Annotated in this window: 58 protein-coding genes (2 of these 58 only partly in view); 35 read left to right on the forward strand and 23 right to left on the reverse strand. The window is 40.9% G+C overall.

The window, feature by feature from the left end; all coding sequences use genetic code 11:
- Window positions 1-1,459 carry the 3' portion of a coproporphyrinogen III oxidase gene (locus NSQ17_RS05080; RefSeq protein ID WP_342468084.1) on the forward strand. The gene continues 41 nt to the left of window position 1, outside the view, so the window shows 1,459 of its 1,500 coding nt (coding positions 42-1,500); its start codon lies beyond the left edge, outside the window; it ends in the stop codon at window positions 1,457-1,459.
- A gap of 75 nt (window positions 1,460-1,534) precedes the next feature.
- Window positions 1,535-2,809, forward strand: a complete 1,275-nt coding sequence (locus NSQ17_RS05085) for a SidA/IucD/PvdA family monooxygenase (RefSeq protein ID WP_342467917.1) — start codon at window positions 1,535-1,537, stop codon at window positions 2,807-2,809.
- Between the two features lie 38 nt (window positions 2,810-2,847).
- On the opposite strand, the gene NSQ17_RS05090 is transcribed toward NSQ17_RS05085, so the two are convergent.
- The 3 genes from NSQ17_RS05090 to NSQ17_RS05100 form a co-directional block, all read right to left on the reverse strand.
- A complete protein-coding gene (locus NSQ17_RS05090; RefSeq protein WP_007497140.1) occupies window positions 2,848-4,071 on the reverse strand; it encodes a cation:proton antiporter in 1,224 nt (407 codons plus the stop codon).
- 3 nt (window positions 4,072-4,074) lie between these two features.
- Window positions 4,075-4,572 carry a cation:proton antiporter regulatory subunit gene (locus tag NSQ17_RS05095; protein ID WP_017366937.1) on the reverse strand — a complete coding sequence of 166 codons (498 nt, stop codon included), beginning with the start codon at window positions 4,570-4,572 and terminating at the stop codon, window positions 4,075-4,077.
- A gap of 64 nt (window positions 4,573-4,636) precedes the next feature.
- Window positions 4,637-4,963 carry a potassium:proton antiporter gene (locus tag NSQ17_RS05100; protein WP_342467918.1) on the reverse strand — a complete coding sequence of 109 codons (327 nt, stop codon included), beginning with the start codon at window positions 4,961-4,963 and terminating at the stop codon, window positions 4,637-4,639.
- A gap of 135 nt (window positions 4,964-5,098) precedes the next feature.
- On the opposite strand from NSQ17_RS05100, the gene NSQ17_RS05105 reads away from it, so the two are divergent.
- A complete protein-coding gene (locus NSQ17_RS05105; RefSeq protein ID WP_080673864.1) occupies window positions 5,099-5,914 on the forward strand; it encodes an enoyl-CoA hydratase in 816 nt (271 codons plus the stop codon).
- Window positions 5,915-5,949: 35 nt separating this feature from the next.
- Here NSQ17_RS05105 and NSQ17_RS05110 read toward each other — a convergent pair whose 3' ends face one another.
- Window positions 5,950-6,138: a YhzD family protein gene (locus NSQ17_RS05110; RefSeq protein WP_024719988.1), complete on the reverse strand. Its 189-nt coding sequence runs from the start codon at window positions 6,136-6,138 to the stop codon at window positions 5,950-5,952.
- Between the two features lie 173 nt (window positions 6,139-6,311).
- Between NSQ17_RS05110 and NSQ17_RS05115 the strand changes: the two genes are divergently transcribed.
- The 4 genes from NSQ17_RS05115 to NSQ17_RS05130 all read left to right on the forward strand — a co-directional run bounded on the left by NSQ17_RS05115 (window position 6,312) and on the right by NSQ17_RS05130 (window position 11,684).
- Complete coding sequence (locus tag NSQ17_RS05115) at window positions 6,312-7,526, forward strand: DNA repair exonuclease (protein ID WP_327878699.1); 1,215 nt, start codon at window positions 6,312-6,314, stop codon at window positions 7,524-7,526.
- 16 nt (window positions 7,527-7,542) lie between these two features.
- Window positions 7,543-10,329: an AAA family ATPase gene (locus NSQ17_RS05120; RefSeq protein WP_342468085.1), complete on the forward strand. Its 2,787-nt coding sequence runs from the start codon at window positions 7,543-7,545 to the stop codon at window positions 10,327-10,329.
- A gap of 62 nt (window positions 10,330-10,391) precedes the next feature.
- Window positions 10,392-11,345 (forward strand): 3'-5' exoribonuclease YhaM, encoded by a 954-nt coding sequence (gene yhaM, locus NSQ17_RS05125; protein WP_007497151.1) that lies wholly within the window; start codon window positions 10,392-10,394, stop codon window positions 11,343-11,345.
- 108 nt (window positions 11,346-11,453) lie between these two features.
- Window positions 11,454-11,684 carry a sporulation YhaL family protein gene (locus NSQ17_RS05130; protein WP_017360318.1) on the forward strand — a complete coding sequence of 77 codons (231 nt, stop codon included), beginning with the start codon at window positions 11,454-11,456 and terminating at the stop codon, window positions 11,682-11,684.
- Between the two features lie 55 nt (window positions 11,685-11,739).
- Here the strand turns inward: NSQ17_RS05130 and NSQ17_RS05135 are convergent, their stop codons facing one another.
- Window positions 11,740-12,615 carry a peptidylprolyl isomerase gene (locus NSQ17_RS05135; RefSeq protein WP_024719991.1) on the reverse strand — a complete coding sequence of 292 codons (876 nt, stop codon included), beginning with the start codon at window positions 12,613-12,615 and terminating at the stop codon, window positions 11,740-11,742.
- A gap of 161 nt (window positions 12,616-12,776) precedes the next feature.
- Here NSQ17_RS05135 and NSQ17_RS05140 point away from each other — a divergent pair, with 161 nt between their 5' ends.
- Both NSQ17_RS05140 and NSQ17_RS05145 read left to right on the forward strand, forming a co-directional pair.
- Window positions 12,777-12,863, forward strand: a complete 87-nt coding sequence (locus tag NSQ17_RS05140) for a YjcZ family sporulation protein (protein WP_008361129.1) — start codon at window positions 12,777-12,779, stop codon at window positions 12,861-12,863.
- A 145-nt stretch (window positions 12,864-13,008) separates the two neighbouring features.
- Window positions 13,009-13,098: a YjcZ family sporulation protein gene (locus NSQ17_RS05145; protein WP_017360317.1), complete on the forward strand. Its 90-nt coding sequence runs from the start codon at window positions 13,009-13,011 to the stop codon at window positions 13,096-13,098.
- 53 nt (window positions 13,099-13,151) lie between these two features.
- Here the strand turns inward: NSQ17_RS05145 and NSQ17_RS05150 are convergent, their stop codons facing one another.
- Window positions 13,152-13,337, reverse strand: a complete 186-nt coding sequence (locus NSQ17_RS05150) for a hypothetical protein (RefSeq protein ID WP_072368131.1) — start codon at window positions 13,335-13,337, stop codon at window positions 13,152-13,154.
- Window positions 13,338-13,419: 82 nt separating this feature from the next.
- A complete protein-coding gene (locus NSQ17_RS05155) occupies window positions 13,420-13,938 on the reverse strand; it encodes a DUF3267 domain-containing protein (protein ID WP_008348895.1) in 519 nt (172 codons plus the stop codon).
- A 234-nt stretch (window positions 13,939-14,172) separates the two neighbouring features.
- Between NSQ17_RS05155 and NSQ17_RS05160 the strand changes: the two genes are divergently transcribed.
- Entirely contained in the window at window positions 14,173-14,517 is a 345-nt protein-coding gene (locus NSQ17_RS05160) for a YhaI family protein (protein ID WP_007497157.1), read from the forward strand.
- On the opposite strand, the gene NSQ17_RS05165 is transcribed toward NSQ17_RS05160, so the two are convergent.
- Entirely contained in the window at window positions 14,495-15,109 is a 615-nt protein-coding gene (locus tag NSQ17_RS05165) for an HTH-type transcriptional regulator Hpr (protein WP_008348891.1), read from the reverse strand. The genes NSQ17_RS05160 and NSQ17_RS05165 overlap by 23 nt on opposite strands.
- Window positions 15,110-15,296: 187 nt before the next feature.
- Window positions 15,297-15,653, reverse strand: coding sequence for a YtxH domain-containing protein (locus tag NSQ17_RS05170; protein ID WP_007497160.1), 357 nt, complete (start codon window positions 15,651-15,653; stop codon window positions 15,297-15,299).
- Window positions 15,654-15,781: 128 nt separating this feature from the next.
- On the opposite strand from NSQ17_RS05170, the gene NSQ17_RS05175 reads away from it, so the two are divergent.
- Entirely contained in the window at window positions 15,782-15,973 is a 192-nt protein-coding gene (locus NSQ17_RS05175) for a hypothetical protein (protein ID WP_008348888.1), read from the forward strand.
- 55 nt (window positions 15,974-16,028) lie between these two features.
- On the opposite strand, the gene NSQ17_RS05180 is transcribed toward NSQ17_RS05175, so the two are convergent.
- From NSQ17_RS05180 to NSQ17_RS05190, 3 genes are all read right to left on the reverse strand, one after another.
- Window positions 16,029-16,547: a tryptophan transporter gene (locus NSQ17_RS05180; RefSeq protein WP_342467919.1), complete on the reverse strand. Its 519-nt coding sequence runs from the start codon at window positions 16,545-16,547 to the stop codon at window positions 16,029-16,031.
- A gap of 125 nt (window positions 16,548-16,672) precedes the next feature.
- Window positions 16,673-17,752, reverse strand: coding sequence for a 3-phosphoserine/phosphohydroxythreonine transaminase (gene serC / locus NSQ17_RS05185; RefSeq protein ID WP_039167563.1), 1,080 nt, complete (start codon window positions 17,750-17,752; stop codon window positions 16,673-16,675).
- 158 nt (window positions 17,753-17,910) lie between these two features.
- Window positions 17,911-18,339 (reverse strand): HIT family protein, encoded by a 429-nt coding sequence (locus tag NSQ17_RS05190; RefSeq protein ID WP_039167561.1) that lies wholly within the window; start codon window positions 18,337-18,339, stop codon window positions 17,911-17,913.
- A 487-nt stretch (window positions 18,340-18,826) separates the two neighbouring features.
- On the opposite strand from NSQ17_RS05190, the gene NSQ17_RS05195 reads away from it, so the two are divergent.
- From NSQ17_RS05195 to NSQ17_RS05205, 3 genes are read left to right on the forward strand one after another with little or no spacing between them, the layout of a single operon-like run.
- Window positions 18,827-19,567 carry an ABC transporter ATP-binding protein gene (locus tag NSQ17_RS05195; protein WP_008348877.1) on the forward strand — a complete coding sequence of 247 codons (741 nt, stop codon included), beginning with the start codon at window positions 18,827-18,829 and terminating at the stop codon, window positions 19,565-19,567.
- Window positions 19,560-20,780, forward strand: a complete 1,221-nt coding sequence (locus NSQ17_RS05200) for an ABC transporter permease (RefSeq protein ID WP_135009088.1) — start codon at window positions 19,560-19,562, stop codon at window positions 20,778-20,780. The genes NSQ17_RS05195 and NSQ17_RS05200 overlap by 8 nt, the downstream gene beginning before the upstream one ends.
- A 46-nt stretch (window positions 20,781-20,826) precedes the next feature.
- Window positions 20,827-21,534, forward strand: a complete 708-nt coding sequence (locus NSQ17_RS05205) for an EcsC family protein (protein WP_024719995.1) — start codon at window positions 20,827-20,829, stop codon at window positions 21,532-21,534.
- A 28-nt stretch (window positions 21,535-21,562) separates the two neighbouring features.
- Here the strand turns inward: NSQ17_RS05205 and NSQ17_RS05210 are convergent, their stop codons facing one another.
- Both NSQ17_RS05210 and NSQ17_RS05215 read right to left on the reverse strand, forming a co-directional pair.
- A complete protein-coding gene (locus NSQ17_RS05210; RefSeq protein WP_144678957.1) occupies window positions 21,563-22,750 on the reverse strand; it encodes a M20 family metallopeptidase in 1,188 nt (395 codons plus the stop codon).
- A 495-nt stretch (window positions 22,751-23,245) separates the two neighbouring features.
- Window positions 23,246-23,731: an antibiotic biosynthesis monooxygenase gene (locus NSQ17_RS05215; protein ID WP_007497177.1), complete on the reverse strand. Its 486-nt coding sequence runs from the start codon at window positions 23,729-23,731 to the stop codon at window positions 23,246-23,248.
- Window positions 23,732-23,858: 127 nt separating this feature from the next.
- Here NSQ17_RS05215 and NSQ17_RS05220 point away from each other — a divergent pair, with 127 nt between their 5' ends.
- From NSQ17_RS05220 to NSQ17_RS05250, 7 genes are all read left to right on the forward strand, one after another.
- Window positions 23,859-25,994 (forward strand): transglycosylase domain-containing protein, encoded by a 2,136-nt coding sequence (locus NSQ17_RS05220; protein ID WP_342467920.1) that lies wholly within the window; start codon window positions 23,859-23,861, stop codon window positions 25,992-25,994.
- Between the two features lie 124 nt (window positions 25,995-26,118).
- Window positions 26,119-27,177: a uroporphyrinogen decarboxylase gene (gene hemE, locus NSQ17_RS05225; protein WP_025207037.1), complete on the forward strand. Its 1,059-nt coding sequence runs from the start codon at window positions 26,119-26,121 to the stop codon at window positions 27,175-27,177.
- Window positions 27,178-27,209: 32 nt separating this feature from the next.
- On the forward strand, window positions 27,210-28,148 hold the full coding sequence (hemH, locus tag NSQ17_RS05230; RefSeq protein WP_017366949.1) for a ferrochelatase: 939 nt from the start codon (window positions 27,210-27,212) through the stop codon (window positions 28,146-28,148).
- 22 nt (window positions 28,149-28,170) lie between these two features.
- Window positions 28,171-29,583 carry a protoporphyrinogen oxidase gene (gene hemY, locus NSQ17_RS05235; protein WP_008348859.1) on the forward strand — a complete coding sequence of 471 codons (1,413 nt, stop codon included), beginning with the start codon at window positions 28,171-28,173 and terminating at the stop codon, window positions 29,581-29,583.
- A gap of 175 nt (window positions 29,584-29,758) precedes the next feature.
- Window positions 29,759-30,337, forward strand: a complete 579-nt coding sequence (locus NSQ17_RS05240; protein WP_007497184.1) for a TetR/AcrR family transcriptional regulator — start codon at window positions 29,759-29,761, stop codon at window positions 30,335-30,337.
- 64 nt (window positions 30,338-30,401) lie between these two features.
- Window positions 30,402-32,711: a YhgE/Pip domain-containing protein gene (locus NSQ17_RS05245; RefSeq protein ID WP_039167547.1), complete on the forward strand. Its 2,310-nt coding sequence runs from the start codon at window positions 30,402-30,404 to the stop codon at window positions 32,709-32,711.
- Between the two features lie 143 nt (window positions 32,712-32,854).
- Entirely contained in the window at window positions 32,855-33,904 is a 1,050-nt protein-coding gene (locus NSQ17_RS05250) for a M42 family metallopeptidase (RefSeq protein WP_024720001.1), read from the forward strand.
- A gap of 32 nt (window positions 33,905-33,936) precedes the next feature.
- Here the strand turns inward: NSQ17_RS05250 and NSQ17_RS05255 are convergent, their stop codons facing one another.
- Both NSQ17_RS05255 and yhfH read right to left on the reverse strand, forming a co-directional pair.
- Window positions 33,937-35,226, reverse strand: a complete 1,290-nt coding sequence (locus tag NSQ17_RS05255; RefSeq protein WP_008348850.1) for a cation:dicarboxylase symporter family transporter — start codon at window positions 35,224-35,226, stop codon at window positions 33,937-33,939.
- A 339-nt stretch (window positions 35,227-35,565) separates the two neighbouring features.
- Window positions 35,566-35,703, reverse strand: coding sequence for a protein YhfH (yhfH, locus tag NSQ17_RS05260; protein WP_008359029.1), 138 nt, complete (start codon window positions 35,701-35,703; stop codon window positions 35,566-35,568).
- A 155-nt stretch (window positions 35,704-35,858) separates the two neighbouring features.
- Between yhfH and NSQ17_RS05265 the strand changes: the two genes are divergently transcribed.
- From NSQ17_RS05265 to NSQ17_RS05275, 3 genes are all read left to right on the forward strand, one after another.
- Window positions 35,859-36,602, forward strand: a complete 744-nt coding sequence (locus NSQ17_RS05265; protein ID WP_045034874.1) for an MBL fold metallo-hydrolase — start codon at window positions 35,859-35,861, stop codon at window positions 36,600-36,602.
- Between the two features lie 2 nt (window positions 36,603-36,604).
- Window positions 36,605-37,594, forward strand: coding sequence for a lipoate--protein ligase (locus NSQ17_RS05270; protein ID WP_008348846.1), 990 nt, complete (start codon window positions 36,605-36,607; stop codon window positions 37,592-37,594).
- A 172-nt stretch (window positions 37,595-37,766) separates the two neighbouring features.
- Window positions 37,767-39,320, forward strand: coding sequence for a fatty acid--CoA ligase family protein (locus NSQ17_RS05275; RefSeq protein ID WP_035392511.1), 1,554 nt, complete (start codon window positions 37,767-37,769; stop codon window positions 39,318-39,320).
- 193 nt (window positions 39,321-39,513) lie between these two features.
- On the opposite strand, the gene NSQ17_RS05280 is transcribed toward NSQ17_RS05275, so the two are convergent.
- The gene (locus tag NSQ17_RS05280; RefSeq protein WP_041093021.1) at window positions 39,514-39,930 is read right to left on the reverse strand and encodes a hypothetical protein; all 417 of its coding nucleotides are present in this window, start codon (window positions 39,928-39,930) and stop codon (window positions 39,514-39,516) included.
- Between the two features lie 177 nt (window positions 39,931-40,107).
- Here NSQ17_RS05280 and NSQ17_RS05285 point away from each other — a divergent pair, with 177 nt between their 5' ends.
- Window positions 40,108-41,391, forward strand: a complete 1,284-nt coding sequence (locus tag NSQ17_RS05285) for a M48 family metallopeptidase (protein WP_342467921.1) — start codon at window positions 40,108-40,110, stop codon at window positions 41,389-41,391.
- Window positions 41,392-41,437: 46 nt separating this feature from the next.
- Here NSQ17_RS05285 and NSQ17_RS05290 read toward each other — a convergent pair whose 3' ends face one another.
- From NSQ17_RS05290 to NSQ17_RS05305, 4 genes are all read right to left on the reverse strand, one after another.
- The gene (locus NSQ17_RS05290) at window positions 41,438-42,583 is read right to left on the reverse strand and encodes a S8 family peptidase (RefSeq protein WP_045034875.1); all 1,146 of its coding nucleotides are present in this window, start codon (window positions 42,581-42,583) and stop codon (window positions 41,438-41,440) included.
- A gap of 386 nt (window positions 42,584-42,969) precedes the next feature.
- Window positions 42,970-43,554, reverse strand: a complete 585-nt coding sequence (locus NSQ17_RS05295; protein WP_025207047.1) for a histidine phosphatase family protein — start codon at window positions 43,552-43,554, stop codon at window positions 42,970-42,972.
- A gap of 61 nt (window positions 43,555-43,615) precedes the next feature.
- Complete coding sequence (locus NSQ17_RS05300; protein ID WP_007497200.1) at window positions 43,616-44,911, reverse strand: globin-coupled sensor protein; 1,296 nt, start codon at window positions 44,909-44,911, stop codon at window positions 43,616-43,618.
- Window positions 44,912-45,002: 91 nt separating this feature from the next.
- Window positions 45,003-46,535 carry an FAD-dependent oxidoreductase gene (locus tag NSQ17_RS05305; RefSeq protein ID WP_342467922.1) on the reverse strand — a complete coding sequence of 511 codons (1,533 nt, stop codon included), beginning with the start codon at window positions 46,533-46,535 and terminating at the stop codon, window positions 45,003-45,005.
- 142 nt (window positions 46,536-46,677) lie between these two features.
- On the opposite strand from NSQ17_RS05305, the gene NSQ17_RS05310 reads away from it, so the two are divergent.
- Window positions 46,678-47,538 carry an SDR family oxidoreductase gene (locus tag NSQ17_RS05310; RefSeq protein WP_017360297.1) on the forward strand — a complete coding sequence of 287 codons (861 nt, stop codon included), beginning with the start codon at window positions 46,678-46,680 and terminating at the stop codon, window positions 47,536-47,538.
- Between the two features lie 64 nt (window positions 47,539-47,602).
- Here NSQ17_RS05310 and NSQ17_RS05315 read toward each other — a convergent pair whose 3' ends face one another.
- The gene (locus tag NSQ17_RS05315) at window positions 47,603-47,833 is read right to left on the reverse strand and encodes an IDEAL domain-containing protein (protein ID WP_003210924.1); all 231 of its coding nucleotides are present in this window, start codon (window positions 47,831-47,833) and stop codon (window positions 47,603-47,605) included.
- 289 nt (window positions 47,834-48,122) lie between these two features.
- Here NSQ17_RS05315 and NSQ17_RS05320 point away from each other — a divergent pair, with 289 nt between their 5' ends.
- From NSQ17_RS05320 to NSQ17_RS05330, 3 genes are all read left to right on the forward strand, one after another.
- A complete protein-coding gene (locus NSQ17_RS05320) occupies window positions 48,123-48,701 on the forward strand; it encodes a competence protein ComK (RefSeq protein WP_017366958.1) in 579 nt (192 codons plus the stop codon).
- Window positions 48,702-48,844: 143 nt separating this feature from the next.
- The gene (locus NSQ17_RS05325; protein ID WP_342467923.1) at window positions 48,845-49,951 is read left to right on the forward strand and encodes a D-TA family PLP-dependent enzyme; all 1,107 of its coding nucleotides are present in this window, start codon (window positions 48,845-48,847) and stop codon (window positions 49,949-49,951) included.
- Window positions 49,952-50,336: 385 nt separating this feature from the next.
- Window positions 50,337-50,819: a hypothetical protein gene (locus tag NSQ17_RS05330; protein ID WP_008348662.1), complete on the forward strand. Its 483-nt coding sequence runs from the start codon at window positions 50,337-50,339 to the stop codon at window positions 50,817-50,819.
- A gap of 30 nt (window positions 50,820-50,849) precedes the next feature.
- Here NSQ17_RS05330 and NSQ17_RS05335 read toward each other — a convergent pair whose 3' ends face one another.
- A complete protein-coding gene (locus NSQ17_RS05335; RefSeq protein ID WP_342467924.1) occupies window positions 50,850-52,289 on the reverse strand; it encodes a PLP-dependent aminotransferase family protein in 1,440 nt (479 codons plus the stop codon).
- A 143-nt stretch (window positions 52,290-52,432) separates the two neighbouring features.
- Here NSQ17_RS05335 and NSQ17_RS05340 point away from each other — a divergent pair, with 143 nt between their 5' ends.
- The 6 genes from NSQ17_RS05340 to NSQ17_RS05365 form a co-directional block, all read left to right on the forward strand.
- Window positions 52,433-53,602, forward strand: a complete 1,170-nt coding sequence (locus NSQ17_RS05340) for an MFS transporter (protein WP_342467925.1) — start codon at window positions 52,433-52,435, stop codon at window positions 53,600-53,602.
- 62 nt (window positions 53,603-53,664) lie between these two features.
- Window positions 53,665-53,943 (forward strand): barstar family protein, encoded by a 279-nt coding sequence (locus NSQ17_RS05345; protein ID WP_041507495.1) that lies wholly within the window; start codon window positions 53,665-53,667, stop codon window positions 53,941-53,943.
- A 159-nt stretch (window positions 53,944-54,102) separates the two neighbouring features.
- The gene (locus NSQ17_RS05350) at window positions 54,103-55,053 is read left to right on the forward strand and encodes an ABC transporter permease (RefSeq protein ID WP_342467926.1); all 951 of its coding nucleotides are present in this window, start codon (window positions 54,103-54,105) and stop codon (window positions 55,051-55,053) included.
- Complete coding sequence (locus NSQ17_RS05355; protein WP_342467927.1) at window positions 55,046-55,996, forward strand: iron chelate uptake ABC transporter family permease subunit; 951 nt, start codon at window positions 55,046-55,048, stop codon at window positions 55,994-55,996. The genes NSQ17_RS05350 and NSQ17_RS05355 overlap by 8 nt, the downstream gene beginning before the upstream one ends.
- Complete coding sequence (locus tag NSQ17_RS05360; protein WP_019743341.1) at window positions 55,987-56,745, forward strand: ATP-binding cassette domain-containing protein; 759 nt, start codon at window positions 55,987-55,989, stop codon at window positions 56,743-56,745. The genes NSQ17_RS05355 and NSQ17_RS05360 overlap by 10 nt, the downstream gene beginning before the upstream one ends.
- A gap of 22 nt (window positions 56,746-56,767) precedes the next feature.
- Window positions 56,768-57,671, forward strand: partial view of a siderophore ABC transporter substrate-binding protein gene (locus NSQ17_RS05365; RefSeq protein ID WP_342467928.1) — the 5' portion only. The gene runs 41 nt beyond the window's last position; only the first 904 of its 945 coding nucleotides appear in the window; the start codon lies at window positions 56,768-56,770; its stop codon lies beyond the right edge, outside the window.

Here is a 57,671-nt window from a genome sequence, read left to right on the forward strand (position 1 = left end):
TCGACCGCTTGTCAATATAGCCAATTTATTCGAGGAAGATAGTGAAGTGCTGTTTGATTCAGGTGAAGCGAACGATGGCCTGGTCATGGTGTTTGATTGTAAAGAAACTGGCGGTATGGTGGAGGCTTCTGGCCATATTGCTGGATCAGATATGACGAGTTGTTTTACAAGAGAGATGCCGGAGGGCTTGAACGATAAAGAGCGCTGGAAGCAAATCAAAAACACTGTGCTGTCTGTTTATTTACATCTGCTACAGGAATATACAGGAATGACGCAAAAATGGGGGATTCTTACGGGGATACGCCCTACGAAATTACTTCATAAGATGCTAAGAGAAGGCATGACAAAGGAAGAAGCACATGCAGCGTTAAAGCGCGATTACTTGATTCATGATGAAAAGATCAATTTGATGCAGGAGATTGTTGATCGTCAAATCAAAGCCATTCCAGATCTGTACGATCTGCAGGAGGAAGTGAGTATTTATATCGGTATTCCTTTCTGTCCAACAAAATGTGCTTATTGCACGTTCCCTGCTTATGCCATTCAAGGACAAGCTGGAAGAGTAGGAACGTTTCTTTTTGGGCTGCATTATGAGATGCAAAAAATGGGCGAATGGTTAAAGGAACATGGGATTAAAGTGACGACTGTTTATTTTGGCGGAGGTACTCCAACGAGTATTACAGCAGAAGAAATGGATTTGCTGTATGAGGAGATGTATCGCTCTTTTCCAGATGTGAAACATATTCGGGAAGTCACTGTAGAAGCGGGACGACCTGATACGATTTCACCTGATAAGCTGGAGGTGCTCAACCGTTATCATATTGACCGGATTAGTATCAATCCGCAATCATATGAGAATGAAACATTGAAAGCGATTGGCCGGCACCATAGTGTGGAAGAAACGATTGAAAAGTATCATTTATCAAGGCAGTATGGCATGAATAATATTAACATGGACTTAATCATCGGGCTGCCAGGAGAAGGGCTAAAGGAATTCCAACATTCCTTGCAGCAAACAGAAGAACTGAAGCCTGAATCTTTAACGGTGCATACCCTTTCCTTTAAGAGAGCGTCTGAAATGACCCGCAATAAGGAAAAGTATCAAGTGGCAGACCGTGAAGAGATCACACGTATGATGGATGAAGCGGTTGCTTGGACAAAGGCACATGACTATCATCCGTACTATTTATACAGACAAAAAAACATTTTGGGGAATCTCGAAAATGTCGGGTATTCGTTAGATGGACAGGAAAGTTTGTATAATATTATCATTATGGAAGAGGTGCAGACGATCATTGGCATTGGATGCGGCGCTGCGAGTAAATTCATTGATCCGCGAACCGGAAAAATTACGCAGTATGCCAATCCAAAAGATCCAAAGTCTTATAATGATCGTTATGAGCACTATACGGAAGAGAAGATTCAGTTTCTTGAGTCATTATTTGTTTCTCACATGTAAACACTGCGGTGACGCAGTGTTTTTTTCATTTGTAAAAGGGTATATAGGGGGTAAAAAGGTAAAGCAGGTGTACATATGATGGATGTGATCGGAATTGGGATTGGGCCAGCAAATTTAGGATTGGCCGCTTTATTAGAGGAGTATGAAGATGTGACATGCTGTTTTTTTGAACAGGAAACCGAATTTGCTTGGCATCCTGGTATGCTCATCAAAGGAACGGACTTACAAGTTTCCTTTCTAGCGGACCTTGTGACAATGGCTAATCCAAGGAGCAAGTATACATTTTTAAATTATTTACATGAATCAAACAGGCTTCACCGATTTTATACATTTGAACAATTTGATATCCCCCGGAGAGAATTCAATGAGTATTTATCATGGGTTGCAGGTGAATTAGATAGCTGTCAGTTCGGGATGAAGGTGGAAGAAGTGACCGACTGTGAAGACGGGTATCTTGTAAAAGTTCGGCGGTTGAAAGATGGGGCGCTTTCTGAATATCGTGCAAAGCATGTCGTCCTTGGAACGGGAAGCAAGCCGATGGTCCCTGTCGATGTGCCAGAAGCTGCGTTGCCGCATGTGACCCATAGCAGTCGTTATGTAGATCAACAAAAAGAACTTCATGAAACTGAAACGGTGGCGGTGATTGGTTCAGGTCAGAGTGCAGCTGAAATTTTCTTAGACCTGCTTCAGCATCAGAAGAAAGGACAGCAGCTTTCGTGGTTTACACGTTCAAGTGAATTTAGAGAACTAGAGACAGCGGAGCTTGGTCAGGAGCTATTTACACCTAAGTATGTTGAATATTTTCATTCCCTTCCTTATGAAGAACGAATGAACACATTGCCTAGACTGGCAGGATTAAGGAATGGCATAGATGCATCGACGCTTTCTCGTATTTATCAGGAATTGTACCATCGCTCCGTTTCAGGAGAAGAGCCTTCTGTACTCATTCAGCCAATGACTGAGCTTGAAGCGATACATATGGAGGATGAGCAGCAGTTAGAGCTGCATTTGAAACAATGGCAGCTCAAGAAAGAAAAGAAAATGACAGCCGATCATGTGGTATTGGCTACAGGATATACGCCTAATATTCCGGAATGGTTTAGCGCATATGAACCATTGATTGAATGGGAAAGCGATGAGCATTTTAAAGTGACAGACGACTTCAGGCTTGTGTTTAAAGACAAACGGTCTCATCATTTCTTTACATTCACGAACCTCGATCACTCTCATGGAACAGCGGCGACCAATTTAAAACTATCGATCTACCGCAATCAGAAAGTCATCCGAACCATTCGCGGGGATACGAAAGAACAAGTGAAGCAAGAAACAGCATTTCAGCAATTTGAATAGATATAAAAAAAGGGCCCCCAGCACTGGGCCCTTTTCAATTAAATGGTTGTTTCTCTTTTTACTTTTGGTTTTTCAGTTTTCCATTTGAAGATTTTGTTTAGGATTTGATAGATACGCTTTGATTCTTTCGTCACTAGCGGTCCTAAAATCGCAAGGATTAATACATATAATGCAGCAAATGGCTTCAATGTAGCGGCAAGCCCGCCTGCAATCCCAAGTTCGGCTACAATGATGGAAAACTCTCCTCTTGATACGATGGTTAATCCAATATTAGAAGAAGCTTTATGAGAGAAACCGGCTCTTCTTCCAGCAAACATCCCGGCGGTGAAGTTCCCAATTAAGGTGAGAATGACAGCGCCGATCGCAAGCCAGAAGGCATCTCCTAATGTAAATGGATCAATACTCAATCCGAAGCTGAAGAAGAACATGGCGCCAAAGAAATCTCTAAAAGGAACAACGAGATGTTCAATGCGGTCTGAGTGCTCTGTTTCTGAAAACACAAGACCGAGTAAGAGAGCGCCAATGGCCTCTGCGACATGAATCGTCTCTGAAAAACCAGCCACGAAGAACAAAGCGGCAAAAATGACAATGATAAATACTTCATTTGAACGGATATCGAATAGTTTGTTTAATAGTTTTGGTAGCTTACGTGCGATGATAAAGAAAATCATCATGTAACCAAAAGCGATTAAAATAGATAATAAGGCACCGCCAACGGACGTGGCATCTCCAAGGACAAGACCGGATACGACAGATAAATAGACGGCGAGAAAAATATCCTCAAACATAATAATCCCAAGAATTAACTCTGTTTCAGGGTTCGCTGTCCGTTTTAAATCGACAAGGACTTTGGCGACAATGGCGCTGGATGAAATGGTGATAACGCCTGCCATAATGAGGACTTCAAGGAATCCAAAGCCTGTGATAAACCCATAAAGCAATCCTAAGCTAAAGTTGATCAAAATATAAATAGATCCGCCGACTGCAATGGATTTACCCGATTTTATGAGTTTGCCGACAGAGAACTCAAGCCCAAGGTAGAATAGAAGGAACAGGACACCCATTCTACCAAAAAACGAAATAATCTCGGTGCTCTCGATAAACTTCAAATCAATGATCCCGATGGTTGGTGCATGCGGACCAACAATCATCCCGAGGACAATGAGAAAAGGAATGATAGAAAATTTAATTTTATTGGCGATTAAGCTGGCAATGGCGATGAGAATAAGCGCCGTTCCAACTTCAAAGACTAAATGATCCATTCATCACTCTCCCCCTCTAGAAAGAAAATCACGTATCAATCGCTTCAAGTGTTTTCTTTCGCCTGAAATGACCATCGTATCATTTGCTTGAATAATCGAATCGGCACCGGGGTTGAGTAATTTTTCATTTGTATGTTTAATGATCGCAATGACGGTGACTTCATAATTTTGTCTCACATCTAAATCGCCGAGTGTATGTCCAACCGCTTTTGCGTCTTTTTCTACCTTAAACCATTCAATGATCAAATCATTGAACGCCATTTCAATCGTTTCAAGTGCTTGCGGCTTATACACCATACCGCCAATAATGGCAGCAATTTGCCGGGCTTCAGCATCATCGAGAGAAATGGTGGACAGTACTTCATCTGGATCTTCATCGTCGAAACGATAAATCTCCCGTCTGCCATCATCATGAATCACAATCGTCATCTTTTCTCTATTTCTCGTTTCAATTTCAAATTTCTTTCCAATCCCAGGAAGATCATTTTCTTTAATGTTCATTTTATCCCTCCGAATATGATAGGTTTTGTTTTTCATATAGTGAGTACGGATGAAATAAAATGAATCAGTCGAGGTAATTTGATTGGTACATAATGGGGATTGCACACTTCATTTCTAAAAAACATAAATCAATAGATAACGCTGTGGTTGATGCAAGCTTTACAAGAAAAGCTTTTGAAGCGCCCATTGATAACCTCTGTTTTAACAGAAGAGATGATGCATGTTTTTTTGAAAATGGAGGTGTCTTCACAGCGTTGATTTCTTCATCATAAATCGATGGAGAAATCAGGCTTGGTGTGCTCGCTTCTGCTTGTGAAGCAAAAACGACATTTGAAAAGGGAGAAAACATGACGATGCAGCTAATCAATATACATATGGAACTTCTTATCAATCATTCTCCCCCTTTCATATGATGTTTTATTTCTTATTTTACTATATAAAAATATATTTCTCGTTTCAACAATTATGCTTATTTTAGTATCAGTTGATCTTGAAATTTTTTATGTAGAGGAAAAGGAATTGCTTGATGGAAATTGAAGTAAGTCATGAGTTTGAAAAGAAAGAGGGGGAATGGATGATGACATATATCAATTGTCAGGTAGACGGGGATATTTTTGAAATCGTTTTCAATAGACCTGAAGCGTATAATTCGTTTCATGTTGACATGTTTGCTGAATTGAAGGAAGCGTGTGATACAGCGAGTGAGAGCAGTGCGAAAATTGTTGTTCTTAAGGGGATGGGCAAAGGGTTTTCAGCAGGCGGAGATATTGGCATGATGCTAAAGCAAGATCGTGAAGAAGATTTTCATCGCGTGATGGATTTGATCGAGGGAATTACACTTTCTTTAGCCAGTATGAAAAAAGTGACGATTGCACTTGTCCACGGGGCAGCGGCTGGTCTTGCTTTTAGCTTTGCCCTTAGCTGTGACTATTTGTTTATGCATCAAGATGCTAAACTTGCCATGAACTTTAATGGAATCGGGTTAATCCCAGATGGCGGAGGGCATTTTTTCCTCACCAAAAGAGTTAGTGAACAAACCGCTAAACAATTGATTTGGAGCGGACAAAAGCTGCCGGCTGAAGAAGCGCTCAAGCTTCGCCTTGCAGACGGCGTGTTTCAAGATGAGGTGGATACGTATCAAAAAGCGTGCGTCAAGCCATTTTTAAATATGCCGCTTCAAGCCTTTGTTGAAACAAAGATGATTTATTTTCAGCAGTCAGAATCACAGCTGTTAGCCGTTCTTCAAAAAGAGCGTGCTGCACAAGCTAGACTGAGACAAAGCCGTGATCATCAGGAGGGTGTTCAAGCGTTTTTGGAAAAAAGACGTCCTGTGTTTCATTAAATAGAAGAATGAATGGCCGGCGGATGCCGGCTTTTTTAACGTTCAAATAAAAGAAGTTTACCTGCATCATTTACGAGCCGGTGAGAATGCTTTGTGTATTGTTGTTCGATTAAACGATGACGTCCTAATTCTTTTGCTTTTTCATCACTATCTGTGGTGATTTTTTCGTTTAATAAGGTTTCACCTGACGAATCAAATACAGTCAAATAGTAGGTTTTCTCCATCTCTGATCTTCCCTTTCTTCTTGTTTTTTAATGAATTATACAAGGAGGAAGTTAAAACCTCTTTTTTCACCCCTAAAAATGTGTTTTTTAGAATGAGAGCGATAGAACGTGCATTCGTAAAAACGGCGTGATAAAATATGGACAACTACAGTAACGTACAAGGAGATAGACGTTTGACGAAGCTCACTTTTATTCATGCCGCAGATCTTCATTTAGATAGTCCGTTTGCGGGAATGTCCAATATACCGAACCGAATTTTTAAGAGGTTGAAAGAAAGTACATTTCAAAGTGCCAAGAACATGTTTGAACTTGCAATTGATCGAGAAGTAGACTTTATGCTGCTGAGCGGAGATATATTTGACGAATCGAATCGCAGCCTAAAAGCACAGCTTTTTTTAAGAAATCAGTTTCTTCAGCTACAATCACACGGGATTGAAGTGTTTATTATTTATGGTAATCATGATCATTTAGGTGGTGAATGGACACCAATTGAGTGGCCAGAGAATGTTCACGTTTTTTTGAGCAGTACGCCAAGTGAGCAAGCCTTTTATAGAGAAGGTCAGCTTGTGGCAAGTATTTACGGGTTCAGCTACAAAGAGCGAGCTGTCCATGAAAATATGACACCTTATTATGAAAAAACAACAAATGCCCCCTATCATATTGCAATGCTTCACGGCACTTTAGCAGGTCAAGAAGGGCATGATGCGTATGCACCATTTCAGCTACAGCAGCTTCTAGCGCGGGATTTTGATTATTGGGCGCTTGGACATATTCATAAGCGGGCTCTTCTGCATGAAGACCCAATGGTGATCTATCCTGGAAACGTGCAAGGAAGACATATAAAAGAAACAGGAGAGAAAGGCTGTTATGTCGTTTACCTATCTGAAGATGCTCAAAGAGCGGAGTTTATGAGCTGTTCAGATGTCATTTTTGAGACATTGACAATAGATATCACACATACCGCTCATATGACCGATCTTGTGATACTTGTGGACAAAAAGATGAGTGGACTGAAAGAGAGAGGTGTTCCTCATTTTGTGAAAATCGAACTAACTGGCGATGCTCCTGCTTATATGGAGCTCACGCAGCTTGAAGTGCTTGAGGAGCTGATGGCTGTTCTTCATGAACAGGAGGAAGATGAAGACTTGTTTGTTTGGGTGATGTCGATTGACTGCCGGACACATGAAGATGCCGTCTATCTAGAAGATTCTTTTTTGACAGAACTAACAGCAGAAATTGCCGAGTTTGATGCGTATGATGAGCTGCTTTCACCGATCAAGCGTCATCCAACCTATAGAAAGGCAGGAAGAGCTTTTACAAAAGAGGACGAGATCGATATTAAAGAAGAGGCACAAAGGCTGCTGGCAGAACAGCTGAAGCATTTATGAGAAAAGGAGAGGTATGATGAAAATACGTTCACTCCATATTGCGAATTTCGGGAAATTTTCCAATCAAACCTTCCACTTTTCTGATGACGGTTTTCAGTTAGTTTATGGCCTGAATGAATCGGGGAAAACGACATTGAAGGCGTTTATTGAATCGATGTTATTTGGTTTTTCCAAAAGCCATATGTATAAGCCAAAGCATGGCTCATTTTATGGCGGGTCTCTTACATGTTTTGATGAGGAATTAGGTGTGATTCATATTGAAAGAACATCTGATCATGGCGGCCAAGCTCAGGTGTTGCTGCCAAATGGTGAAGTGAAAGATGAAGCGTTTCTACATGCGATGTTAAAGGGAACAGATCGCAGATTATACCAATCAATCTATTCTTTTGACGTGTTTGGTCTGCAAAATGTACAAGCATTAAATCAAGATCAAATAGGGGAATTTCTACTCTTTTCAAGTTTGTTTGGCTCAGATGCGGCATCCAAAATGGACAGCAGGCTGCTAAAACAGCAGGAGCAGCTTTTTAAACCGAATGGACGTAAGCCTGAATTAAATCAGCAGCTTGATCATGTAAAAGAGCTGTCAGGTAAGTTGAAACAGGCCAAATTGGTAGAAAGTCGTTATACCGAAAAGAAAAAAGAACAAGCTGAATTAACCGAGAAGGTAGAAATGCTTCGGCATGAAATGAGACAGACTGAAGAAGAGATTCAGCTTTTGACGGAACATATTCGACTTTATCCTATGATAGAAAACAAGATAGAGTTAAAAAAAGATTTGGCTAGTTATCCTGAACGAGTCAAACGGTTTAGACCGGAAACCGCGCATGAACTTGATAAATTAGAATCACACCTTCACCCAAAAAAGGCGCAAGTGACGGCACTGAAACAAAAATTAGATCATTTGCAAACGTCGCTCACGCAAATTCAGCCACTCTATGACAAGGATACGGTATTGGAGATGAAGCGAGTCATAGCTGAATCATCGGATGCTGAACTTGTGAAGAAACGCTTAGCAGCAGGGAAAACAGAGCAGAATTCTTTGAAACAAAAAATAGAAGAAGCATCAGCGAAGCTGAAGTGGCATCGTCCAATCAAGCTTGACCAGCTGGATGATTCACTTGACTTTGAGTGGGAATTAAAAGAGGCTGTGAGCCAATACGTTCGTTTAATGGATAGGAAAACGCAGCTCGATGACCGGTTTGATCATGCAAGACATGAGCTGGAAGAAGCGGAAACCGCTCTAAAAGGATTAAAGGAGCAGCCCGTTAAACAGCAAGATGCAGAAGATGTCAGGGGCACAAGGGCTACAGTGAAACAGAATCATTCCAGAGTGTGGTTATTCCCGCTGATGTTCGTGCTATGTGCTGTCATTCTCACGGTCTTATTCGTTTTAGCAGAGAGCTGGGTGACGTTACTGTTTGCAGGATTTTCCGTATTTATCTTGATCGCTATTTATCCAGTGCTTAAACAGACTCAGATGAAGGAAGCAAACGACAGTAACGCCTATCATTCCTTTCAAGTTCAAACAGCTTCAGCTGAAACGCTAGTGAAGCAAAAGGAGCTTTTATACGAAAGAATGATACAGCAATATGAAGACTGGGAGCGGGAACTGGAACCTGTACAGCAACAAGTAGAAGATATGAGAAGGCAGCTGGGTTTGTCCTCAGAGCTCTCATTCCTTGTGGAAGCTTTCCATATCTTGAAACAATTAAAAGCGAATACAGCGGCATATGAGGCGCTTAACAAGGAAATAGAGATGCTCACACAGCAGCAATCGACCTACGAGCAAAGAGTTTCAGCGCTCATGAGTCTCCTTCAAAGAAAAGAAGGGACCATTCAAGAGAATATCTCAGCCTTTCAAGAGATATTGAAAGATGAGGAAAAAAGAGAAAAAGAACGTCAGACATTGCACGTATCCATTCAACATGTAGAGCAGCAGCTGACAACATTAGAAGGAGAAGTTCAATATTATGAAAAACAAACGGACGAGCTTTTTCGAAAAGTAGAAGCAGCGTCAAAAGAAGATTATCATGTCCTATCTCATCTATCCAAAGAATACCGGGAGCGGCTGTACAATTTGCAGCAGCTGAACCAAGAGCTGCACAAAAGCGGTTATATAGATGAGGAAGAGGTCATTGTCCGTAAAGGTTTACGCACCCTTGAGGAGCAGTGTGCACAAGCAAAAAGACATCTGAATGACATGCAAGAGAATGTGACGAATATGAAAAAACGCTTGGCAGAATTAGCAGTAGAAATACGCCAAATAGAAGCATCAGGTACAGTGTCTGATTTGACTCATCAGCTTGCTGTAGAGCAGGAGCAGGCAAAGCATCTAGCGAAAAAATGGGCGGCTATACAGCTCGTTCGTTCCGTCATTCGAGAGAAACTCAATGAGCATAAAGAAACGAGGCTACCAGCACTCCTCCAAACAGCTTCCCGATTTATTCAGCCGTTAACGAATGATCGATATGAAGTGATTTTATTTTCTGCCGAAGATGACCGGCTGATTGTGAAACGGAGGGATGGACGCCTATTCCGCCCGGAGGAGCTTTCACAAGCAACATGTGAACAAATTTATCTCTCGATTCGTTTTGCACTTGCTTTGTCCCACCAGCAAGATTGTCAGCTCCCATTTATGATGGATGACAGTTTCGTTCACTTTGATCATGTCCGTCTAGACAGGGTGCTGGAGCTGATGAGTGAACTCACTCGTTTTGAAACACAGCTGTTTTATTTCACTTGTCATCATTATATGAAACAAGCAGCGGAAGACGGGCAGATTACGAGCTTAGCAGTGGAATGATTGACAAATTATGACTTGTGTTATACTTATATGAGCAGAAACATGGAAGGAGCATTTATTGAATGGCTAAAGGGATCATGACCTATGACGTCGGCGAACAAGTTGACCTGCATTTATTAATTAAATCATCTACTAAAGGGATTGCGAGTAATGGCAAACCATTTTTAACGTTAATTCTTCAAGATCAAAGTGGAGATATTGAGGCGAAGCTATGGGATGCAAAGCAGAATGATGAACTCACATATGCTGCGCAAACCATTGTGAAGGTAGTAGGTGATATTCATCATTATCGCGGAAGGAATCAGCTGAAGCTTAGGAATATACGTCCTGTTGCTGAAAACGAGCAAATCCGCATTGATGATTTTCTAGAAACAGCTCCTATTCCAAAGCACGATATGATGGATACCATCATGCAATATATTTTTGATATGAAAAACCCTAATATTCAGCGTGTCACAAGACATTTGCTGAAGAAATATGGACAGGAATTCGCTGATTACCCAGCAGCTACGAAAAACCATCACGAGTTTGTTTCGGGTCTTGCCTATCACGTGGTATCGATGCTTCATTTAGCGAAATCCATTGTTGATCTATACCCATCACTAGATCGAGATCTTTTATATTCAGGGATCATTCTACATGATTTAGGGAAAGTCAAAGAGCTTTCGGGTCCTGTCTCCACCACATATACAGTAGAAGGGAACTTAATTGGCCACATTTCTATTATGGTGACAGAAATTGCGAAAGCCGCAGAGGAGCTTGGCATTGATTCTGAGGAAATTCTGATTCTGCAGCATTTAGTGCTGAGTCATCATGGAAAAGGGGAGTGGGGCAGTCCTAAACCACCAATGGTGAAGGAAGCCGAAATTCTCCACTATATAGATAATTTAGATGCAAAAATGAACATGATGGATCGTGCGCTTGAGCATGTGAAGCCAGGAGAATATACAGAGCGTATTTTTGCACTAGAGAATCGTTCGTTTTATAAACCAACCTTTCACAATGAATCCTCATGATAAAACGCCCGTTTGATGCGGGCGTTTTTTTTCATAACTTGTCTTCTTTTCGCATAAGCATGTAACACAAAGGAAGAGAGATTAGTCCTGAAAAAGGAGGCGAAGACAATGTTATTTTTTCCATGGTGGGTATATGCATGTATCATTGGTATTATCTTTTGTGCCTATAAATTAATGACGACAGCCAAAGAGGAGCAAGAGATTGATCAATCCTTTATTGAAAAAGAGGGAGAAATCTTTATCGAACGAATGGAGCAGGAGAGAGAGCGTAGACGTCAAGGACAGCAAATGAAACGATCCCAGGAAACGGCGAAGCATGAGGACCATTCGATTGCATAATCAATAAGAATAAAAAAACCCCTCTACAAGTTCATGTAGAGGGGTTTTTCGTTCATTATTGGTTTGGTGTTTGTTGTGTGGTTTGCTCAGATTTTTCTTTGAATGTATTTTCAAGTTCTTTATCTTTTACTTTCACATCAGCATCTTTCACCAATTTGTTTAAGATCGTTTGAATTTCATTGTTGTCTGCTTGTTTTTGATCAAGCAGTTCTTTTTTCAAGTCTGCTTTCATGTCATCGTATTTACCGCGTTCTTCGGTCTTTTTAATGATATGGTAACCAAATTGAGATTTTACTGGTTTGCTGATTTCATTTACTTTTAGTTTGAAGGCAGCTTTACTGAAGTTCTCATCCATTTGGCCTTCTTTTGCGAACCAGCCTACGTCGCCGCCTTGTGCTGCTGAAGCAGTGTCAGTTGAATATTCAGATACAAGGTCATCCCACTTTTCGCCTTTATCTAATTTCTTTTCTACTTCATCTGCTGTTTTCTTGTCAGCAACTAAAATGTGGCTTGCGCGGATTTTCCCTTTTAGGTCATCGTAATACGCTTTTACTTCTTTGTCAGTGATTTTGATGTTAGCTTTGGCAGCCTTTTGAGTCAGCAGCTCATATTTTACTTGATCTTTGATGTAATCTTTTCCGAATTCATCTTGAAGTTGTTTTAAACGATCTTCACCAAGTGTCTTTTTATATTCTTCCAATTTCTTATCAATTTCTTTATCTGATACTTTGTATTTGTCAGCAAGAACCTTTTGTTGAACAAGTAGGTTTAAAGCATCTCCACCTGCTTGTTTCTTAAGTGTTGTATAAAGCTCTTCTTTTGTGACATCTCCTGATTTTGTTGTTGCGATCACTTCTTTGTCACCGCTACTGCATGCGCCAAGAGTTAAAACACTTACTGCTGTTACAGCTGCTAAAGCCATTTTTTTCATTCAAAAAACACTCCTAATCTTTCCAATTTATTTATCATTGCTTGTATCATAACATATTGTGACATGCTGTAAAAAGAAATGCAAATGGGAGGGCATTCGTCTAGTCAAATTTTTGCGACCAACATACACATATATTGATCACAAAAAGGAGGCTGAATTATATGGGAGCAGGATATTCTAATGGGTTTGCTTTATTGGTCGTGCTATTCATTTTGCTGATCATCGTTGGTGCAGCATATCTTTATTAATTAAATCGCTGTGACAGAAAGGAGCCGTCCTGCCATGCGTGCGGGCGGTTCTTTTTTAAAACGATGACAAGTGCCTAAACGTTTTAAAATTTTCTGCATACACTGAGCTTAGAACAGAGGAAGAACTGGCAGGAGGTGTTTTCACATGGGAGGAGAAGTCTTTGCTGGCGGTTTTGCACTAGTCGTCGTATTATTTATCTTATTGATCATTATCGGTGCATCTTGGATTTGCTAATAGATCATCATACACAAAAAGCTGCCATCAAACAGGCAGCTTTTGCTTTGATCTTAAATAGATATGGTAATTTCAACAAATGATGAGATCAGTAAGATCAGTATCGATACATTGATAAAGCGAAACACCTTATCTTGCCGTTCTTCAGGAATCTCTCTGACAAGGCATAATGTATTAGTAAGCCTGTTTATTGAATACACAATAAACGCGGCAAAGACGATGAAGTAAAATAAAACTATCGGAGATCCCCCCTCTCTATGCTATTCCCATACTACATTACCAAATTTTTTATGAAAAAGATAGAAGTTGGCTTTAAAAACCTCATGATGAGGAAGTTGGGTCAACTAAAATATCAAACTCGTCTTGGGCTTGATCAATGATGCATGATTTTGGCGCTTTTAGCAGTTTCCAAGCAAATAAAAAGTCAGGCAAACAATAGCCTGCATGAATACTTGCGATCATGATAAAATAGTGTGCGTACATTGGAAATGCCATTCCTAAAACAAAGTAAACAGGTGAGATGACACAAAACGGGCTGAGCAGTGAGAAAAGCATCACTCTCTTAGGCACGCGCTGCCAGCAATTTCGTTTAAATAACGTCATTTTTTTCTTATGTTTCATGACTGGGATCAAGTGAACCACGCGGTGGACAAGCAATGTCGCAAGTAAAAGCACGATAAAAAGCGGTGCATTGTGACTGCTGAGCCTCGTTTCAGGATGAGTCAGTTGAAAACATAAAAATGCCATAATGAAAAAAAATACAGTCAGACATATGGCTGAAATCATCATTCTCGTATAACCATAATCCTTTTCAAGATTAATGGTCTTCCAACAATTCATTTTTCATCCTTCCAATCTCAAAAAAACTAATTGAATATCTCAAGATAATTTACTCTTCCTGAGGATAAAAATCAATGGTTTTCAAGAAAAAAAATAAATTGTTACATTCATATGGAATAAAGAGAGGAAACTTTGGGTTTTTCAAGAAAAAAAGACATAAGAGGGAGGTTCGTCTCTTTCGTCAATGAGTAATTTCGGCTAAAATAGAGTGACTAAGAGAAAGAGGGAACGTACATGAGTATTGAGGAACGAATGAGCCAGCTCGAATATTATATGGAACTGTTACTGACGGCGACAGATATGAGCCGTTATCCATATTATGCGCTATTGATCCGGCAGCGTGTATCGAAAGAAGAGGCAAAGGACATTGAGCGTATTTGTGCTGAGCTCTCAGATGAAATGGACAAGCAAAAAGCACAAGGCTACGTCATGTTCGACGATCTCCTTGCGCTGTTTGCGGGACAGTTAATTGAAAAGCTGGATGTTCATGAGACGATTTTTGCTTTGCATGATCAAGGGCTGTTTCAGCCGTTAATGAATGAATTTATAAAGATCATTAAACAATTTGATTTGCTTTAGCCGCTTTTTCCTCTGCTGAGTCTTCAAGTTCTTCAGGCTTTTTCGTGACTTTCCCACGTTCATTCAAAAAGTCCTTCTCAATGTTTGAAAACGATTTCTCAAAAATCTCCATGAAATCCTCACCATAAATGTTTCGGATAATACACATCATTTCTAAAATTTCAGGGAACTTTCCGTAAATGTCATGAAGCGGCTGTGCGCCTTTGACAATACCAGTTCGGGCCGGGTCGTAATCTTCGAGTAGTTTATGGAATGTCTCTTCGCCTTTTGGCGTTAGTTCAATATACGTATTGCGTTTATCGTTTAACTTTTTAGAAAATTTTAAAAATCCTCTTTCCTCTAATTTTTTAGAGAAGTTAAACGCCGTTGATACATGCATGACGCCAAACTTTGCAATTTCTGATATTGAAGCTCCTTTTAATTGATACGCAATCCACAAAATATGATGTTCATTGATATTTAGGTTATACGGTTTGATCCACTGCTGCCAGTCCTTTTCAATGGATTTCCAAAGAGCTTTGCTCAATTGGGCCATTCTTTGACTGAATAAAAGTGCTTCTTTTACATCGAAAGGCTGTTCCGAATGATTCATCCATTTCACCTACTTCTCTTTTTCTTGTAATTCTATTATGCCAATAAAATAAAGATTAATAAAGCTGAAAATTCAAGAATTTTTAAAAGTCATGAAAAACATTGACAAAATAACCTTTTTTCAACAAAAAAAGTGCGGGATACGCACCCCGCACACTTTTGTAAACGAATATTTTTTTGTGAGTATATTAGTTTTGTAAGGTTTTCTCCAGTTGTTTGAGCTTTTCCTCAATTTCCTGAATTTCCTTTTGTAAGTCCTGCTGATGAGGTTTGATTTCCTCGCGCCATTGCTGAATGGATGTTTGCAATTCAGTTCCGACCTCTTTAATGACCTCAGCACTTTCTTTTGCGGTTTCAACAATCTGCTCTTTTAAAGCTTGTCCATCTCTTTTTAATCTTGTCAGCGTATCTTCGAATTTGTCATAGCCGTCTTTCATCTTTCCGCGTACATCTCTGCCAGAAGAGGGAGTCGTCAGGAGCACTGCCGCACCTCCGAGGAGACCGCCTACAAATAATCCTGTTAATAAAGAACGTCCACTAGCCATTCCAATCACCTCTAGTCAAATTTTACACATTCGCATGTTCTCTCTGAGCTGACGATCAGCTTCATTGAACTTCCATACATAGCTTGCTTTATTTTAGCATACTTTTGAAGAAAAGGGAGGGGAGAAGGTTGTCTGTCTTTCTGTTCGTTTTTACGTGTATGTGTGTGATTTTCGCAGGTGGTTCTATTCATTATGTAAGGCAGCTTGGGTATGCAGGGTCTTATCCGCCAAAACATGTATTAAGACAAAAAGCAATTGTGTGTGCGGCAGGTGCAGGGATTTCGCTCTCCATTTTGCTACTTACCCTTTTTCTTTTATAGAAGCATGAAAGCATGAAAAAAACCTCTTCATCTAATGAAGAGGTTCAGTTATTCGTTAAGCGACTTCAATCATTCTTGCGCGCTTTAATATGGACTGAGCAATCGGGAAGACAAATACCATAGCTATCGTATTGATCACAGTTGCTGGCAGGACAACACCTACAAGAAGTGCTGGTAACGCAGCCGGCAGTCCAGTAATCAGTAAAGCGGCAGATAGGAAAATCACGCCCGATACGACGGTCCCAACAGCGGTGAGTACAGCGGTCAGAACGACTTTGTTCTTGATCTTCTGGCAAGATAAGAAAAGGGCTAAGAAGATAAAGGCTGTCACCGGTTTATCAATCATATTGGGAATTTGTCCGCCTGGAAAACCTGTTGTCAAAGCGGAAATGACCCCAGTAACTAGGGCGATCACAATGACATGCTGTACCTTCGGAAAAAGGATGATGCTTAAAAACATCATGACCAGCATCATATCAGGTTTCATTCCGAAAAAGATGGGCGGGAAAATCGTATGCAAAACAGCTCCCATTGCTGCAAGCAATGACATAATCACTAATTCTTTTGTTTTCATTTCTATGCTCTCCTCTGCTAAGCTCTTAGAACTCTCCAATAATATGGCTGATCATTTATTGCAAGAGTCATGACTTTATATTTCTCGTTATTATAACAAATTTATTTCACGATAGAAAAGCCTTTTTACTCATTTTCTTGCTGGAACTTTTTCATAAAGTCCGCAAGCTTTTGGCAGTCTTCTATAGAGACGGCGTTGTAAATCGAGGCTCTGCATCCGCCAACAGAACGATGGCCGGCGAGTCCAACCATTTGTTCTTGTTTTGCTTTCTCCACAAAGGATGCAGTGAGTGCATCATCACGAAGGGTAAACGTGACATTCATATGTGAACGGCTGTCAGCACGTGCATGTCCTTTGTAAAAACCGCCGCTTTGATCAATCGTATCATACAGAAGCGCTGCTTTTTGTTCATTGCGTTTTTCTGCTGCTTCTACACCGCCCGCCTGTTTCACATGCTCCAGGACAAGGGATAGCATATAAATCGCAAAAGTCGGTGGTGTGTGATAAAGAGAATTGGCTTTGGCATGTGTTGAATACTTTAAAATTTTAGGTGTGCCGCTTTTTTCTTTCTCTAATAAACGTTTGCGCGCGATCACAATCGTGATACCAGAAGGCCCTAGGTTTTTTTGTGCCCCGGCATAAATGAAATCAAATGAAGACACGTCTATTTTTTTGCTGAGAATATCACTGGACATGTCGGCAATAAGCGGGAGTGACGTGTTCGGGAACGTTTTCCACTGAGTACCGAAAATGGTATTGTTCGATGTGATGTGCAAGTAAGCACCGTCATTTAAAACGGAAGCATCTACATCTGGAATATACGAATAGTTGTCGTCTTCACTTGAGGCAAACACTGATGTTTCACCAAACCCATTTGCTTCTGACAAGGCTTTCTCTGACCAAGCACCTGTTTGGATGAAATGAGCCGTTTCGCCTTCATGTAAGAAGTTCATCGGAATCATTGCAAATTGAAGACTTGCCCCGCCTTGTAAAAAGAGGACCTCATAATCTTCTGGAATGTCCATCAATTCTACCAAGAGTGCTTTCGCTTTATTGTGGACTTCTTCATACTCACCGCTGCGATGAGAAAGTTCCATCACAGACATCCCGGTTTGTTTAAAATCAACAAGTTCTTCCTGTGCTTTTTGAAGCACTTCTAGCGGCAGCGCCGCCGGACCAGCATTAAAATTCGTCGTTCGCTTCATCACAATCTCTCCCTATTTCTCGCGTTAATGTATCAAAAGATAAAACCATCCTATCACAAATTTGAAGCATTTGGACAAAAAATTTGAATCGTCCTAAATATCTTACGATTCAGAGGATAAGCACAGAAAAGAAGTGAAAAAAAGAAAAACCTCATCAATTAAGATGAGGTAAGGCGCGTACGGATGGCAGAAGAAATGTCTTTTAAATCCTCTGATGTATATTGATCTTGGTGAGATTTCCATACGGCACCAAAGCCGTCGCCTTTGCCATAACGTGGAATGATGTGCATATGGTAATGGAACACAGATTGCCCGGCTTTTTCACCGTTGTTGTTTAGAAGGTTTAAACCAATTGGTTCAAATTCCTGTTTGATGGCTCTAGCGATTTTTGGAATCGCTTGGAAGTAATGATTAGACACTTCTGGTGTCATGTCATAAATGTTTTCTTTATGTATTTTCGGGATTACAAGGGTATGTCCTTTTGTTACTTGGCTGATATCAAGAAAAGCCAATACATGCTCGTCTTCATATACTTTTGCACATGGAATGTCTCCATCAATGATCTTGCAAAAAATGCAGTCGCTCACGCCATGTCACTCCTCATTATTTTTCCTTTATCGTATCACAAAAAGAAGCAAAAAAGAAAACAGGACAAGCGAACTCCTTTGGTCGCTCATCCTGCTCCTGCAGAAGAAATGCTGATGCTTTCATTTGATATGCCTTTTGAATTCTCTATTTACTGAAATAAAGAATTCATATGCCTGCTATTTCTGCCGTAAACACCTCATTTGACGTTTTGGTTCGTCGTATACATATTTGTATAGGACACAAAAATCAAGAATCAGTGAAGCAAAACAGAAGCTAAGGTTTTTAGATGAAAAACCAATTTGTCATGCGGTTATTGCCTTTAACAAACACCTCATTTACGTATTGGTCATCAAGTTCATTTCTTCTACATACATTATGATGACCAGTATGCCGATGTTTTATTCATGAGTTGTCTATAGGTAAACATTTCAAATTGTCTTTCGTTTTTGGTACTATAAAGGAAAAAAGAAAGAAAGGAACGAACTGATGTCCCTTCTAACTGTAAAAGATGTAACGGGTGGATATACAAAGAATCCCGTTCTGAAAAATATTTCATTTGAATTAGAAAGAAACCAAATCGTTGGTCTCATTGGCTTAAACGGGGCGGGAAAAAGTACAACCATTCGTCATATTATTGGATTAATGAAACCTCATAAAGGGGTCATTGAGCTAAACGGACGAACCCTTCAAGAAGATCAAGAGGCGTATCGTTCACAATTTACGTTTATTCCAGAGACACCTGTCTTATATGAAGAATTAACGTTAAAAGAGCATTTAGAGCTGACAGCGATGGCTTACGGCCTTTCAAAAGAACAATTAGAAGAACGTCTGCCGTCTTTGCTGAAGGAATTCCGAATGGAGAAGCGATTGAAATGGTTCCCTGCTCATTTTTCTAAAGGGATGAAGCAAAAGGTGATGATTATGTGTGCGTTTCTTGTGGAGCCAGAGTTGTATATTATCGATGAGCCGTTTTTAGGGCTTGATCCGCTTGCGATCAACGCACTATTAGAACGTATGAATGCGGCGAAACAAAATGGCGCAAGTGTTCTGATGTCTACGCATATTTTAGCCACAGCGGAACGTTATTGTGATTCCTTTATTATTTTGCATGAAGGGGAAATTAGAGCGAAAGGAACACTGACAGAACTAAGAGAACAGTTCAACATGAGAGATGCGACACTCGATGATCTTTATTTGGAATTAACAAAGGAAGAAAGCTATGAGTAAAACAACGCAAACCATTTGGAAATCACGATTAGAAGAACACGTACAAGAAACAAGAAAATATTTAAAATATATGTTCAACGATCATCTTGTGATTGTGCTCATTTTTTTCCTTGCAGGCGGGGCGAGCTGGTACAGTAATTGGCTGAAGCATATTCCAGCTCACTTCCCATCCTATTGGGTCATGGCAGTTGTTTTCTCATTGGTACTGACTAGTTCTTACGTGCGAACGTTGATCAAAGAGGCAGATCTTGTGTTTATGCTTCCTTTGGAAGCTAAGATGGACCCTTATTTAAAACAAGCGTTTAACTTTAGCTTCATTTCTCAGTTATTTCCTTTGATTGCCGTGTCCATTATTGCACTTCCGCTATATTCGGCTGTCTCCTCAGGCGATCTGATGCTATATGTGCTCATTTTGGCGCAAATGATCTTAATAAAAGGTCTGAATACAGCGATTCAATGGAGAATCACTTATTTTCAAGGGAAACATGTCAGATGGATTGATGCAGTGATTCGTTTTCTGCTCAATACAATGTTAATGTATACCGTTTTACAAGCAGCTTATGCCATTGCCATTGTTTTTTATCTTTTATATGCTGTCTATCTCATTTATCTAACAAATGCAGTAAAAAAACAGCCCTTTCAATGGGAATTGCATATTTCTGATGAGCTAAAACGAAAACAGCGTTTTTACCGCTTGGCAAACTTATTTACGGATGTCCCTCATTTAAAGAAACAAGTGAAAAGAAGGGCGTATATGGACTGGGTCTTGCAGTTTGTCCCTTATGAACAGCGTAAAGCTTTTTCTTATATGTATGTGAGGGCGTTTTTACGTTCAAATGACTATTTTGGTCTTGTGTTTAGGTTAACGGTCGTGTTTGTGCTCATCCTCTTGTATACAGGTGCAGCAGGCTGGGTGGGGGCATTACTTGTCTTGTTTACAGTCTTTATCACAGGTGTACAGCTTGTCCCGTTAACAAAGCATTTTGCTCATCTGTCGTTACAGGCACTTTATCCTGTGTCTCAGCAAGAAAAAGATCGAAGCTTTTTTATTCTCGTACGAAATGTACTCATCATCCAGTCAATTGTACTGAGCTCCGCCGTTTTCCCAGCAGGTGGATGGAAGGGAAGCGGACTTGCTCTTCTCATTTCATTGGTATTTGTGCTTGTCCTATTCAAGCCTTACGTACAAAGCAGATTAAAAAAGATGAGATAAGCATTTTTTACAGCGTGTGTATGATGTCACCAAGGAGGGAACTGGGATGAATGCAGCTGAACGGGAACTGTATGAAGAGGCCATTTTTTTTCAAATGCGTTTTTTAAGAAAACCATCCAAGATCGAGCGGTTTTCAAAAGGCGTTCAGCAGCAAGTGAATCGCCGAATCCCTGCTCGATTTCATCAAGTCATCACAAGTGCGGTGAAAACAATGGTTGAATCCACCGTATCAGGAAGCCATTTTACTTCATTTACAGTCATTGATGAACAATTGTCTATTGTAGAGCGAAATGAGCTGGCAAAGGAAAAGGTGACATATTATCAAAAGGCCGCTGCGATTGAAGGAATTGGCACAGGTGCGGGTGGATTGTTTCTCGGAATGGCGGATTTCCCTCTCCTTTTGAGTATTAAAATGAAATGTCTATATGAGCTTGCTTGTATATATGGATTTGATTTGTCTCAAAAAGAGGAAAGGCTCTTTTTGCTTTGTATTTTTCAACTCGCCTTTTCAAGCAGTGCACACCGTCAAAAAATGATGAAACTCATTGAAGAATGGGAAACAACCCGGGAAGAAATGGATTGGTATAGCTTTCAGCAGGAATATCGAGATTATATTGACCTTGTGAAGCTGTTTCAATTAATGCCTGTGGTCGGTGCCGCTGTTGGTGGGGTGGCAAATCATCAGCTGACAGGACAGCTTGGTGAAGTCGCACGCCATGTGTTTCACTTGAGAGTGTTGAAAGAATCGAAATAGAAAAGCCGCTGGTGGCAGCGGCTTTTTTTTATTCATCGTAGGAAAGGACGGCATGAGCGAGTACCTTTGCTGCGACAGGCATTGCGTTTTCGTTAATATCAAATTTCGGATGGTGATGTGGATACACATCTTGGCTGTTTTTTGGCATAGCGCCTGTGTAGAAGAAAGTACCAGGAACATGCTGAAGGTAGTAAGCAAAGTCTTCTCCGCCCATTTGGGTTTCGGCTTCTTTTACTTCTGTGACTCCTTCTGTCTGTTTGGCTATTTCTGCTATATATTCAGTTGGTGCAGGGTGATTTTTGACTGCAGGATAGCCTCTTACATATTCATAAGTATAAGAGGCATCGTGCATGTGGCAGACACCTTTCACCACCTGCTCAATTTCACGTTCAATGATATGGCGTGCACTCTCTTCAAAGGAACGTGCAGTACCTGTTAGCACGGCCGAATCTGCAATGACGTTAAAGGCATTTTCAGCGACAAATCCCCCTACAGATACCACCGCAGAATCAATCGGGTTGACTTTACGGGCCACGACCTGCTGAAGATTGGCTACAATTTGTGAACCGATGAGTACGGCATCTTTCGTCAGGTGCGGCTGTGCGCCATGTCCGCCTTTACCTTGCACTTGAATAGAGAAACGATCGGCCGCTGCCATAAAGTTCCCGCTTTTATAAAGAACAGTGCCGCATGGCTCTGAGGACCAAAGGTGGGTGCCGAAAATGACGTCAACACCGTCTAAACAGCCATCTTCAATCATTGGTTTCGCACCGCCGGGGGCATATTCTTCAGCGTGTTGATGAATGAGGACGATTTTTCCTTTTAATTGATCTCGGTGCTCATGTAAGATCTTCGCTAAGACGAGAAGTGTTGCTGTGTGGCCATCGTGACCGCATGCGTGCATGACGCCAGGTTTTGTTGAACGGTAAGGTACATCCTTTTCATCATGAATGGGAAGTGCATCAAAATCAGCTCTCAGTGCAATGGTCGGTCCAGGGGAAGCTCCTTCAATAAAAGCGAGTACACCATGTCCGCCTACATGTGTGCGTGTTGGGATATGTAATCTGTCATAATATTGAGCGATGTAAGCAGCGGTTTCCTCTTCCTGAAAAGAAAGTTCTGGATTCATATGGAGATGGCGTCTAATTTCAACCATTTCCTCATAATGTTCATCAAGACGTTCATTGATCCTTTTGTGTAAAGTGGATACTGTCATTGATCCGAAAACCTCCTTTAGGCTCTTTTACTGATTGTATGGTAATTGTTAGAATCTTTCAACAGAAGAGGATGTCGAGAATGACAGAAAAGGTCATTTTACATAAAAGTCGAAGGTTAAGTATGAAGCTTGAAAAAGGGGGAGTGGCATTGGGAAGCTGTCCAAATTGTTCAAAAGCATTTTCTTTCGTCGAAAAATTTCATTTATCGCATACGAGAATGATGCTTTGTCCAAGCTGCCGGCATCAAATCAAAGAAACGTTCGTTTCGAAGATGAGCTTTTTGATGATTTGTTTGATTCCACTGTTGGTACTACTTATTCAGATGAAAGGTGCTTCACCTATGCTCAAATGGCCAATCTTATTAGGGTGGATCTTGCTGAATTTTTATGTACTTCAGCCAATCATTCATCGGTACGAGCTTAGAGATAAGTGTTGAAAGCCCAGCAGAAGGGCTTTTTTTTATGAAAAAAAGAAGTGCGAAAAGCAGCACTTCCTTAATGGTCTATGACGGCATGATAGGATGTCAGATAGGCAGGACGAGAGAAGATGGAGCCAGTATCCTCGTGTGGCTGAAAGAATGCTTCTGACTCTTGAAAGTCTTGAAATAAGTCTTCAGATTCCCAAAGGGTCAATATCAAGTATACTTCTTCATCCTTTTTTGGTCTTAACACACGAAGCGCCTGAAAGCCGCGCTGGTGTTCTGACATGTTTGTTTTTTTCTGAAAGGTGGATTCAAAAAGTGCTCTGCTTTCGAGCTTTACAGGGATATGATTCAGCGTGACAAAGCCAGATTGGACGAGCTCACCTTTTGTATAAATCACATCATAGGCATGGGGTGCTTTAAAGACTGTCTCACCCTCCGTTTCATGAAAAAGAGCTGCTTGTTCCTTACCGACCGTATAAAGCAGATTTTCAAGATGATGTTTTTTTGCGATTTTTTGCAAAAAGTCTGCTGTTCCATATGTAATATAGAAATTCATCTAAACCGCCTCCTGCTTGATAGTATAACAAAAGAATGATATATAATTCTTTGGTAGTCAATCCATAAAACATATTATGAAGCAATACATCCCATACTATCCGTATAAAGGAATGAGGTGACCTAATTTGAAGAAAAAGAAGATAATCATTCCATTAGTCATTGCAGGAAGTACAATCGTGCTTTCATTTATTGGCTATCTGACCATTTTATTTTTAGGACATTATGTCATAGATGAGAAGAAGCTCGTTTTTCACGCTTCCTCGAAAATCATTGATCAGAATGGAAAAGAACTCACAAGCATGTATTCAGAAAATCGGGACCCTGTGTCATTAAAAGAGGTCCCAGATAAAGTGGCGAAAGCTTTTGTTGCTGTAGAGGACAAGCGCTTTTATGAGCACCACGGAATTGATGCACAATCGATTTCAAGGGCGGTTTATCGAGATATATTAGCAGGTGGAAAGGTAGAAGGCGGCAGTACCATCACCCAGCAGCTCGCCAAAAATATCTTTCTCACAAATGATAAAACGTTTCTTCGAAAAACAAAAGAAGTCATTATTGCGATCAATTTAGAAAGAGATTATTCAAAGGACAAGCTGCTTGAAATGTATTTGAATCAGCTTTACTTTGGTCATGGCGTCTATGGGATCCAAGCAGCAGCCAATTACTATTTTAGTAAAGATGTAAAAGATCTCACTGTCAGTGAAGGAGCTACACTTGCTGCCATGCCAAAGGCACCTTCAACGTATTCCCCTGTTCTACACCCAGATAAAAATAAACAAAGACGGGATACCATCCTGAATTTAATGAATGAACAAGGATATTTGTCTTCTACAGAAACAGTTGAAGCAAAAGGAAGAACACTTGGTATTCATTTAAAAAAGAAATCAGAAACCCCTTGGGTGGACAGTTATGTAGATCTCATGATTAAAGAAGCAGAATCACAGTATTCGATTTCGCATGAACAATTGCTTCAAGGCGGCTATACCATTACGGTACCAATCGATATGAATTTGCAAAAAGTTGCCTATGATGCAATGAAAAACAATCGTTATTTCCCGGGAAAAAGCGGGTCACCTGAAGGCAGCGCTGTGTTTATTGACAACGCATCTGGTGGTGTAAAAGCAGCAATAGGCGGACGAGAATATCAGGCAAGAGGCTATAACAGAGTCACAGCTGTTAGACAGCCTGGTTCTGTCTTTAAGCCGATCGCAGTATATGGTCCAGCGATGCAGGAGAAAAAATTCAGACCGTATTCACTGCTTGAGGACAAGGAAAAAAGCTATGACGGCTATTCTCCAAAGAACTACGATGGACAGTACGAGGGCAGGGTCACGATGGTAGAGGCTCTCATGAAAAGTAAAAATACATCTGCCGTATGGACGTTAAGCCAGCTTGGCATCGATACGTCTAAATCCTATCTTGAGAAAATGGGGATGGATATTTCGGATAAAGGACTTGCCATAGCGCTTGGTGGTCTAGAAAAAGGGGTTTCTCCATTGCAGATAGCTGGAGCATTTCATACATTTGCAAATGAAGGCGTTTATAAAAAGCCGTTCTTCATTCAGAAAATCACGAATGATGATGGAGAAACCGTTGAAAAAAATCGAAACAAAGAAGAACGAGTGTTTAGCGTACAAAATGCTTGGAATATGACAAGAATGCTTCAACAGGTCGTCAAAGGCGGAACCGCTCAGAGTGGATCATACGCTGGAGATTTGGCTGGTAAAACAGGGACAACTACGTATTCCGGTGTCAAAGGGGCATCGAAAGATGCTTGGTTTGCTGGCTACACGCCTAGTACAACAGGGGCAATCTGGATGGGGTATGACAAAACGGATAACAGTCATTATTTAACTGGCGGCAGTCAGTATCCAGTGCAGTTAATGAAAGATATTTTAACGACAGCCCAAATAACCAATGAAACCTTCCAAAAACCAGAGGGAATTAAAGAACTTCAATCGCCAATCCATTTAGAAGGACTGTCAGGCTTTGAAGCACGTTATGCATTTAAAATCAAAGGGCTCTTTACATTGGAGCTGTCATGGGATGAACAGGAAGACAAACGCGTTGAATATCGTATTTATGAAAAAAGAAATGGAAGCGAGACCCTGATCGATTCTGTAACAGGAACTAACAGCTACACAATGCCGTATGCAAATGTGTTTTCAGATGCGCAATATAAGGTTGTTCCATACAATACTCAAACACAAGAAGAAGGCGAAGGCAGTGCTTATATCAAGCCAGAGGCTTTTGGACGTTAATATTCGGCGATTTTTTGAACATTGAGCCGCTTTAGTATACCGAGCCTTGAAAAAGCGGTATAGTAAAAGCAGTGTTTGAGCCTTATACAAAGAGAGTGTGAGGCGAAAGGTGGAATGAAAGGTAATGGGAAAAACGAAGGCTTTTAATGACACGTTCTTAAAGGCGTGCAAAGGGGAAAAAACAGACCATGTACCGGTTTGGTATATGAGACAGGCAGGACGCTCGCAGCCTGAATATCGTGCCCTTAAAGAAAAATACGGGCTATTTGAAATTACGCATCAGCCAGAGCTATGTGCTTACGTAACAAGACTTCCTGTAGAACAATATGGTGTAGATGCCGCTATTTTATATAAAGATATTATGACTCCGCTTCCAGCTATTGGAGTGGATGTTGAAATTAAAAATGGAATTGGACCAGTGATTGACTCGCCTATTCGGACAAAGGCAGATATCCAGCGTCTTGGAGAGCTTCATCCTGAAGAAGACCTGCCGTATGTGCTTGATACGATCAAGCTGTTAACAGAGGAGCAGTTGAATGTTCCGCTGATTGGTTTCGCAGGTGCACCTTTTACGATGGCAAGCTATATGATCGAAGGCGGTCCATCTAAAAATTATCATAAAACAAAGGCGCTCATGTACAGTGAGCCAGAGACATGGATGCTTTTGATGAATAAATTAGCCGATATGACGATCACATACATACGCGCTCAGGTAAAAGCAGGCGTCCGAGCATTTCAAATCTTCGACTCTTGGGTTGGCGCTTTAAATGCAGCAGATTACCGGACGTTCATTAAGCCTGTCATGCAGCGTATTTTCACAGAGCTGAAGTCTGAAAACGTACCAATGATTATGTATGGTGTCGGTGCGAGCCATCTGGCCAAAGATTGGCATGACTTGCCGCTTGATGTCGTTGGACTGGATTGGCGTATGAGTATAGACGAAGCGCGAAAAGAAGGCTTAACAAAAACGTTACAAGGAAACCTTGATCCAACGATTTTACTTTCTCCTTGGGAAGTGATTGAAGAAAGAGCAGCAGCGATTTTAGATCAAGGGATGAAATCAGATCAATTCATCTTTAACTTAGGTCACGGGGTATTTCCTGATGTCTCACCAGACACGTTAAAGAAGCTGACAGATTTTATTCACGATTATTCAGCTAAACATAAAAAGACATCCATCTAAATGATTTCAAATGATCTGAAGGAGTGTTGGTTGTGGAGAAAAAGAAAATGGGGCTACTTGTCATGGCATATGGCACCCCATATAAAGAAGAAGACATTGAACGTTACTATACACATATCCGTAGAGGCAGAAAGCCAGAGCCGGAGATGCTGCAAGATTTAAAGGACCGCTACAAGGCAATTGGCGGCATTTCTCCTTTATCAAAAATTACAGAACAGCAGGCAAATGGTTTGTGTGAACATTTGAATGAGATCCAAGACGAGATTGAATTTCATGTATACATTGGGTTAAAACATATTGAGCCTTTCATTGAAGATGCAGTCGCTGACATGCACCGAGATGGCATCACAGAAGCGGTGAGTATTGTCCTTGCACCGCACTTCTCCACATTTAGTGTGAAATCGTATAACAAACGTGCACAAGATGAAGCAGAAAAGCTTGGCCATCTGAACATTACTTCTGTTGAAAGCTGGTACGATGAACCGAAGTTTGTGGACTATTGGGTGAAACAAGTGAAAGAGACGTATGCATCCATGAGTCAGGAAGAAAGAGATTCAGCAGTGCTGATTGTGTCTGCACATAGTCTTCCTGAAAAAATTATTGCAGCAGGGGACCCATACCCTGATCAGCTTGCACAATCTGCAAAAATGATTGCTGAAGGTGCAGGAATTGAGCATTATGAAATTGGCTGGCAAAGTGAAGGCAATACGCCTGATCCATGGCTTGGACCAGACGTACAGGATCTCACGCGTGACCTATTTGAGCAAAAAGGCTATAAAACATTTGTATACGTGCCTGTTGGATTTGTCGCTGATCACCTTGAAGTGTTATACGACAATGATTATGAATGTAAAGTCGTCACGGATGAAATTGGTGCAGCCTACTATCGTCCAGAAATGCCAAATGCGAAACCAGCATTTATTGATGCACTGGCAGCAGTCGTATTAAAGAAGCTTAATGAAAGCAAGTAATCATATAAAAGAAGGCGATCCTATGCATGACAATCAAAAACACCTTGTCATCATTGGCGGTGGCATCACGGGTTTGGCCGCCGCCTTCTATTTGGAAAAGGAAATTGAAGAAAAAGGCCTTCCTATCCAAATATCTCTTATTGAAGCGAGTCCTAGGCTAGGTGGAAAAATTCAAACATTATATAAAGACGGTTATATCATTGAACGTGGACCCGATTCATTTTTAGAAAGAAAGGTTAGTGGACCCCAGCTGGCAAAAGATGTTGGCCTATCTGATCAGCTCGTCAATAATGAAACAGGGCAAGCGTATGTATTAGTCAATGAAACCCTTCATCCGATGCCAAAGGGGGCTGTCATGGGCATTCCAACTCAAATCAGTCCTTTCATTACAACTGGGCTTTTTTCAGTTGCCGGAAAAGCACGTGCAGCGATGGATTTCGTTTTGCCAAAAAGCAAACAGACAGAAGATCAGTCTCTGGGGGAATTTTTTAGAAGACGTGTGGGTGATGAAGTGGTGGAGAATTTAATTGAACCGCTACTATCAGGCATTTATGCTGGTGACATTGATCGCCTGAGCTTAATGTCTACCTTCCCGCAGTTCTATCAAACAGAACAGAAGCATCGCAGTTTGATTCTTGGGATGAAAAAATCACAGCAGCATGCAAAAGCGCAACAAGTGACAGCGAAAAAGCAAGGACAGTTCCAGACAATCAATCAAGGGCTGCAAGCACTTGTTGAAGCGGTCGAAAGTAAACTCAAGCTGACGAAGATTTACAAAGGGACAAAAGTGACCCAGATCGAAAAAGCCGAGGGAGGCTATGGCGTTCAATTAGACAGCGGTCAAACGCTTTTTGCAGATTCTGCCATTGTGACAACTCCTCACCAATCGATCTATTCCATGTTTCCAAAAGAAGCAGGGCTTGAATACTTGCATGACATGACATCGACTTCTGTTGCAACAGTTGCACTCGGATTTAAAGAAGAGGATGTTCACAATGAATATGATGGTACTGGTTTTGTCATCTCAAGAAATAGTGATTTCTCCATTACAGCATGTACGTGGACAAATAAGAAATGGCCTCACACTGCACCTAAAGGAAAAACATTGCTCCGTGCATACGTTGGGAAAGCTGGCGATGAATCAATTGTCGAACAGTCTGATCATCAAATCGTGAGCATCGTGCTGGAGGATTTGAAGAAAATCATGGATATTAAAGCAGATCCAGAGCTGACGACAGTGACTCGCTGGAAAACAAGCATGCCGCAATATCATGTGGGTCATCAAAAACAGATTTCGACGATGCGAGAAACGTTTAAGCAATCATATCCTGGTATTTATATCACGGGTGCTGCATTTGAAGGTGTTGGGATTCCTGATTGTATTGATCAAGGGAAAGCTGCCATCTCAGAAGCTGTATCTTATCTATTTTCATAAAAAACAAACTCCCTTTTCTGTCATGGAAAGGGAGTTTTTCATGTTCGTATGTTTAGAAAAGAGTGGTGAATAATAAAATTGAACAAAGTTGTTGCATCTGAGGAAAAGGATGTGGTATATTACTTTCTGTACTTAATGACCGAAACGTTCAAATAGTCATTTTGGGAGTGAGATCATGAGTGTTGATAGGAGACAAATGATTTTAGATGGAGCAACAAAGGCATTTACCCAGTTCGGGTATAAAGCCACGACAATGGACCTTGTAGCAAAGCTTGCCAACGTTGGAAAAGGAACGATTTATACTTTTTTCAAAAACAAAGAAGAGCTGTTCGATGAAATTTTCACATCACTGTTAATGGAGATGAGGAAAATTGCAGATGAAGCAATAGATGAGAAGAATAGTTTCTCAGAAAACCTTCATTTAGCACTCTTTGCAATATTAGAATTTCGAAAAAACCACCAGCTTACAATTAAAATCTTTCAGGAAAATGCGGAGCTTGGCACATCAGCAGTGAAAGAAATGATTGAAAAAATGGAGCAGATGATCATTCGCTATATTAAAACAAAAGTAAAAGAAGCGATTGAAAAAGGCGACATTAAGCCCTGTGATCCTGAATTGACGGCATTTGTGATGGTGAAACTATATATTGCACTTATTTTTGACTGGGAAAAGCGATATGAGCCTTTAACAAAAGAAGAGGTCGCTGAATCGCTCGAGCTTTATGTACTAAAAGGACTGTCTGCAACAACATAATTTTTTTTGAGTTCAAATGACCGAATTCTTAATTTAGTCATTCATCAATGGGAGGAAAACAGCAATGAATTTAATTCGGAATCAATGGAAAGACATTGTGACGAGCAAAAAACTACTGATCCCGATTTTAGCTGTCTTATTTATTCCACTGATTTATAGTGGTGTATTTTTAAAAGCTTACTGGGATCCATATGGTACAGTTGATCAATTACCTGTAGCGGTTGTCAACTTGGATGAAGGCAGTCATTATGACGGCAAAACCCTTCAAGTGGGCGATGATTTAGTGAAGGAATTGAAGAAAAACGATAGTTTTAAATGGCATTTTGTTGATAGTGAAGAAAAGGCCATCAAGGGGTTAAATAACGAAGACTATTATCTCGTCGTCGAGATTCCGAAAGATTTCTCGAAAAATGCGAGTACAGTACTAGACAAACATCCGAAAAAATCGAATCTGAAATATTATACGAATCCAGGCGCAAACTATGCTGCGTCTCAAATTGCGAATAACGCCATTATCAAATTAAAAGATTCGGTTTCAAAGGAAGTCACAGAAAATTATGCAGAGGTCATCTTTGATAACTTCAAAACGATTGCAAAAGGATTAGATCAAGCAAGCGATGGAGCGAAGAAAATTGATGACGGAACAAAAAGCGCAAAAGACGGTAGCCAAAAGTTAAAAGACAATCTGGCGAAATTGGCAGAAGGAACGTTAACGTATAGCGAAGGTGTTCATCAGTTTGCAGGAAAAATGGGTGAACTGAACACTGGAATTCAATCTCTTGATAGCGGTCTTGGTCAGCTCTTAACAGGCTATCAAACGATTGATCAGAAATTTGGTGAACTTGGCACAGGAATTGATACATTGACCGAAGGGTTAAACACAAGCCGTGAAGGACATGAGCAGCTTTCTTCTAAAATGCCGCAATTCACAGCAGGCATTGAGCAGCTGAACAATAAAGCACAGTCATTTTCAGAAAAAATCGCTGCTGTTGAGAAAGTATTGTCTTCACCTGAATTAGCGAACCTTGAAAAGATGGCGCCTAAGATTGATCAGGTGAAAGAAGATGCAAAAACGTTCAGTACCAAACTTGCTTCTTTAAAAGAAGCATTATCTAATCGAGATGCAAAAGTAAAAAGTATTATTCAAAACAGCTCGATGACAGATGAAGAGAAAAAGGCGGCAATGGACCAGCTAGACAGTCTTCCTACAATCGAACTGCCTGATTTGTCTGGTCTTGAGCAAAGCTTAGCGGCGCTGCAGGAACTGCCTGACGCAAGTGAAGTTCAGTCTGCGGTTGCATCTGCAAAAGCACAGCTACAGCAAGTCAAGCAGCTGCCAGAGAAAACAGAACAGCTGTATACATCGACAGTCGCCATACAAAATGCGATTGATCAAATGACATCTGGTACGAATAAATTGTATCAAGGTGCACTGAAGCTTCAAACGGGCCAAGGGAAATTACAAGATGGCCTGCAAACAGCAAATGGAAAGCTTGATACAGCGAAAAGTGGTGCGGATAAACTGGCAAATGGTTCAAGCCAGCTTAGTGCAGCATTGAATAAACTAGAAAGTGGATCAGCGAGTATCCAAAGCAACTCATCTAAACTGGCTGAAGGGTCAAAATCCCTTGATAAAGGATTAGGTGACTTAAAAAGTGGAACTGGAAAGCTTTCTGATAAGCTAAAAAGCGCTGCAGATGAAACAGGAGACATTGATGCGGGGCAGGACAACTACAATATGATTGCAAGCCCAGTCAAAACAGAGAATGATACAGCGAAAAAAATTGATAACTATGGAACAGGGCTCACACCATATATTTTATCAATGGGACTCTTTGTTGGAGCTCTTATGCTGACTGTTGTATTCCCAATGAAAGATCCTGCAGGACGCCCTAGAAATGCGTTTGAATGGTTTGTCAGCAAATATAGTGTGCTTCTCTTAGTCGGTATCTTGCAGGCAGTGATTGCAAGCTCCATGCTGATCTTTGGACTTGGACTTGAAGTGGAAAGCCTCTGGCGCTTCTATCTCTTTGCGATCATCGTCAGTCTGACATTCCTAGCGATCATTCAGCTTCTTGCGACGACGATGGGGAACCCAGGACGCTTTATTGCCGTCATTATCTTGGTTCTTCAGCTTGCAGCAAGTGCGGGTACATTCCCGCTTGAGCTTGTACCAAAATTCTTCCAAGTTATTCACAGTCTGCTTCCAATGACGTATACCATCAACGGATTTAGAACGATCATTGCAAGCGGTGATAACAGTTATTTATGGCACCAAGCAGCGATTCTTGGAACAGTAGCCATCATCATGATGGCTGCAACAACAGCATACTTTGCTTGGAACATAAGAAAAATGAAACAAGAAGAAGCATAATCAAAAAAACCTTTCTCTTTCATGAGAAAGGTTTTTCTATTAGAAATTAGACATCAGGAACCCGAAGCGATATATTTTAAGAAGGATGCTGAAAAAAGGCATGCTTGGAAAGAATTTCTTTTAGATGAAGGAGGATATGCCGAATGACAACGGAAGTAAATGAAACGATTCAGCTTATTCAAAAGCTTGTGTCGATCCCAAGTCCATCAGGAAATACAGAGAAAGTGATTGGCTTTGTCGAACGTTTTTTACAAGATTTAAATATTGAAACGAAGCGAAATCGAAAAGGCGGATTAATTGCCACCCTAAAAGGAACAGATGACAAGGAACACCGCATGCTGACAGCACATGTCGATACGCTCGGTGCGATGGTCAAAGAAATTAAATCAAATGGCCGGCTGCGTCTTGCACTCATTGGAGGCTTTCAATATAACTCGATAGAAGGCGAGTATTGTGAAATTGAAACAGTAACAGGCCGTACATACACAGGTACCATTCTGATGCATCAAACGTCCGTTCACGTATATGAGGATGCTGGAAAAGCGAAGCGAAATCAAGAAAATATGGAGATTCGCTTAGATGAGAAAGTGAAAAATGCAGACGATGTGCAAGCACTCGGCATTCAAGTAGGAGACTTTATCTCATTTGATCCTAGAGTGGAAGTGACGTCTTCAGGTTTTATTAAATCAAGACACCTTGATGATAAGGCAAGTGTGGCGTTGTTGCTGAGATTGATTCACCGCATTCAAACAGAGAACATCACATTGCCGCATACGACACATTTCTTAATTTCAAATAATGAAGAAATCGGATACGGTGGGAACTCGAATATCCCGGAAGAAACGGTGGAATATTTGGCTGTTGATATGGGAGCCATCGGTGACGGTCAATCAACTGATGAATACAGTGTGTCAATATGTGTGAAGGATTCTAGCGGTCCTTATCACTATGGTCTGCGCAAACATTTAGCCGCATTAGCTGAGGCAAATAAGATCGATTACCGCCTTGATATATACCCTTATTATGGTTCAGATGCGTCAGCAGCGATTCGAGCAGGGCATGATATCATTCATGGACTGATTGGACCTGGCATTGACTCTTCGCATGCCTTTGAAAGAACCCATGAAGACTCATTGATTCATACAGCCAATCTTCTGTACCACTATGTTCAAAGCAAATTAATCACAGTATAAAAAAAGAACCCCGATTGCGGGGTTCTTTTTGATTAGCTTGAAAGTTGTGTTGGCTCAGGTACATCTTGTCCAGTCATCACGCGGTGTCCTTTTTCAGGGTCATATTGCCCTTCCCATTTAGACATCACGACAGCTGCAAGTGCATTACCAGTTAAGTTGACAACGGTTCTTGCCATATCCATGATACGATCAACACCTGCAATAAAGGCTAGACCTTCAGCAGGAACACCGATCGTTCCAAGTGTTGCAAGTAATACAACAAAGGATGTACCAGGAACGGCAGCCATTCCTTTTGATGTCACCATCAATACAAGGATTAGTGTGAGCTGCTGTACGATCGTGAGGTCAATGCCATATACCTGCGCTAAGAAAAGCGCCGCAATGGCTTGATACAAGACGGAGCCGTCCAGATTAAACGTATAACCAATTGGGATAACAAAAGAAACAATTCCTTTTGGACACCCGATGCGCTCCATTTTATCCATGACTCTCGGTAAAACTGTTTCAGAGCTGGATGTACTAAAGGCGAGAAGCATTTCGTCTTTCATGTAAGCAAGAAATCTGAAAATATTGACGCCAATCATCTTTCCAATAATTCCGAATACAACGATAAGGAAGAGAGCGAGCGCAAAATAAACAAGACCTACGAGCTTACCTAATGAAACAAGAGATTCAAGACCAAATTTTGATACTGTCACACCAATGAGCGCGAACACACCAAATGGTGCAGCTTTCATCACAACATTGACGACATGGAACATCGCATGTGACACACCTTCAAAGAAGGCGAGCACTGGTTTGCCGCGTTCACCAATCGCTGAAACGCCAAGTGCGAATAATACAGTGAAGAAAATAATCGCAAGCAAATCACCTTCCGCCAATGATTGGAAGAAGTTCGTCGGAACGATATGAAGGAACGTATCAGCAACTGATTTACTGCTTTGTTCTTTTTCCGTTTCAACATACTGGCTAATATCCTGTTTTTCTGTATGTCCAAAGTCAACGCCTGCACCTGGTTGAACAAAGTTCGCAAGCACAAGACCAAGGATGATCGCAAACGTTGTGATAATTTCAAAATAAAGAATGGTTCTAAAACCAAGCTTCCCTACTTTTTTACCATCACCCGCACCTGCAACACCTAAAATTAAGCTAGATACGACAATCGGAATGACAATCATCTTAATGAGTCGTAAGAAGAAGTCTCCAATTGGTTTTAAATATGTCTCAACACCAGGGTTACCGAAAAAGATCGCACCAACCACGACACCGAGAATAAGACCGATTAGGATTTGAGTTGCTAATCCAAATTTTAATTTTTTCATAGATTTCCTCCCTAACATATTCATTAAAGGAATATTCCCATTATATTAAGTTTTAATATATGAATTAAAGTATAACTAAAATTAAAGAGGTTCGTCCACGATTAAATTATATTAAGAAAATACAAAATTATTTGAAAAAATGGACACTTCGAACCCCCTTCGTTGTTTTAAGTCAATAAACAGTGCCTTCCGAACTAAAAGTCATCATATGAAAATACTAAAAAACCCTTCTGTACCAAGGGTTTTACCTTTTTACCTATTTTTCAGAAAAAATAAAAAGCACTTTTGACTCCAACTGACGAAGGAGGGAAAAAGTGCTTTTTTATTCTATTTATTCCCTTATTTAAGATAACTTACTTGTGAGCATTCCTCACATTCATTACCGTAACACTCGTGCTGTTCCATTAAATCATTTCCACATTTTGTGCATTTTTTTGAAGGCAAATTTCTAAAAAACTCAGTGATTTTTCCTAGCATTTGTCATCCTCCAATACGTTTTATTGTTATCATTGTATTATAACAGATTGATAATTGTCAATCTGTTTTGTAACAATAGGCAAGAAGAATGCTTTTTTTATGAAAAATGGGTATATTGTAAGAAGGGGATTTTTTGAAAAGGAGGAAATATGACGATGAAATTAACCGTGATTGGCTGCTACGGAGGATTTCCAGCAGCTGGTGAAGCCACATCAGGTTATCTTTTTGAATCAGATGGTTTTCGTCTGCTTGTCGACTGCGGGAGCGGAGTTCTGTCAAAGCTTCAGCAATACATTGATATAGAAGAACTAGATGCTGTACTCCTTTCTCATTATCATCACGATCATGTTGCAGATATCGGACCTCTCCAATATGCGAAGCTAGTGGGTTATCATTTAGGAAAAAGCAGTGGTCCGCTGACGATCTACGGACATACCGGGGATCAAGCAGCATTTCAGCGGCTCTCTGATGATGTACATACAAAGACAAAACCTTATCACCCGGAAGAGGGCATTCAAATTGGACCATTTCAAATTGATTTTTTGAAAACGGTTCATCCGGCAGAATGCTATGCGATGAGAATTCAAGCAAATGAGGCTGTGGTGGTGTATACAGCTGATTCCAGCTATCAAGATGCATTTATCCCTTTTAGCAAGGATGCAGACTTACTTATTGCCGAAAGCAACTTTTACGCCGGACAAGACGGATCGGGTGCAGGACATATGAACAGCACTGAAGTAGGGAAGCTGGCAAGTGAAGCAAATGTTGGAGAGCTCATCATCACCCATCTGCCTCATTTCGGTCGGCATAAAGACCTAGTCAATGAAGCACAGGCGTTATATACTGGCAATATACAGCTTGCCCAATCAGGGCTTAGATGGAACAAGGAAGGAAGATAGAGATGCTGTTTATCGATAACGAGCAACATTATGACCCAATGATTAATTTAGCAATTGAAGAGTATTGCTTAAAATATTTAGATCCAGAAGAAACGTATTTGCTGTTTTACATCAACCAGCCATCCATTATTATTGGAAAGAACCAAAATACAATAGAAGAAATCAATACAAAATATGTGGAAGACAATGGCATCAAAGTCGTTCGTAGGTTATCTGGCGGTGGTGCAGTTTACCATGACAAAGGAAACTTGAACTTCAGTTTTATTACAAAAGACGATGGGGACAGCTTTCATAACTTTAAAAAATTCACCGAGCCAGTCATCAAAGCGCTTGAAAAACTTGGCGTCAAAGCGGAATTAAGCGGCAGAAATGACATCATGGCAGATGGGCGTAAAATTTCGGGGAATGCTCAATTTGCTACACGAGGACGTATCTTCAGTCATGGCACCCTATTATTTGATTCAGAAATCGAACATGTTGTCTCGGCATTAAATGTGAAGAAAGAAAAGATCGAATCAAAAGGCATTAAATCCATTAGAAGCAGGGTTGCGAATATTAGTGAACTGATGGATCAAAAGATGACAACGGAAGAATTTAGAAAAATTCTTTTAAGCTATATTTTTGACACGAACGGAGACGTGCCTGAGTATCAGCTGACAGAAAAGGATTGGGAGAAGATTCATGAGATTTCTCGTGATCGATACCAAAAATGGGAATGGAACTACGGCCGTTCACCTAAGTTTAACTTGCAGCACTCTAAGCGTTTTCCAGCTGGATCGATTGATCTTCGATTAGAAGTGAAAAAAGGCATCATTCAAGACTGCAAAATTTTTGGTGACTTCTTCGGTGTAGGGGATATTGCTGATATTGAGAAACGACTCATTGGGCAGCAATATGATCGCAAAACCATTAGTGATGTATTAGAAGACATGGATATGCGCCATTATTTTGGTAACGTATCAAAAGAAGATTTTCTGGATTTGATTTATTAAGCAAGGACAAGCACGGCTAGAGATAGCGGTGCTTTTTCTAATGAAAGAGATGAAAGCGGTTTACATTTGATCTTGTGAATTTTTTCGATTGTCTATTATAATAGAAAGGAGGAATGTTTGGTCATAAAATGAATGGCTATTCATTCATTGATGAAGTATAAGGGGTGGGAGAATGGATTTGATCAAAAATCTTGAGCAGACTGCGATGACCAAGGGAGAGAACGTCGCACTGATCTTTGAAGGGAACAAGTGGACCTATCAAGAACTGATGACAAGTATCGAACGTTTTGCAGATGGTTTAGTGAGCGAAGGGTTTCAAGCGGGAGATCATATCGCGCTGATTTTAGGAAATTCACCGCATTTTGTGATTTCATTTTTTGGTGCATTAAAGGCAGGACTTGTTGTTGTACCTGTCAATCCAACATACACGCCAAGTGAAATCGGCTATATGCTGGTCACTGGTGATGTAAAAGGGATTGTTGCACCGGATCAGCTTCTGCCGATATACGAGCAGGTGTATGAACAGCTTCCAGCTATTGAACGAGTCATTATTTGTGCACAAAATGAATCTGCGTGCAGGTCAAGTTTAAAAGAAGTATCTGATCGTCTTGTTTTCTTCGGAAAGCTTGTGTCTGGAGATGCGCCGGAAACTGAGCATCCTGTCATACAACCTGACGATACGGCCGTTATTTTATTTACATCTGGCACAACAGGAAAACCAAAAGGGGCAATGCTCACTCATGTTAACCTATATTCAAATGCAAGAGACATTGCGGAGTACCTGTCAATTGATGAAAAGGACAAGGTGATTGCTGCTTTGCCGATGTTCCATGTGTTTTGTTTGACCGTCTGTATGAATGCCCCTTTGATTCATGGAGCGACCATCTATGTCCTGCCGCATTTCAGCCCATCAGAGCTTTTACGAATGATGGAGAAAGAAAAACCAACGCTATTTGTTGGTGTTCCAACCATGTATAACTATTTATATCGTCAGGACGGTCATGAGGAAGCGATGAAGTCGGTGAGGATTTGTATATCAGGCGGTGCGTCCATGCCTGTTGCTTTACTTCACGGTTTTGAAGAAAAGTTCGGTGTCACGGTGTTAGAGGGCTATGGATTGTCAGAGGCTTCCCCAGTGACGGCATTCAATCCCCTTGATGGAAAAAGAAAACCAGGTTCAGTCGGAACTGATATTATGAATGTGAAAAATAAGATCGTGAATGAACTTGGAGAGGAAGTTGGACCAAACGAAGTCGGAGAATTGATTGCAAAAGGGCCAAACATTATGAAAGGCTATTATCAAATGCCAGAAGACACAGAAGCAGCACTGAAAGATGGCTGGCTGTACACAGGAGATTTGGCGAGAAGAGATGAAGACGGATATATTTATATCGTCGATCGAAAAAAGGACATGATTCTCGTTGGCGGGTATAATGTCTATCCAAGAGAAGTAGAAGAAGTGCTTTATCAACATGAAGCTGTAGCAGAAGCCGTTGTCATCGGTGTGCCAGATCCAAACACAGGAGAGGCTGTTGTCTGTTACATTTCCCCTAAGAAACATGCTCACATCAATCAAGAAGACATCATCACACATTGTTCACGCTATTTGGCGAAATATAAGCAGCCCCAAACGATCCATTTCATTGATGATATTCCAAAAAACACGACTGGTAAAATTTTAAGAAGAGCGCTAAAGGATAAGTACCAAGCAGAAACAAGTAAATAAAAAAAGAGTCTCTTCTTATGAGGAGGCTCCTTAGCGTGTAGACAAACCCTCGCATTCTTTGTCAGTCCTGCGTGCTTGGTTCACATTCGCTCCGCGCCTCCTAGACTGCAAAGGTTTTCTATCACGCTGCAAAGAAGACAAGGGGGTAAAATCAAGTTCATTTTATCCCTTTGTCAACAATCTAGGGAGTCTCTTATGAAGAGGCTCCTTTTTGAATCGCTTCTTGTACCTGTTTTCGAAAGGAATTTGACTGTTTTTGATTTAATTCATAATAGGTGCCGTCTACTAAAAAAACAACTTGAGAGCGGTTGGTCCATAGCTGAAAAGAAGTGCCATTTGTCCGTCCGAACATGACCTTGGCGATATAATCTGGCTTCTTTACATTCTTTTTGAGATGGCTGCTTGTTTGTTTCCCTTTGTTTAATTGTTCAATTAGATCCTCAGTTGTATCTTTATCATCTATTTCATAAGAAATGGACTGGTTCGTCGGTGAAAGCAATAATTTCTCTGCTCGATTTTCATCGAAGATGTCACTTGTCCGGCTGAACACATAAAAGAAGGTAATCAGTAAAAGCCCAAAGATCAAAATTCCTGCAAGGATTTTCTTCATGATGAACCTCCAACTCACTTTTTTATAGTTAGTTTCTCCGATTTTTGAACAGCATAATCATTTTTTTCACTCAAGCTTTTTCAGATAGGGCATGCTATGATGGAGCCACATGAGACAGGTTCTAAACAAAAACGTGCGTGATTACAATAGAGAGAGAAATGGAAAGGAGGCTGACCAGTGCGAGTACGCAAATGGGTAGCTCTTGCAACGGTAGCATACATATTGTACGGTCTTTTTATTTATTCTTACTTATTCCTAATGGGGGATTCATCTGTCCCTGACAGTGTGAAAGGGACAAGTGCAGACCCGCATACATTTATGACAAGCCATGAGCTTTTGATCAGTGGAAATTACTCGAACATTCGTAACCTGTTGTACTTTATGACAATTCCTTTAGATTGGTATGTCTTTTTCCTTTTGCTCATTTCAGGGTTTTCAAGGAAATTAGCAGATTGGAGCTTGGTAGCAGCTCGTTTTGACCTTTTGAGCAAACTTGTGTATGTGTTTGTGCTGTCATTTTTGACGATGCTGATCACATTGCCGGTCAAGTGGGTGAGCTACCAGTTGTCCTTGTACTACGGTGTTTCAGTACAAAGCACGGCAAGTTGGCTAAAAGACCAAACGCTTGATTTTTGGATTCAATATCCACTGCTTGTTCTATGCGCAATTGTGTTCTTTTGGCTCATTCAAAAGAAAAGGAAATATTGGTGGCTGTATGCTTGGTGTTTAACCGTTCCAGTTACACTGTTTCTCTTCTTTATACAGCCGGTCGTTATTGATCCACTCTACAATGATTTTTACCCATTGAAGGATCAAGCGCTTGAGAAAAAGATATTAACTCTTGCAGAGAAAGCACACATTCCAGCAGATCATGTATATGAAGTCAACATGTCAGAGAAAACAAACACGATGAATGCTTACGTCACAGGAATTGGTGAAAATAAGCGTATTGTTTTGTGGGATACGACACTTCAAAAGCTGAAAGACCGTGAAATCTTATTTATCATGGCGCATGAGATGGGACATTACGTGATGAAGCATGTGTATATCGGTTTAGCAGGATATTTAGTGCTGTCTCTGGTTGGATTTTTTGCCATTGACCGTTTTTATTTTTCCCTTTACCAAAAAGGCGCTTCTTCATTTCGTCTGAAGGCACCACATGACGTTGCTGCTCTGCCGCTTCTGTTGATCATTGTGTCTATGCTGTCATTTGTTGCTTCTCCTTTTACAAATGCTGTGTCAAGGCATCAAGAACGTGCAGCTGATGAATACGCCGTGAACTTGACGAAAGATGGAGAGGCGGGGGTGACGTCATTTCAAAAGCTTGCAAAATCAGGGCTTTCCCAAGTCAATCCGCCACTTTTAGTGAAAATATTCCGCTATGGACACCCGACGATGATGGAGAGAATCATCGATATGGAAAAAGCCGCAAAAAAAGAGGAAACATCGAAAAAGCAATAAATAAAAAATCCGGCTCAGTTCGCCGGATTTTTTTGTCACACTTATTTTAGTTAGAAGCCGCTTGAACGTTAATTAATCCTTTTCCATAATAGAACGAATTACCAAGCGGTGTTGCCGTATTTTCTAAGCGCTGACGAACCTGAGACGTTGATAGATTCGGATACTTAGAAAGGATAAGCGCTGCTGCTCCTGCTACATGAGGAGATGCCATTGATGTTCCCGTATAAGACGTATATCCACTGCTTGGTACTGTACTTAAAATCGATGTACCAGGTGCAGAAACATCTAATTCAGGACCTGCGCTAGAAGACGAGTTTCTGACATTGTTGCTGTTCACGTTGGCAACAGCAATTGTAGAGTCGTATTTTGCAGGATAGCCTACGGTGCTAGTAGAGCCAATTGAACCTGAATTCCCTGCTGCGGCAACGACAACTACTCCGCGGTTATTCGCTGTGTCTACAGCATTTTTAAGCGCTGTGGAGCCGTTTGGTCCGCCTAAGCTCATATTGATGACATCCATGTTATTGGCAACAGCCCATTCAATACCGCTGATAATCCAGCTGTATTGTCCATCTCCGTTTCGATCTAACACTTTAACGGCATACAAGGAGGCGCTTGGCGCAACCCCAAGAACACCAATCGTGTTATCAAGGGCAGCAATGGTTCCGGCTACGTGAGTTCCGTGTGATTGAAAGTCTTGTGTGGCATTTGGCTCTGAAGGGACGAAGCTAGCACCGCCTGCAACATTTAAGTCAGGGTGTGCGGCGTGGATTCCAGTATCAAGGACAGCTACTTTGACGTTAGCACCTTTATAACCTTGAGCGTGTACGGCTGGAGCTTTGATTTGAGGGATACCATAAGGGACGGTTTGGGCATATGCTTCTGCTTTGTGGTCTTCTTCTACATAAGCAATGCTAGGGTCGTGTTCAAGTTTTTTTGCGGCTTGTTCAGACATCTTCACTTGTGCAGCATTAATGAGGCGGTATTGTTTTTCTAATTTCCCACCATTTTGTGTCACTGCTTGTTTCTTAGAGCTGTTTGTGGTGGCAGAAGCTTTAAAGCCAACGATATAGCTTTTTTCGCTTTCTGACTTTGAGGCAGTCTCGGCATTTGCCATCGAGCCTCCAAACCCTGCTGAAAACAGAAGAGGGACAGCCAATAAAACACTTGTCATCACATTTTTCTTTTTCACGCACATTCCACATCCCTTTTTCTTATTTCAGAATAATCATCCGTAGTCTATTAGAATGATCCGTTTGATTATTCTGTATTTTCAGTTTAATAGAGATAGGCAAATAAGAGTAGGCCCGAATTTTTGTGGAAGTCCTAGCGAAAAATAGGGAATTAAGTCGCTTGGAAATGATGGTAAAATATGTTTATTCTATATTTCCAACGGTTTCCTATTAAAAAGGAATCGTGCTTTTTTTCTCATGATCCATTTGAGGATAAACATTCGATACCCGAAATGCCATAAAATAGGTAGAAAAGGCTATCATCTATTTCGAATTTCGATATAAAAAAATATTATTTTATCATTGTTTTTGACATGAAAAAGAACCTGCTATGAAAACAGGTTCTTTAAGAAGGGGCAGATTGTGTTAAATGGCTGACCACGTTGTAATCGTTCACCTTCCATTCACCATCTGTCCATTCCACATAATTTAAGCAGGCATTCTCAAGCCTTGTATCCTTAATACCCATATGTTCGTCAGCTAGTGAGGTGAGTAAGGCATGGATGGCAGCACCGTGTGCTACGATTAGTACCCGTTGATCTGGGTAGGTTGCTCTCACTTTTTCGATACCTTCTAGCATTCGATCTTGAAGTGCCGATAGTGGTTCCATATTTGGATACTGTTTATTTGGAAACAGTTTCTGACGTTCCTCAAATGACATGCCTTCAGCGTCGCCATAGTCACGTTCAATAAAATCGTCCATGATCACGAGCGGTGCATGTACATGCTGTAAAATCAAATGAGCTGTTTCTTTTGCCCTTGATAGCGGACTGGAAATGACAACATCCCAGTGGGCATCTTTTAAGTAAAGACCGGTTTGTTCCGCTTGCCATTTACCAGTGTCATTTAAAGGGATATCTGTTCGTCCTTGAATTCGTTTCGCTGCATTCCAATCGGTTTCTCCGTGTCTGACTAGGCAAATTGCTGTCAATCAAATCCCGCCTTTTCTATCTTTTCCTCTATTATACTAAAACAGAAGAAGAATGACTGGATCAGTGATTTGTCAGACTCGTTAAGGACTCGACCGAACTTGCCACTTGGGACACTGTTTGTTTGACTTCTTTCAATTCATTTAGGAATGTTTGCAAATCTATTTCAATTTTTCCATTTTGGTTTTTGCTTAAGTTCATGCTGCTGACGATATCATCGAATAGCGAGTTGATTTGGGTCATTTTTTCTTTACTGTCTGTCACAAGTAAATTCACATCAGCAATATGCTGTGACACAATGGCGATTTGTGAATTTGTGTTGTTGACGAGCTCAGATACAGTTGAAACCGTTTTCTTTGTATCCTCTGATAATTTGCGAACCTCGTTTGCAACGACAGCAAAGCCTTTGCCATGTTCACCTGCTCGAGCTGATTCGATTGAAGCGTTTAAAGATAGTAAATTCGTTTGCTCCGCAATACCTGTGACGATCCCAAAAATTTGTTCAATTTGTTTCGCAATTTCTTCTAAGCGTTTAATTTCTGTTTCAATCTTTGTCATACTGCCGTCAATTTGGTTCATTTGCGTCTGCTGAATTTCTAACTCTTTTTTACCGCCAATTGATTTCTCTTCAACTTGTGCTGAAATCTTTGTGCCAGCCTGTGACATATCCGCCATCTCATCAGATTTTGATACAAGTTTGTCCACTGCATTTGTTGTGTTTGAGAAGAGAGAAGCAAGTGAATTAGATGTTTCTGTAATTTTTGTATGAAGCTCTTTTTGCTGTAGTTCTGCTTCATCACGAACTTTAGAGTATTCATTTTGGAACGTATCTAGGACAAGCTGCTGCTCTAGATTTAAAATTTTCGTCGTCGCTTTCACTGCCGTCTGATATTCTTTGAAATCTTGGATATGCTGGGCAAATAAATCCATTATGGATAGCAATAGGTCTTGGAAGGCTGCCATATACCATTTAGGTTGAAGTCCAATTCTTAAATGAACTTGTGCAATTTTAATTCTTTTGGCCACATAAGATTCGTCAATCACACCGGCAAACATTTCACTAATATGAATGCGTAGTGTTTTCTTTAGACGCTCGACTGAGCTGTTATCTTGAATGATGTGCATCAAGGAAGACTCGACTTCTAGGTTTTTATAAAATTTATCGACGATATGTTCAATTTCATCTTGAACGATTGGATTCAGCTGTTTCAAGATAAAAAGGTCTTGCTGCGTCAAATCAATCATTTTAATTTGTTTGGCAATGTCCGTATTCTCCGGAAAATTAATTCGTTTTATCCCATCATCCTGCTGTGTGAAAAAAGCAGTGTTTTTCTTTTTACTCTCTTTTTTAAATAACAATGTGTTTGTCCCCCCATGATTATCAAAAATATCAGACTTTATGTTTTTTATCGGATAATTTTGGTTTTTTTAAAGGGAAAACAGTGAAATTTTACTGTTCTTTATATGACCTTTTTAGTGGTTTTTTCGCCGGACCTTCTACTACTTCTCCCGTAATGGAGAAGCGAGACCCGTGACAAGGACAGTCCCACGTGCGGTCACTATTATTCCACGCGACTTCACAGCCTAAATGAGTACAGGTTGTATCGACAAGAAAGATATCGCCGTCCTCTGACTTAAATGCGCCACATTTTTTATGCTCATAAGATACAATCCCGCCTTCACCCGGATTTAAATCATCAATTGTTTGATCAGCTCGTTTTAATTTACCGCTGATTAGCTTCGCTGCAACATTGGTGTTTTCTTTGATAAAGTCTTTTACGAATGCGTCTGACACGAGTCTTGATGGAGTAAAGATGGATTCGTAAGGATTCGATTTTCCTTCGATCAAATCTCCGATCAGTGTCGCTGCTACGTGGCTTGTGGTCATGCCCCATTTTCTAAAGCCTGTTGCAATGAAAATATTCGAATGATGTGATGTCAGGCGGCCAATGTAAGGGATTTGATCCATTGTGACCATATCATGCGTGGACCAGCGGTAAAGGACTTCCGTTATACCAAGGGTGGCTTCACCAAACTTTTCTAGTGCTTCATAGTGTGCGGATTCATCTCCGCCTTGTCCGGTTTTATGGCCTTGTCCACCGATGAGCACGACATCTTCTCCATGGAATTTCGCCGTTCTTAATGAATGGGCAGGCTGATCAATTCCTAAGTACATGCCGTCTGGAAGCGGTTTTTTTGTTTTGGCTGCGACGACATAAGATTGCTCAGGATGGATTCGCGTGAAATACAGTCCTTTGCCATCGTAAAAAGGAAAGTGTGAGCATGAAATGATAGAGCGCCCCATCAGATGATGACCACTTTTTGTGATGACAGCAGGGTGTTTTCCTTCTTTTACATCGACTGCCGCTGTCTGTTCAAATATGCGCACGCCTCGGTCAATGAGCTGATCGATCAGTGCATGAAGATAATGAAGAGGATGAAATTGTGCCTGCTGCGTCATGGCGAGGGCTGCCTTGATGCGAGCATCAAACGGGAGCGCTGTTTTCCATTCGCGATCGATACCGAGCTGTTTGTACGCATCTAATTCCTTCTTTAACTTTTTGACGCCGTTTTCTTCTGTTGTATAAAGGTAAGCATCTTTTACCTCAAGCTGACAATCAATGTCATACTCTTTCACACGTGCTTGGATGAGCTCCTTTGCTTTTTCATTTGCTTCTACATATAAACGGGCTTTCGGCATACCAATATGCTGAATCAGCTCATGATAGTACACATCATGCTGGGAGGTAATTTTCGCTGTCGTATGTCCAGTGGTTCCTTGCAGCACTTGATCAGCATCTATGATGATGACATCCAGTCCGCGTTCTGTCATTTCAAATGCAGTAGCGATACCGGTAATACCGGCACCGACAATGATGACATCTGCTGTAAGATCTTCGCTGACAGTAGGAAAAGAGGGCTTCTCACTATCAGCTAGCCATAACGACTTTGCTTGTTCCGATCCTTTATGTTCTTGTTCCATGTTGTCGCCTCCAGTCACTTATTGTGTATAATTTTTCCACGATGCTGAAAATCATACATTTTAGTGAAAACAAGAGCGAAATACATAAAAAAATGAGCAACACATAAAAATAAACGAGATAAAAAGGAAGGAGTGGACTGACGTGTCAACAAAGCAGCCAAAGAAAACGTTACCGCCTCAGCATCAGAACGAACGTCCAGGACTTGAATATAAAATGAACCCTAGACCTATCTTTGATCGAGAGGTGCAAGGCAAAAAGCTGACAGGGAAAACGGCGATTGTCACAGGTGGAGACAGCGGGATTGGAAGAGCAGTATCTGTCTTATTTGCCAAAGAAGGAGCCAATGTAGCGATTGTTTATTTGAATGAACATCGTGATGCGGAAGAAACGAAGGACTATATTGAAAAGATGGGAGGTCGCGTCATTTTAATATCAGGTGACCTAGGGGATGAAGCTTTTTCACACGAGGTCGTCAAACAAACAAAAGATGCTTTCGGTTCGATTGATATTTTGGTCAACAATGCAGGTGAACAGCATCCGCAAAAAAGCATTGAACAGATTACCTCTCACCAGCTTCTTCGGACATTTCAAACGAATATATTTGCCATGTTCTATTTAACAAAAGCGGTGCTCCCTCATTTAAAGAAAGGAAGCAGTATTATTAATACAGCATCGGTCACTGCTTATAAAGGTCATGAAACCTTAATTGATTATTCATCGACAAAAGGGGCGGTTGTAACGTTTACAAGGTCATTATCTCTATCTCTTATCAAACAAGGGATTCGGGTAAATGGGGTAGCGCCTGGACCGATTTGGACACCACTGATTCCATCCACATTTACGGAAAAGGAAGTGTCTGAATTTGGTGGAGATGTCCCAATGGAGCGGCCTGGTGAGCCAGTAGAGTTAGCGCCAAGTTATTTATTTTTAGCGAGCGAAGACTCTTCTTATATGAATGGACAAATGATTCATGTGAATGGCGGAACCATATTAAATGGATAAAAACAAAAAACTTGCGGTAAAGAGACAAGTTTCTGTCTCTCTGCCGCAAGTAAAATCATCATAATTAATGTAAGCAGTGTTCTGCATATTGAGCTGACAGGTCGTTGAATCGCTTTTCATCACGCTGATCCAGTGCCTTATCAATCTCTTCTCTAAGGAAGGTTAAGCGCTGTTTATAAAGCGCCTCATCTAAAACCATTTGAATATAGATGTCTAAAATCGTCACGCCGTTTTCTTCGGTTTTTTGGGTGTTGCGGGACTTCATGAGCTCAGCATACGTTTTTTTCTCTTTCATAAAGAATCCCCCCGATGCCTTTTTTATAGTATATGGATTGGCGGAGAAAAAATCAACAAGAATTTATAATTTTTAGACAATTTATTTTTGAGTCATATCGACACCCCTTGTCCAGTCGACAAGATGCGATATATCTTTAAAAATGGCTTTTAGATAGATCGAATGTACTAAATAACATGATAAAAAGATAATTTTAAATAAATATTGAAAAAATCCTGTCGTTTCTTATACGTTGGTGATAGATTAATAGTATCTAAAATAACCAAAAATTAACACAGGAGGAAATGAAGTGTCAGGAATTAGTGAAACACCATTAGATTCATACGTCATTAATCAAACAACAATGGCGGTCCTTCCGGTTGAAGAAGGAAAACGAGTATATTCAAAAGTGATCGAAAGAGAGACAAGCTTTTACGTTGAATTAAAGCCGCTGCAAATTATAGAACGCAGTTGCAGGTTCTTTGGCTCAAGCTATGCAGGCAGAAAAGCGGGAACATATGAAGTAACAGGTATTTCCCACAAGCCTCCCATCGTGATTGACTCATCCAATCATCTGTATTTCTTCCCAACCTATTCATCCAACCGCCCTCAATGCGGATGGATCTCCCACAAATACATTCATATCTTTCAGGAATCATCCCTCGGAGACACGGTTGTTACTTTTACAAATGAGCAATCGGTCAAACTAGATGTCTCATATAAGTCATTTGAGAGTCAGGTACACCGAACAGCGTATCTCCGAACGAAATTTCAAGATCGACTTGATGGAGGTCTTCCTAAGAAACAAGAATTTATGCTGTATCCAAAAGAACAGCAGCTCAACCTTGTGTATGATTTTATCTTAAGAGAACTTCGCAATCGTTATTAGTGAGAGATCAGCGGCAGACAGCCGCTGGACTGCTTACTCATCGCCATCACTTTTTTGCAGAAAAAACCATTGATTATCGTATAAAAAAATATATAATTTATATATATCGTATAATTTTTTATATAATGAAAGGGGTCATGGGGATGATGTATGAAGAACTGGATACGCCGGCACTACTCATTGATAAACGGGTGTTGATGGAGAATGTAGCGGCGATGCAACAATACGCAGACCGTCAGCATGTCAAATTGCGCCCTCATACGAAAACTCATAAAACGCCTGCACTTGCCAAGCTGCAGGAAGAGAAAGGTGCATCTGGCATTACGGTAGCGAAAGTAGGAGAGGCTGAAGTAATGGCAGCCCATGGGCTAAAGGATATTTTTATCGCCAATCAAATTGTAGGTGAGATTAAACTCAAGCGGATTCGTAAACTGGCAGAGTCGATACAGATTTCATTCGGTGTAGATTGTGTTGAGCATGTGAAGCAGATTGAGCAAGTCTTTTGTGAATCAGAGAAAAAAGCGGAGGTTTTAATTGAGATAGAGGTTGGAGAGGGAAGGTCTGGTGTCATTGAAGAACGTGATTTCTGCCACATATTAGAGGCGATTCAAACAAGTGATGCCGTTCATTTAAAGGGGATTTTTTCTCATGATGGTCATACGTATCAAGCGGAAAGTAAAGCACATTGCCGGACATTATACGAGGAGGCTGTAAATCGAACACTCCGTTTTGCGCAGATTGCAGAAGAAGCTGGTATGCCGCTAGAGGTCGTCAGTATTGGATCAACACCGCCATTTTTATTTCAATTTGTTATTCCAAAAGGAGTCACTGAAATACGGCCAGGCACATACATCTTGATGGATGCTTCCCAGTCCAATGTAATCGGCACATATTCACATTGTGCAGCATCTGTGCTGACGACGGTCATTAGTAAACCGACAGAGCGCCGGGTGATTACAGATGTAGGGGCCAAGGGGCTGACGGCACAAACGCGTACAAAAGGGCTGACCAAAACAGAGGGCTTAGGCAAAGTGAAAGAATATGATGATGTATTTGTTTCAAGCGTATTTGATGAGCATGCCATTATCTATCATGAAGGCTTTCGTCAAAGTGTACAGATCGGTGAGAAGGTGCAAATGATTCCGAATCACATCTGTCCTGCTGTGAATCTTCATGAAAAAGCATATCTCATTCAAGATGGCAAGGTGGTAGAAGAGCTGGAGATTGCTTGTAAAGGAAAGCTGCAATAAATGGGTAGGATCATAGAGGGTGTTGCCGCATGCATAGCAGAATATAAGGCAGCTTCCATTCTAAGAAAGATCATCATTTGAAATCCATACATCTAAGGAAAAGGCGCCGAAAGGGGTCTTTTTTATTTGAGAAAAAATGGCGAAAATGAAATAGATTGAAACCAAATGTGCCTTTCTCGTCGTCTATTGACTGTATCATCATGAAATGGCAGGGAAATGTGAACCATTAGAAGGATTTTCATTCATTTCCGCATAAATCACAGAAGTGATACATGCGGTCTGTTACAATAAAAATAAGTCATTTCTTACAAGGTGTTCGTATGAGGTAAAAGTTGATCATATTTGACCGATATGAACAAATGGGAAAGAGAAATGGGGGCCCTGTATGAAAAAACGATGGCATTTGATGCTGCTATTTACCGTGACAGTGACACTACTCACGGCCTGCAATCAAGCAGGTCAGCCGCCTTCAAAACAAAACACAAAAGAAGCTGCGTATGAACAATGGGTTCAGCGTTATATGGATGAGTTAAATGAAGCATATGAAAACATGACCGATCAATTTATTTCGGATGGACATGGAAAAATTCAAGTAAATGAAAAATTGACAAAAGCGACGAAAGCATTCGACCGTGTCATTCAAAAAGGGCTTACTCATCAAGAAGTGCCAGCTGTGTATCAAAAGGCAGACAAACAATTAAAGACAGGTCTTGCTTCATTTGAAAAAGGAATTAGCAAGGTAGAGCAGCTGTTAAAGCGTCCTGATCAAGAAAAGCTGTTTATGTCAGCTACTCAACATTTTCAAGATGGATTGCAAGAGACAGCCTCTTTCATTGAAGAAGTGGGAAACGTTCAGCAATCACAATGAAAAGCCTGGAAAGGAGACTTCCAGGCTTTTTTAGATGTGCAGTGTTTGCTTTAATCGGCGTACACCTTCTTGAATCATGGCTTCATCCGTACAGGCAAAACCAAGCAGCAACCCTTTCCTTTTGCTTTCATAACAATAGGGGCTTAATGGATAAATGCCGACACCTGCCGCTTTTGCGGCCTCAATCGTGCCTTGTTCATCAAAGTCTGATGTTCCTTCCAAAAAGACGTGAAGGCCTGTATCGGTTCCATATAAACGGAAGTGTTTGTCAAAGTGATGTGTCAAAAGAGCATCCATCATCGCTGCCTGCCGTTTTTTATACACCTGTCTCATCCGCCTGACATATCGCGTAAACTCTCCTTCTCTGAAAAAAGAGGCAAGAGTGATTTGCTCCATGATCGGCAGCTGTCTTTGAATAAGTGATTGCAGTGCAGCGATTTCTTTAATGACTGCTTTGGAGCCGATGATGGCAGCAAGGCGGATGCCTGGAGCAAGTACCTTGGAAAAACTGACAATATAGATCACATGATCGGGTGCTTCTGAAAATAAAGAAGGAAGCGGTCCGCCATGATAACGATAATCCCCATCAAAATCATCTTCTAATATGTAAGATTGAGCCTTCGCAGCAAACTGCAACAGCTCCCGTCTTCTATTGACGCTCATACAGACACCGGTTGGCCGCTGATGAGAGGGCGTTACAGCGATCAGCTTTGTACGTTCTGGCAATGTATTCACCATCATTCCTTCTTCATCGACTGGTGCGGGGTAAATAGTCATTTCGCGATGTAAAAAGGACAACCTTGCTCCAGGAAAACCAGGATCTTCAACAGCGACTGTATCTCCTTTTTTGAGCATGACTTGTGAAATCAAGTCAATGGCTTGCTGTGTGCCTCCTGTTAACACCATTTGGTCTTCTTCTATATCAATGCCGCGTTCAACCGATAAGTATTGGCGAATTTCTGAACGTACTTCCCATAATCCGTGCGGAGAAGAATAGCCCCAATCTTTCATATTTAAGCGCTGTAATGCTTTTAGAAGCGAGCGTTTCCATATGTTTTGAAAATGGTCGTCGATGGCTGGTTCTTGATGGCGGAAATCAATCTCAAGTGTGTCATGAAATTGATTGGCCGAGAGCCAGTGATCCATTTGTTTTTCAGCCTCGTCAAAGTGAGGTCTTGTCGGAAGTGCAAAAGGCGGTTCGTTTTGATGTGGGGGAGAAGCAGCATTGTGATCACTTGAAATGACCTTTGTTCCGCCTCTTCTAGAGGTGCTGACATAGCCTCTTGCCAGCAGTTCATCATAGGCAAGCTGTACGGTGGATCGAGATACGTTGAGCTCTTGTGCTAATACTCTTGACGGAGTCAACTGATCCTCAGGATTCAGTGTGTTTGTATGAATTTTTTGAATGATGCCATTGACGATTTGCTGCCAGAGCGGGGTAGAGCTGGAACGGTCTAAATGAATGTACACAGTGCACCTTCTTTCCCTTGTCATGTCATCATTGATGATGACATGGAATTATGGACTGGTCAATAGCTTCGTTTTTGGATGTAGGAAGAAATCCAAATGATGTGTACACTGGTTCATATCATTTGCACAGAGGAGAGAGTCCCATGATTCCTGCATCAAAAGAAGAAACAGCACAGCTATCTATGATTCCGTTTGTGTTCGTTTTATTTAGCCTTTTTATGATTACAACAGCAGTGAACCTGCAAGTCCCTCTTTATACGGAATATGCAGAGCAGGCAGGATACGGAAAGGCGTCAACAGCCCTTGTGTTTGCTGCGTATGTTTTCGGACTGATTCCAGTATTACTGTTACTTGGCGGCATGTCTGACCGGGCAGGACGAAAACCGATTTTATTGATCGCTCTTTGCTTTTCATTATGTGCCACCCTGCTCATGATCGTGCATCCGACCATACAAATGCTCTTTGTCGCCCGGCTGCTGCAAGGAGTGGGACTTGGGTTAAGTGTTGGCACATGTACTGCCTACTTGATTGCTTTATATCCAGAGAAATCGGGCTGGATCCCAACGTTTATCGCATTATGCAGTTCAATTGGATTTGGGGGAGGTGCTCTTTTTACAGCGATTCTTTCTTTTGAGCAAGTGTCACTGACGCCTCTTAGCTATTGGATTGTGTTGGTCTTGATTATGTTGACGATTGTTGCTGTATTCTTTTTGGTGCCGCCTGTACAAGGGGAGGCAAGTAAACCGCTAATGAACATGCCGAGGTTTCCAAAAGGGACAATGCCTGCGAACATAGCCATTGCTATCGCATGGTCTGTGTGCGGTCTTGTCATTTCGATTTTGCCAGCACAGCTTAAATTAAATGGCTATGAATTGTGGGTAGGCCCAGCGCTGTTTTTTATTAATATGGCAGGTGTTCTGATGCAGCCTTTTGTCCGAAAGATGAATAGCAGTGCAGCGCTTCGTATCGGTTTTATTTGTCTTCCGTGTGGATATGGCCTGCTGTTATTCGGTGCTAATAGCGGGTCCATATTCCTTGTCCTTGCTGGAACTCTTTTAGCGGGCACAGCTTGCTATGGATTTACTTACTTAGGAGGTCTCCAGCTGATTGTTGAGAAAGGGAAGAAGGAAGCGGCTAGAGCCGTTGCTGGATATTACTTGTTTGCGTATCTAGGTCTTGGCATACCAAGTGTGTTCGTTGGTCTCTTTGCTGATATGTACGGTACTCAGACAGTGTTAACGCTCTTTTTCACGCTCGTGTTGTCTGCCTGTCTGATCTTGTTTAGTTTAAGTTTCAGAGAGAGGCAAAAGTGAAATGGATTCTTTCTCTTTCCTCTCCAATTCGTTTAAAATAAAGACAGAAGAGGGGGAGGGAAATGAAAAAAGTACAGCTAAATGGTGCGATGTGCAGATCACAAGAGGAGCTTCATGATCAACTAAAAACAGTGTTACAACTTCCTGATCATTACGGCAAAAATCTTGATGCCCTTTGGGACTGTTTAACAGGAGAAGTGAGCTTGCCTTTAGAGCTCACGTGGATTCATTATCAAGCAAGCAAAGACGAGCTTGGTGATTATGCAGAGAATTTGCGGCAGTTATTTCAAGAGGCTGAAGAGGAACTGCAAGGGCAGTTTCAATTGAATATTGAAGCGTAAAAAAGCAGCTGATCCCTAAAGCTGTTTTTTTATGCGGTTTTCACCCTCTCTCATTCTACTATTGAATATTTCACTAAATATGATAATATATGAACTGTCGCTTAATTGATAATGATAATCATTTGTGGCAGAGAGCTTGATAGAAAGTGTGAACCCTGTATGAAGTTGTACCAATTAATTTTGTTGTTTGTGTGTTTGGCATGTGCGTCGCTGTTTGTCGGAGTACAGGACCTGTCTCTTTTACAGTTGTTTCATCTATCAGATGAACAAATGAACACCTTATTTTCAAGTCGCATCCCGCGGCTGATGAGTATTGTGCTTGCTGGCATGAGCCTGAGCTTATGCGGTTTTATTATGCAAAGCATGACGAGAAATAAATTTGTCTCTCCAACGACTGCAGGAACAATGGATTGGGCCAAGCTGGGTATTTTAACCGCTATGCTTGTTTTTACACAGGCAAGCCCGCTGATGAAAATGGCGATTGCGTTTTTATTTACGTTAGCTGGCAATCTATTATTCTTAAAAATTTTACGCCATATTAAGGTGAACGATACGATCTACGTACCGTTAGTCGGCTTAATGTTTGGCGGAATTGTTAATTCAATTTCCACGTTTATAGCCTATAAATATGATTTGATCCAAAACGTATCCGCATGGCTGCAAGGGGATTTTTCTCTTATTGTTCAGGGGCGTTATGAACTGCTCTATGTGAGTGTTCCTCTATTGATCATCGCGTATTTATATGCTGACCGCTTTACAGTGGCTGGTATGGGTGAGAGCTTTGCCGTCAATTTAGGTTTAACGTATAAACGTGTCATGGCAGTTGGTTTGGTGATTGTTTCGATGATTACGTCTGTAACGATTTTGACTGTTGGCATGCTGCCATTCCTCGGCTTAATCATTCCGAATATTGTATCGATCTACCGAGGGGATCACTTGAAAAAGAGCCTGCCGCATACGGCTTTATTAGGGGCCATTTTTGTGCTCATATGTGATGTACTCGGACGGGTGATCATTTATCCATATGAAATATCTGTCGGGCTTATGGTTGGCATCATTGGAAGTGCGATCTTCCTGTACATGTTATTAAGGAGGAAGCGCTATGCATAAGAAACGAACATTATTTCTCATTGCAGCCATTGCAGCCGTATTCGTTGTCATCTTCGTCACCTTTCAAATGGGGTACTGGGAGTACACAGTGCCGAGCCGTTTAAAAAAGGTGCTTTCCATGACTTTGACAGGAGGCGCGATTGCCTTTTCTTCTGTTGTGTTTCAAACATTGACCAATAACCGAATCTTAACGCCAAGCATTTTAGGGTTAGACGCGCTTTACTTGTTTTTGCAAACGGCGATTATTTATCTTTTTGGATCGACCAATATGATGATCGCGAATAAGAACCTGAATTTCTTTCTCTGCGTTGGATTAATGATTCTTTTTTCTGTGCTGCTCTATACAGTCATGTTCAAGCGCAAAAACAAGCATATTTTCTTACTCCTGCTTGTCGGGATTGTGTTTGGAACATTGTTCAAAAGTCTTTCTTCCTTTATGGAAATGCTCATTGACCCGAATGAATACCAAGTCGTACAGGACAAGTCTTTTGCCAGTTTTAATCACATGAACACAGATATTTTACTCTTCGCTTCTCTTTTATTTGCGGCACTTTGTCTTTATATATGGACCTTCCGCGCGAAATTAGATGTCATGTCATTAGGAAAGGAACAGGCTGTGAATCTCGGGATTGACTATGACAGGATCACAAAAAAGATGCTGATCGTCATTGCCGTCCTTGTTTCGATTGCGACGGCCCTCGTCGGCCCGATTACGTTTCTTGGCTTACTCGTTGTAAATGTGGCAAGAGAGCTGTTTCGTACATATCGGCACACGTACTTGCTATTAGGCTCGTTTTTCATTAGTGTCATTGCGCTTGTAGGCGGGGAATTTCTTGTGGAAAAGGTATTTACGTTTCAAACACCGCTTAGTGTGCTGATTGATTTAGTCGGCGGACTGTATTTTATTTATCTACTTTTAAAGGAGAGTCGTTCATGGTCGTGATGAAGGGAGTCAGTAAGACATATAACGGAAAAACAGTGCTTCACGAAACAACTGTCAGTGTAAAAAAAGGACAGCTGACCTCTCTCATTGGTCCAAATGGCGCAGGCAAAAGTACGCTTTTGTCCATCATGAGCCGCCTGATTCAACCTGATACTGGGGAAGCTTATTTAGAGGACAAACCTTATCGTGCGTACTCTCCTCAGGAGCTTGCGAAAAAAATGAGCATCTTGAAGCAGTCGAACCACATGAGTGTGCGTTTGACCGTTCGTGAGCTTGTCAGCTTTGGCCGCTTTCCTTACTCTCAAGGCCGCTTGACAAAAGAAGATGAGAACATGATAGATGTGTCGCTTCAATACATGAGACTCGTCGAAATCCAGCATCAATATTTAGATGAACTAAGCGGCGGACAAAGGCAGAGAGCCTTTATTGCCATGGTGCTAGCTCAGGATACGGATTATATTTTCTTAGATGAGCCTTTAAATAATTTAGATATGAACCATTCAGTTGAAATGATGAAGCTGTTTCAGCAGCTCGTGAAAGATCTTGGAAAAACGATTGTTGTTGTTCTCCATGATATTAACTTTGCATCTGTCTATTCAGATCACATCGTCGCCTTAAAAGAGGGTCAGGTGATCAAAGAAGGAAGCGTTGATGAAGTGATTCAAACAGAAGCACTTGAACACATTTATGACATGCGCATACCGATCGAAGTCATTCGTGGTGAGCGTATTTGCTTATATTTTTCTTGAAAAAATGAAGAGGTGATCAATCATGAAAAAATGGATTTGGATGATAACAGTATTAACAGCGATTGCTGTCCTTGCTGCCTGTGGTAACCAAGGAGAAACAGCGGGAACGAATGAGGAAACCGTAACAGTAAAGGATATGTTGAATAAAGACGGTGTGAAGATCAAGAAAAACCCGAAAAAAGTCGTCGTCTTTGATATGGGAAGTCTCGATACACTTGATAAGCTTGGTGTCAACGTGACAGCCTTACCAAAACAAGTGATTCCTCACTATTTATCTAAATATGAAAGTGACAAATATGAGAATGTCGGCGGGTTAAAAGAGCCAAACTTTGAGAAAATTGCAGAGATGAAGCCTGACTTGATCATTATTCAGCACCGTCAAGCAGATGCATTTGATGAATTTTCTAAAATTGCTCCGACGATTTATATGGATGTAGATAATGCAAACTATATGGAATCATTTAAAAAGAATGCTGAAACATTAGGAAAGATTTTTGATAAGGAAGACAAAGTCAAAAAAGAACTGTCTGCCATTGACCAAAAAGTGGCTGCATTAAAGAAACAAGCAAAAGAGTTAAAGAAAAATGGACTCGTCATCATGGCGAACGACAGCAAAATGACGGCATTTGGTCCTAAGTCAAGATATGGTCTGATCCATGATGTATTTGGGATCACACCAGCAGATCAAAAGCTAGAGCCATCTGATAAACATGGACAAAGCATTTCGTATGAGTATATGGTCAAAACGAACCCAGATTACTTATTTGTCGTGGATCGAGGCGCGGCGATTGGAGAAGAAACGTCTGCAAAACAGCTTGTTGAAAATGATTATGTGAAATCAGTCAAAGCGGTTAAAAACAATCATGTGGTGTATTTAAACTCTGACATGTGGTATTTAGCAGGCGGCGGCCTTGAATCATTGAATG

The organism is Bacillus sp. FSL W8-0629, assembly GCF_038593225.1.
Lineage (GTDB): Bacteria > Bacillota > Bacilli > Bacillales > Bacillaceae > Bacillus > Bacillus altitudinis.

Excerpts from the sequence above, each read along its gene's own strand:
- NSQ17_RS05085 (WP_342467917.1), top strand. The coding sequence starts at position 1,535 with ATGATGGATGTGATCGGAATTGGGATTGGGCCAGCAAATTTAGGATTG.
- NSQ17_RS05090 (WP_007497140.1), bottom strand. The coding sequence starts at position 4,071 with ATGGATCATTTAGTCTTTGAAGTTGGAACGGCGCTTATTCTCATCGCC.
- NSQ17_RS05095 (WP_017366937.1), bottom strand. The coding sequence starts at position 4,572 with ATGAACATTAAAGAAAATGATCTTCCTGGGATTGGAAAGAAATTTGAA.
- NSQ17_RS05105 (WP_080673864.1), top strand. The coding sequence starts at position 5,099 with ATGGAAATTGAAGTAAGTCATGAGTTTGAAAAGAAAGAGGGGGAATGG.
- NSQ17_RS05110 (WP_024719988.1), bottom strand. The coding sequence starts at position 6,138 with ATGGAGAAAACCTACTATTTGACTGTATTTGATTCGTCAGGTGAAACC.
- NSQ17_RS05120 (WP_342468085.1), top strand. The coding sequence starts at position 7,543 with ATGAAAATACGTTCACTCCATATTGCGAATTTCGGGAAATTTTCCAAT.
- yhaM (WP_007497151.1), top strand. The coding sequence starts at position 10,392 with ATGGCTAAAGGGATCATGACCTATGACGTCGGCGAACAAGTTGACCTG.
- NSQ17_RS05130 (WP_017360318.1), top strand. The coding sequence starts at position 11,454 with ATGTTATTTTTTCCATGGTGGGTATATGCATGTATCATTGGTATTATC.
- NSQ17_RS05135 (WP_024719991.1), bottom strand. The coding sequence starts at position 12,615 with ATGAAAAAAATGGCTTTAGCAGCTGTAACAGCAGTAAGTGTTTTAACT.
- NSQ17_RS05140 (WP_008361129.1), top strand. The coding sequence starts at position 12,777 with ATGGGAGCAGGATATTCTAATGGGTTTGCTTTATTGGTCGTGCTATTC.
- NSQ17_RS05145 (WP_017360317.1), top strand. The coding sequence starts at position 13,009 with ATGGGAGGAGAAGTCTTTGCTGGCGGTTTTGCACTAGTCGTCGTATTA.
- NSQ17_RS05155 (WP_008348895.1), bottom strand. The coding sequence starts at position 13,938 with ATGAATTGTTGGAAGACCATTAATCTTGAAAAGGATTATGGTTATACG.
- NSQ17_RS05160 (WP_007497157.1), top strand. The coding sequence starts at position 14,173 with ATGAGTATTGAGGAACGAATGAGCCAGCTCGAATATTATATGGAACTG.
- NSQ17_RS05165 (WP_008348891.1), bottom strand. The coding sequence starts at position 15,109 with ATGAATCATTCGGAACAGCCTTTCGATGTAAAAGAAGCACTTTTATTC.
- NSQ17_RS05170 (WP_007497160.1), bottom strand. The coding sequence starts at position 15,653 with ATGGCTAGTGGACGTTCTTTATTAACAGGATTATTTGTAGGCGGTCTC.
- NSQ17_RS05180 (WP_342467919.1), bottom strand. The coding sequence starts at position 16,547 with ATGAAAACAAAAGAATTAGTGATTATGTCATTGCTTGCAGCAATGGGA.
- serC (WP_039167563.1), bottom strand. The coding sequence starts at position 17,752 with ATGAAGCGAACGACGAATTTTAATGCTGGTCCGGCGGCGCTGCCGCTA.
- NSQ17_RS05195 (WP_008348877.1), top strand. The coding sequence starts at position 18,827 with ATGTCCCTTCTAACTGTAAAAGATGTAACGGGTGGATATACAAAGAAT.
- NSQ17_RS05200 (WP_135009088.1), top strand. The coding sequence starts at position 19,560 with ATGAGTAAAACAACGCAAACCATTTGGAAATCACGATTAGAAGAACAC.
- NSQ17_RS05205 (WP_024719995.1), top strand. The coding sequence starts at position 20,827 with ATGAATGCAGCTGAACGGGAACTGTATGAAGAGGCCATTTTTTTTCAA.
- NSQ17_RS05210 (WP_144678957.1), bottom strand. The coding sequence starts at position 22,750 with ATGACAGTATCCACTTTACACAAAAGGATCAATGAACGTCTTGATGAA.
- NSQ17_RS05215 (WP_007497177.1), bottom strand. The coding sequence starts at position 23,731 with ATGAATTTCTATATTACATATGGAACAGCAGACTTTTTGCAAAAAATC.
- hemE (WP_025207037.1), top strand. The coding sequence starts at position 26,119 with ATGGGAAAAACGAAGGCTTTTAATGACACGTTCTTAAAGGCGTGCAAA.
- hemY (WP_008348859.1), top strand. The coding sequence starts at position 28,171 with ATGCATGACAATCAAAAACACCTTGTCATCATTGGCGGTGGCATCACG.
- NSQ17_RS05240 (WP_007497184.1), top strand. The coding sequence starts at position 29,759 with ATGAGTGTTGATAGGAGACAAATGATTTTAGATGGAGCAACAAAGGCA.
- NSQ17_RS05245 (WP_039167547.1), top strand. The coding sequence starts at position 30,402 with ATGAATTTAATTCGGAATCAATGGAAAGACATTGTGACGAGCAAAAAA.
- NSQ17_RS05250 (WP_024720001.1), top strand. The coding sequence starts at position 32,855 with ATGACAACGGAAGTAAATGAAACGATTCAGCTTATTCAAAAGCTTGTG.
- NSQ17_RS05255 (WP_008348850.1), bottom strand. The coding sequence starts at position 35,226 with ATGAAAAAATTAAAATTTGGATTAGCAACTCAAATCCTAATCGGTCTT.
- yhfH (WP_008359029.1), bottom strand. The coding sequence starts at position 35,703 with ATGCTAGGAAAAATCACTGAGTTTTTTAGAAATTTGCCTTCAAAAAAA.
- NSQ17_RS05265 (WP_045034874.1), top strand. The coding sequence starts at position 35,859 with ATGAAATTAACCGTGATTGGCTGCTACGGAGGATTTCCAGCAGCTGGT.
- NSQ17_RS05270 (WP_008348846.1), top strand. The coding sequence starts at position 36,605 with ATGCTGTTTATCGATAACGAGCAACATTATGACCCAATGATTAATTTA.
- NSQ17_RS05275 (WP_035392511.1), top strand. The coding sequence starts at position 37,767 with ATGGATTTGATCAAAAATCTTGAGCAGACTGCGATGACCAAGGGAGAG.
- NSQ17_RS05280 (WP_041093021.1), bottom strand. The coding sequence starts at position 39,930 with ATGAAGAAAATCCTTGCAGGAATTTTGATCTTTGGGCTTTTACTGATT.
- NSQ17_RS05305 (WP_342467922.1), bottom strand. The coding sequence starts at position 46,535 with ATGGAACAAGAACATAAAGGATCGGAACAAGCAAAGTCGTTATGGCTA.
- NSQ17_RS05315 (WP_003210924.1), bottom strand. The coding sequence starts at position 47,833 with ATGAAAGAGAAAAAAACGTATGCTGAGCTCATGAAGTCCCGCAACACC.
- NSQ17_RS05325 (WP_342467923.1), top strand. The coding sequence starts at position 48,845 with ATGATGTATGAAGAACTGGATACGCCGGCACTACTCATTGATAAACGG.
- NSQ17_RS05330 (WP_008348662.1), top strand. The coding sequence starts at position 50,337 with ATGAAAAAACGATGGCATTTGATGCTGCTATTTACCGTGACAGTGACA.
- NSQ17_RS05340 (WP_342467925.1), top strand. The coding sequence starts at position 52,433 with ATGATTCCTGCATCAAAAGAAGAAACAGCACAGCTATCTATGATTCCG.
- NSQ17_RS05345 (WP_041507495.1), top strand. The coding sequence starts at position 53,665 with ATGAAAAAAGTACAGCTAAATGGTGCGATGTGCAGATCACAAGAGGAG.
- NSQ17_RS05350 (WP_342467926.1), top strand. The coding sequence starts at position 54,103 with ATGAAGTTGTACCAATTAATTTTGTTGTTTGTGTGTTTGGCATGTGCG.
- NSQ17_RS05355 (WP_342467927.1), top strand. The coding sequence starts at position 55,046 with ATGCATAAGAAACGAACATTATTTCTCATTGCAGCCATTGCAGCCGTA.
- NSQ17_RS05360 (WP_019743341.1), top strand. The coding sequence starts at position 55,987 with ATGGTCGTGATGAAGGGAGTCAGTAAGACATATAACGGAAAAACAGTG.